This is a genomic window from Rhizorhabdus histidinilytica, from assembly GCF_900167915.1.
Lineage (GTDB): Bacteria > Pseudomonadota > Alphaproteobacteria > Sphingomonadales > Sphingomonadaceae > Rhizorhabdus > Rhizorhabdus histidinilytica.
Map to the genome: position 1 here is coordinate 167,169 of NZ_FUYM01000004.1, position 55,654 is coordinate 222,822.

Consider the following 55,654-nt stretch of genomic DNA (forward strand, 5'->3'; position numbering starts at 1 on the left):
GCAGCAGCAACGCGATGGCACCCCGCACCGCGCCCGAGGGCGCGATCGCCGCGAGCGGCCCGTCGGGACGGTTCCACAGCAGCGGCAGCGCCAACAGGCCCGACAGCAGCATAGCCCAGACGAGCATGTCCGGCAGGGCGTTGCCCAGGTGCGCGCGCACCCCGCCCAGCAGCATCAGCCATGCCCAGATCCAGCCGATCGCACCCATGATCGGCGCTTTAGCCGGCGCGGGTGTCGAAATCGTAAATGGCGCCGCGATGGGGATCAGACGATCGTGCCGAGATCGTGCCGCAGCCGATCGACGTCGACGCCGACCATCGACCGTTCGACCGCCGCATGGGTATCGCGCCAGATCGGCACCGCCTCGGCCAGCAGCGCCTCCCCTTCCGGGGTGAGCAGGATGTTGCGGCCACGGCGATCGGCCGGATCGACGGCGGTTGTCGCCAGCCCCCGCCGTTCGAGCGGCTTGAGCGCCGCCGTGAGCGTGGTCCGGTCCATGCCGAGCAGTTCGGCGACGACGCCGATGGTCGGCGCCTTCGGCCGGTTGAGCGACATCAGCAGCGAGAATTGCTGGTTGGTCAGGCCGACCGGGCGCAATGCCTCGTCGAACCGCCGCGCCAGCACCCGCGCCGCACGCTGGGCATGGAGGCACAGGCAATGATCGCGAACGTGAAGGGTGGTGTCGAACGGGACCGGCTTTGACATGAAATCACTATGTTGATATCAACATTATAAATCAAGATAATCTGTAGGAACGAGGAGGTCGTACCATGGTCGATCATGCCGTCGTATCGCGCGAGGAATGGCTGCGCGCCCGCCGCGTGCTGCTGGCCAAGGAGCGGGAGGCGACCCATCTGCGCGACGCGGTGAACGCGGCGCGGCTCGCTCTGCCCTGGGTCCGGGTCGACAAGAACTACAGGTTCGACACGCCGGACGGCGAGCGCAGCCTGGCAGATCTGTTCGACGGCCGGTCGCAGCTCATCGTCTACCATTTCATGCTGGGGCCGGGCTGGAAGGCGGGCTGCCTCGGTTGCTCCTTCCTCGCCGATCATTTCGACGGCGCCCTGCCCCACCTCAACCATCACGACGTGACGCTGGTCGCGGTGTCGCGCGGCTCGCTCGCGTCGATCGAGGCCTATCGGCAGCGGATGGGGTGGCACTTCCCCTGGGTGTCGTCGGCGGGCAGCGACTTCAACTTCGACTATGGGGTGTCCTTCTCCGACGAGCAGCTCGACAGCGGGCAGGTCGAGTATAATTACGAAGCGCTCAAGGTCGGCGAGCGCGGCGGCGACCATGAGGAATCGCCGGGGCTCAGCGCCTTCTTCAAGGACGAGGACGGTACCGTCTACCATAGCTATTCGAGCTATGCCCGCGGCTTCGAGGAGCTGATCGGGACGCTGATGATCCTCGACCGCGCGCCCAAGGGCCGCAACGAAAATGGCACGATGAGCTTCGTGCGGCGCCACGACGAGTATGAAGATACGCCCAAGGCAGCCTGCTGCGCCCATTGAGAGTCGGGATATTCGGCTGCGATCGCCGCCACCGCTTTCCCATCCGCCCGTCATTCCCGCGAAAGCGGGAATCCATTGAGGGCGGTCGGCAAGAGCCGATGCGCTTCGTGACCGTGGATTCCCGCCTTCGCGGGAATGGCGAAGGGGGGCGTGCTTCGAACCCCGGCCAAACAGAAAAGGCCCGCCGATCGCTCGGCGGGCCTTTTCGTTGTCCGGTCGGACCGCTTAGAAGCGGGCGTTCCCCAAGGCGTCGATGGCGCCGTCGATCAGGGCCTTGTCCGCCTTGGCGTTGTTGCGCTCGGCGATCAGGGCGCCGGCTGCGGCAGCGGCGGCGCTCGCCGCCTTGGCGCGGACCTCGGCGACCGCACCGCGTTCGGCGGCGGCGATCTTGTCCTCGGCCATCTTGCCGCGACGCTCGATCAGCGCGGTCGCGTCGACACGCGCCTGACTGACGATCGCCTCGGCCTCGGACCGGGCATGCGCCAGCATCTCTTCGGCTTCCTTGGCGGCGGCTTTCGCCTTCGCCTCATATTCGGCCTTGAGCTTCTCGGCATCGGCGCGGAGCGCCGCGGCCTCGTCGAGATTCGCGCGGATCGAGGCGATCTTCTTGTCGAGCGACGCGCCGATGACCGACGGCACCTTCTTCCAGAGCAGGAGAAGGATGACGATGACCATCGCCAGCGACACCCAGGCCGTGGCCGTCATGCCGAGCGCAGTCGGATCGACGTGATGTTCCTCGGTGCCCGCGGCGGCGTGGCCGGCGCTGACATTCTCGGGCAGGCCCTCAAGCGAGGCGGCGTCGGCGAGGTTGTCGGCGACCAGGGTGGAGGCGTTTACAGACATTCGACGTCTCCGTTCAGGCGGCCAGCGCGGCCTTGACCGCGCCTTCGGCGGCGGCCTTGTCGACCTCGATGCCCGAAACCTTGGCGACGATCTCCTGCGCGGCCTCGGCGGCCACATTCTCGATCTCGGCCAGTGCCTTGGCCTGCGCCGCCTTCAGCGCCGCATCGGCCTCGGCCGCCTTGGCGGCAAGCGCCTCGTCGGCCGCCTTGACGCGCTTCTCCGCCTCGGCGGTCGCCGCCGACTTGGCATCCTGCGTCGCCTTCAGCGCGGCAGCGCGGGCTTCCTCGATCCGGGCCCGATAGGCCGCTTCGGTCTCGTCAGCCGCACCGCGAGCAGCCTCGGCGGCGGCGAGATCGGAGGCGATCTTCTGGTCGCGCGCGTCGACGGTGGCTTCGATCTTCGGCAGCATCCCCTTCCCGATCACGAAATAGATCAGGCCGAAGACGATCAGCAGCCAGAAGATCTGCGAAGCGTAGGTCGCGGCGATCTGGGCGATCTGAGGCATCGATACTTCCTGTTGTCGTTGCAGTCCGGGGGGCCGGCGCGAACCGGCCCCTCAACCAACTGTTAGGCGACGAACAGCAGGATCATCGCGACGACGAACGCCAGCAGGCCGAGAAGCTCGGCGGCGGCGAAGCCGATGAAGAGGCGGCCCTGCTGGCCGTCGGCAGCGGCCGGGTTGCGCAGCGCGGACTCGAGGAACGAGCCGAACACGTTGCCCACGCCCAGCGCGGCCATGCCCACGCCGATGGCTGCCAGACCGGCACCGATCAGCTTTGCGGCTTCTGCGTCCATGATAAACTCCTTAGCGTTGAACAGGTTGATGTTGTTGCAGTGAAACTCAGTGCAGGTTGATCGCGTCGTTGAGGTACAGCGACGTCAGCAGCGCGAACACATAGGCCTGGATGGCGCACACCAGCAGTTCGAGCAGGGTGATGCCGATCATCAGGATGAAGCTGGGAATCGAGACGATCGCGACGGTCAGCGCGCCGGCGTTGATGCCGTTGATCACAAAGCCGGCGAGGACCTTCATCAGGATGTGCCCCGCGGTCATCGCGACGAACAGTCGCAGGCCCAGCGAGAAGGGGCGGATGAGGAAGGAGAACAGCTCGATGACGAAGATCATCGGGATCATGTAGCCGGGCGTGCCGTGCGGCACGAACAGCGAGAAGAAATGGAAGCCGTGGCGCCAGAAGCCGACAACCAGCACGATCGAGAAGCTGATCACGGCCAGCACGCCGGTGACCGTCAGGTGGCTGGTGACGGTGAAGGGGTGAACGCCGACGACGCCGGTAGGCATCATGCCCATGATGTTCGCGATCAGGATGAACATGAACAGCGAGAAGACATAGGGCGTGAACTTCTTGCCCTCGGGCCCGATGTTCGTCGCCATCATGCCCGAGACGAAGCCGGTGAAGCTCTCCACCGCGGCCTGCCAGCGGCCGGGGACCAGATCGCGCTTCATGCCGCCGATCATGAAGATCAGCAGCGCCGCGAGCGTCACCACCATCCACATCGCCGAATTGGTGAAAGCGATGTTATGGCCTGCAATCGACCAACCCTGACCGAACAGCGGTTCGATCATGAACTGGTGCATCGGATCGATCTTGCCCGATTCGGCTGCCACGCTTGCCTTACCCCTGCTTATGCCAAAAGCGTCCGGAAGCTATTCCGGGCGCTCCTGAGAAATCCGTATGATGTTCCTGAAGGCGACCGCGATTCCGAGGAACAGCATCACCAAAAGGAGCCAGGGCTTGGTCCCGAGCCAGCGATCGAAGCACCAGCCCAGCAGACTTCCGCCGACAATACCCGCGATCAGTTCGGCCAGCACGCGGTTGCCCTGGGAATATCCCTTCTCGGGCTTCTTGTGCACGCTCGCCGTTCTGACCCTTTCGGCATGCTGGGCCGCCTGCAACCGCTCATCGAGCGATGTAAGACGCTGATCCCCCACGCTTTCCGGGTCCTGCCCGGGATCATTTGCCGCCATGCCGAATCCCTTCCTCGTCGCGGAAAGGCTGCGTCATGCCGACGAGCGACCCCGCCAAGGCGAGGCCCCTTTAGGAAGGGGGGTCCCCCGAGTCAACAACGGTGAGGGAGGAGGGACGAAAGGAGATCGCCGCCACGCTCCATCGGCGGCGCGAACGCCACATCACCGACAGGTCACCCAATCAGTTCACCAAACCGATCCACGCGCCTGAAAAGAAGAGGCGCCAGAGGTGCGCGCAGCCCCATCCGACGGGTCGATCAATTCAAAAAGCGCACCCACAGACCAGAAAAAAACAGCAATTGAAGCCCTATATAAGCCGCCGGAGCCATCCACATGTTGCGACTGTTTCGCAAACCCAACCAAAGCAGACTCGCAATGATATAATAAAATATAAAATTACAAGTCGCTGAAATATAGAATATTTTCAATAATTCATGAATGGGTACAGAGCCATCCACATCACCAGAAAACAGAAAATAAAAAGGATAAACAGTCAAAACTGGTATCGTTAGAAAATATGCCTTCAAAATTAAAACAAGTAGCGCACATACCGCCGCCACGACGACTCCCAACACCCCGCCAATTGAAGAATATCGCAGATAGGACATACTGCTATTTGATCCAAGGCCTCTGAGTTTCGATAAAGCCGTTTGGCCAAAAGGCCGGCACCGTATCCACACCCCCATCCTTCATTCACCGGGATATTGGATACCCAGCAAATCGAGCATTTTCTGGACCTGCTCGTTGCGCGATGGCTTTGTATCCGGCGGAAGCCCTCGAAGCATGCGACTTTATCTCCTCTCATCGCCCAGCTTTATGCTGGCCCGATTTTCATACCGAGCAGCGGAGAAAAAGTTAAGAACAAAACGAGAACAATAGATGCAGAACGGCCCGCCGTCAAGCGGGCGTCACTCCATTCAGCCGCAATAGTCGGGTGTGATCGATTCCGATCCCTTGCGGGTCTGCCAGCCGCCGTCCTTCAGCTTATAAGCCTGGCCGGGCTTGACCGCGCGGAGCGTCTGGCACGCCGTGGTCTGGGCGAACTGGTCGACCGTCACGTTGCGCGCCGCGGCGACCTGGGTGTAACCGGCGCGGCGCTTGATGTTGATCGCGTCGACCGCCGCCTTGAGGTCGCCCGAGGGCGGCGAGACGAAGCCGAGATAGCCGTCCCACTGCTCGCCGACCTTGCCGGCCGAGAGCGCCTGCTCGACGACCGGGTCGGCGGCGAGCGCGGGGGCGGCCACGGCCAGCGCGGCGGCGGCGATCAGGCTGGTCTTGAACAGGTTCATCATTGCGGAAACAGCTCCGGGTTGTTGGCGATGAAATCCTCGGCATCCTTCTGGAGCCGAACGACCACCTCCTGCTTCACATTGACGTTGAGGTTGATCTCGATCGGCTTGTCCGGCGCCGCGACCTGGATGCAACCGACCAGCAACAGGCCGGGAGCGATCACCATCGCGGGCGCCAGGGCGCCGATAGGGGCGAACGTCGTCCTCTTCATGGCCTGACGCTCGCACCGCAACGCTTCATCGTCAATCTCGGGATGTTCATCGCATGGCCTCGCTTTACCTTGGCTGAATGGGGGGCTGAACGGGGGACGGGGGCGGCACGGTTCCGGCCGGCGGCTCGACCTCGATCGCCCCGGCCGCGGTGTTGCGCAGCACGATCGAGGGATCGACGAAGGTCTGCGCCGAGTTGACCAATCCCCGGAAAGGCGCCGAGATGGTGATCTTGAACCGGAACGGCAGTCGCGTGATCGGCGCGAGCAACCGGCCGACGATCCCGCCGTTGCGCGCGGTTTCCTGCGGCTTGTCATTGGTGCCGTCGAAGCGGACCTGGCTGACGATCTCACCGTCGAGGCTGCCGTTGAGATCGATCGTCAGCCGGTCGTAGCGCATCGACTTGAGCGCATCGAAGGCGATCCGCGCCATCCGGCCGAGATCGGCATTGGTGACGTCGCCGACATAGGACAGCGTCCCGCCGCCCGGCCGGACCTTCAGCATGCCATTCTCGATCCGGCCGCCCTTCGCATCGAAGATGATCGGCAACAGGCCGTCGAACGTCCCGGTGACCGCGATGTTCTTGAATTCGAGTTGCTGAACGAAGGTGGCGGCGTCGAGGCCGGTGATGCGGAAGGTCAGGTGCCGCGCGACCGGCTGGGCCATGTCGAGCACGGTCGGCTCGAGCGTGAGGGTGCCGCCTGCGAACGGCCAAGTGCCGTCGCTGACCGCCAGCTTGCGATCGGGCAGGATCCGGTAATGGATGACGCCGTCGGTAACGGCGACGCCTGGATTGGCCTCGGCGATCGTCACCGTCTGGTCTGGCGCGGTGACCAGGCCGAGCAGGTCGGTGAAGCGGATCGTGCCCTTGAGCCCCGTGACCGGACCAAAGGCGGCGGCGAGGTTGAGCCCATCGGTGCGGAACTCCCCGTCGCTCGTCACATTGCCGCCGGCCCAGCGGATCCGCCCCTGCCCGTCGATCGTGCCGACGACATTGGCGATCATGCCCAGCGTCAGGGGCGTGACCGCTTCGGGCTGGAGCGCCTTGCCGAAGCGGAGCTGGTCGACGTCGAGCACCGCATCCCCGGTGCCGCGCGACAGATCGTGCCGGACGGCGACGCGGGAGATGGGCTGATTCGAGCGCGGCTCGCGCAGAGTCGCGGTCGCGGCGATCCGACCACCGTCGAGCGTGAGCCGGACGTCGTTCGCGACGAGAGGGTGGAAACGGGGCGACGCGGTCTCGGCATCGGCGACGCGGACGGTGCCGTCGAGCGACAGGCGGCTGCCGGCGAGCGCCCATTGGCCCCCGCCCTCGGACAGCAGCAGCGGCACCGCGGCGAGCTTTCCCGCCGTTCCCTCGAAGCGGCCGCCCAGCCCCTGCGGACTGACGCGACCGTCCAGCGCCGTCACGTCCAGCCGCGTCGGATCGGCGGAATCGCCGAGGCGAACGGCGAGGCTGTCGAGGCGGAAGCCCGGCCGGGCCACTGCCACATCGATCGAACGGGCGGTCATCGTCAACGGCTGGTCGCCGACCCTGCCCCGCAGCCGCGGCGTCGCGATCCGCGCGCCACCAAACATCCCGCCGGCCGGGGTTCGCCCGACCAGTGCCCCGCCGACCGGACAAAGCAGCAGGTTCGAACGGCCGATCACCGTCCCGGCGATGGCGAGCTGGCGGAAGCCTAGCGGCGCGCAGGCGGGATTGAGGACGAAGCCCCCCTTCCCGCTGACGGCAAATTGGATCGGCAGGTCGAGCCCTTCGACGCGGCCGTCGGCGAGCGGCCCATCCATCGTCACCCGGGTCGACACCAGCGTCCGACCGCCTGTACCCGGCCCGAACCGGATCGGCGCGAGGACCAGCCGCGCGCCGTCGGCCGCATAGGGCTCAACCGTCGCCGATCCGGTGAGCGGTGCGCCGGGCATCGCCTGCCGCAGGCTGATCAACGCCTTAGGGAGCCCTCCGCCCGACAGCTCGACGCTGGCATTGGCGATCAGCCCCCCATGGGGCCAGCGCCAACCGAGGCCTTCCGCCTGCTCCGAGCGGACCAGCAGGCGGGCGCCGCCCGGCGAGGTGAGCGCCAGCCGCTCGACACGCAGGCTGCTACCCTGTCCAGCCCGATTGAAGGTGAAGGCGGCCGTTCCGTCGATGTGACGGCCGGCCTGGCGGAGCGCCTTGCCCCAGGCGTTCAGGATCGGTCCGACCGGTGTCGCCTCCGCCGACGCCAGGGTGTGGGCGAGGCTATCGGCCATGGTCGGGTCGATCCGGGCGCCGGCGAGGCGCAGATCACCGGCGACCGAGGCACCACCGGTGCGCGGATCGATCCGGTAATCGCCGTCGAGTGCCAGCCGATCGAGACCGGATCCGCCTGACAGAACCCGTTCAGCGACCAACCGCGCCTTGCCGGTGATGCGATCGGCGGAGGCGTCGAAGTCGACCGGCCCGGCCAATCGACCGATACGGGTCGTCCCCGCTTCTACGCCGCCCTCGATGAACGTCAGCCGGCCGGTCCAGCGGGTCAGGTCGCTCTTCCCCTTGGTGTCGATCGCCAAGCGCGGGGCGCGGACGACCGCACCGGGGCAACGGACTTCACCGACCGTCGCGATCCCCCCAACCGAAGGACGCCCGCCGTCAACCTGCAGCCCCAGCCGTACAGCGATCTCATGGGCCGCGCAGCCGCCGCTCACCAGCCGATCCGATCCGAGCGCCAACGTCCCGCGAAAACCATCCTTGAGATTGCCGCCACCGTCGAGCGTGGCATTCACCACGCCCTGCGGCGTCGCGATGTCGGCCCGGATCGCCCGTGCCGTCAGGATCATGTCGGGCAACGAGAAAGGTTGGTCGCTCTTCGTCGCCGGCAGCAGCCGGTCGATCGCGCCGAGCGACAATTTGCCGTCGATCAGCCGCCCGTGCAGCCGCACTCCGCCGGCATCGACCGCATGGACACTGACGCCCGAAAGGCCGATCGCCAACTCGATCTCCGCCCAGTCGGCGGTCAGGTCGGGCGCGCGCGGATCGCCGATGCGGATCGCCTCGATCCGATGGGTGCGGACGCCGATATGTGCGAGCCGGTAGCTGGCCGGCACGTTCCGCGCCCGTAGCGCCTCGTCGATGTAGGAGGCCGCGATCGGCACTCGCTCGATCCAGAGCCAGCCAACCCCGCCCGCTAACAGTACGGCCCCTGCACCGGCCAGGATCAGCGGGCGGGACAGGCGACGGGAAGCATCCTCCATGGGCGCACGCTTAACGGTTCGACGCGCGCGCGTCACCCCGGAGGAAGCAATCGCTCCGATCTACTCCTCGCATCGGTCCCGACCCGGAAAACATGGTTAACCAACCCTCAATGCTTTGGACCTATTCCCTCGACCCTATCGAAACATGCGGCGGAGGCGGCCGGTTCCTGCGATCGGCGGCCGTGGAGATTCGAGTGACCATCCAGAATGCCAACGCGATCGTCCAACGGATCGGCCCCTGCCGGATCGCCCTCGACCAAGCCGCCTTTCCCGAGCTGAGCCGCGAACTCGCGCTGATGGGCTGCGAGACAGCCGATATCGCACTCGGCTTCCCGCCCCGGCCGCACGGCCTGACCGCCGGTTTCCTGTCATGGACCCAGCCCGATGCGAGCCGGGCCTTCGCCACCGCGCTTCGACGCTTCGACGCGATGGACGCCCTGATCCTGCAGAGCTGCGGACAGGATCGCCGGTCGCTGGAGGGCGACCTCTTCGCGGCGGGTTGGCAGCGGCACCCCGGAGGCATGATGCCGGGCGAATATCCCGGCTGGACCGCGGCGACCCTACCGGGCGTCAGCATCTGGCAACGGGTGCGCGGCCCGGCCGGGGACTGGCTGCGCAAGGGCGCCGAAGCCGATGCTCTGATCGCCCGCTACGCGACCGCCGCCACCCATGTCCGTCCCGGCGATCGGGTGTTGATCGACGGCATAGGCGCAGCCGACGGCGCGTCGATCCTGATGGCCTCTTCGCGCGCCGGCTCGGTCGTGCGTGTCGATGGCGGAGAGACCGATATCGGCGGTGAAACGGTCAACGAGCAATTCGATCGGCTGGCCGACGAATCGATCGACCTGATCGTAGCGATCGAACCCGCCGTGCCGACCGACTGGCTGGCACGGCTCGACGATTATGCGCGGCTACTCAAATATGACGGCCGCATCCTGATCGGCTGGCAACTGGGGAACGGCGACACGAAGCGACCGGCCAATTGGCAGGATTTCAGCGACGCCGTGTCCGATCGTTTCCTGCCGGAGAAGCGCTATGTCGAAATGGCGCTCGGCCCGGATCCGCTGGGCGCCTGTGCGATCTTCCCGATCGAGGCCGACCAGGTCGCCGCCACCGACTGGCTGATGCTCGTCGCATCGGTCAACCCGCTGCTCGGCGCGAACCATGCGCAGGACTACGACCACCCCGCCTTTCCGCGGGCCCAGGGGCCACTGCCGGCGCTGGTCGACTTCGGAAACGCCTATGACAATCCCTGGCTCTACCGGTCGATGGTGCAGATGGGCGAACGGCTGGGGCCCGACGTCAAGCTCGCCCGCTTGGCCGAATGCGTGATCGAGGATTCGCGCGAGGATTCGGCAGATCGCGGCGCCGCAATCGCGGTGCTCGGCTATCGGGTGCTGGAGATGCGGCGCGGCGACCTGGCGCTGTCGATGCTGCCGCTGATCGAGGCCTATGTCGGCGTTCCGCTGACCGACGATACGCCGGTCCACGTCCGCCGCTGGCGGATCTCGCTCGCCTTCCTCGCCGGCCGGCTCAACGAGCTGGCGGACGACCGCGCGGCCGCGAAGCGCTGGTATCGCGCGGCGGCCGAAGCCGACTGGTCGGGCTTCTCACCGCTGCTGGCCACCAAGAGCATCGCCGCCGCCTTCTTCGAGGCGCGCATCCACCTTGCCGATGGCGACCCGCAGACTGCGCTCGCCTGCTTCCGCCACGGCGCCGATACCGCTCTCAAGGCCGCGGCCTTTCCGCACGATCGACAGATGGGTCCCGACGGACAGCCGCTGCCCTTCTACCTGCAGGAGCTGGCGGAGGTGATCGACATGGGATCGCAATGCGCCAATGCGCTGGCCCATTTTCCGCTCTGGCAGCGCGATCCGGGCCTGTTCTGGCGCCAGGTCGACATCCGCCGCTTCGGCCTCGCCTCCTGGGCGCGCGACCTCGAACGTGAGAATGAACGGCTGCGGGCGGCCTAGGAGAAATCGTCATGTACCAGGATGGGGATATTCGCGCGAAGGTTCCCGCCGCCAGCCGCCAGCGCATTCTAGACGAGGGACGCGAGGTGCTGGGGGTCGAGGCGCAGGCGCTGACCCTAATGCGCGATGCGCTCGATGAGGATTTCGCGCGGACGGTCGAGCTAATCCTGGCCACGCAGGGGCGCGTGGTGGTCAGCGGCATGGGGAAGTCGGGCCATATCGCCCGCAAGATGGCGGCGACCTTCGCGTCGACCGGGACGCCCGCGATCTTCGTCCATCCAGGCGAAGCCGCGCACGGCGATCTCGGGATGTTGCTGGCCGGCGATCTGCTCGTCGTCCTCTCCAATTCGGGAGCGACTCCCGAGCTTGGCCCGATCATGACCTATGCACATGACCTCGGCTGCCCGATCGTCGCGATCACCGCCCAGCGTCACTCGCCGATGGCACGGCAGGCAAGCGCGGCAATCATCCTGCCAAAGGTGCGGGAGACCTGCCCGGTCAACATCTCGCCGACCACTTCGACGACACTGATGCTCGCGCTCGGCGACGCGCTTGCGGTGTCGACGATGTCGATGCGGGGGATCACGCGCGCGGAGCTCGAGCGGCTCCATCCGGGCGGCCACATCGGTCTGCGTCTGCTGCCGGTCAACGACATCATGCATGTCGGCGATCGGCTACCGATCGTCGCGGCAACTACGCCGATGCGCGAGGTTCTGGTCATCATGACCGAGAAGAGCCTGGGGATCGCGGGGGTACTCGACGGCGACGGCCGGCTGGTCGGCACCGTCACCGACGGCGACTTGCGACGCAACATCGACCGGCTGCTGAACAGCGTGGCGGGCGACGTGATGACCCGCCATCCGAAGACGGTACCCGACGGCACCTATGCCGAGGACGCCAAGGCGATCCTGGCCGCGAACAAGATCACCGCCCTGTTCGTGATGGATCATGATCGGCCCGATACGCCGATCGGCCTGATCCACATCCACGATTTCAACCGGATCGGCATGAACTGAGAATCGCCGGTCGACAGCGATGGCAAGCCCGCTAAAATCAGTTAGCCTGCGCAACGATGACGACCACCTCCACCGATCCCGGCGCCGACGCCACTGGCCATCGCGCCCGGTTACGCCGGCGACTGGCCGAAGGCGGGCCGGATGCGCTGCTCGATCATGAACTGATCGAATATCTGCTCGCCCTCGCCATTCCGCGGCGCGACACCAAACCGATGGCGCGTGCGCTGCTCGCGGAGTTCGGGGGCCTCGGCCCGCTATTGTCCGCAGATCCGGAGTCGCTTGCACGGGCTGGACTGAGCGAAGGCGTGGTCGCGGCCCTCAAGATCGCCGAAGCGTCGGCACTGCGCCTGCTTCGCAGCAAGGTGCAGGACCGGCCGATCCTCTCGGACTGGCAGGCATTGGCCGATTATCTACGCGCCGACATGGCGCACCGTGCCGTCGAGCGGGTCCGCGTCCTGCACCTGAACAGCAAGAATATCCTCATCCGAGACGAGCTCGTCTCGGAAGGTTCGGTCGATCAGGCTGCCGTCTACGTCCGCGAGATCATCCGGCGTGCGCTGGAACTCGGTTCGGCAGCGCTCATCATCGTCCACAATCATCCCACTTGGGCTTTTTGATCACGTTCAGTCACGTTATATCACGTTGAAACACAACAGCTTTTAGGCTTGTCGTGGAGTCGGCCATTGTGGCATATTGGGGTCGGTTTTGAGGGGATCGACGCCCTTTTTGACCCCAGTCGCCGACCCCACCTACCCGTCGCGCGACCCCACTTGGAAGCCGTCGGAGAAGCCCAGTGCCAAGCCTTACAGATGGAGAAATTCGCCGAGCCCTGAAACAGGTGGAAATGACCGGCAAGCAGCTCAGCCTGGTCGACGGCGAGGGTCACGGAACGGGGCGCCTCGTTCTCGTGCTGAAGCCCATGCCAACCCGCGTAACCGCCGACTGGATGGCGCAGCAGTGGCGCGACGATAAGCGCATCAAGAAGAAGCTCGGCTCGTATCCGTCGATGTCCCTCAGCAAGGCGCGCGAGATATTCAACCGCGACTTCGCAGAAAGAATCCAGAAGGGCCGTAGCATCAAGATTGCTGGCGACACCCGCCCCGGAACCGTCGCCGACCTGTTCGAGGCTTATGTCGCCTACCTCAAGGCCGGGGGAAAGCCGTCCTGGAAGGAGGCGGAAAAGGGCCTCAACAAGATCGCCGATACGCTCGGGCGCAACCGGCCTGCCCGCGACATCGAGCCCGATGAGATCACGGAGATCATCCGCCCCATCTACGAGCGCGGTAAGCGTTCAATGGCGGATCATGTACGCAGCTATATCCGCTCGGCCTTTAGCTGGGGCCTGAAATCCGAGCACGACTATCGCACCACCGCCGCCCGCCGCTTCCGGCTGGTATACAACCCTGCCGCCAGCATACCGACGGAGCCCAAAACAATCGGAACGCGCTGGCTGAGCGAGGAGGAGTTCGTTCGGCTCTATCGCTGGCTGGAATGCCCCGACACGCCGGTTCATCCTTCCTATCCCCGCGCCATCCAGATCATCATGTTGACCGGCCAGCGCGTCGAGGAAATCGCCCGCCTCCATGTCGATCAATGGGACGCCCGGGAGCGGATCATCGACTGGACCAGGACCAAGAACCTTCAGCCGCACGCCGTTCCGGTGCCCTCGCTTGCCGCCGAACTGATCGAGTCGATCACCCCGAACAAGTACGGCTGGTTCTTCCCCTCCGCCAAAGACCCGTCGAAGCCGGTCAGCCACGGAACTCTCTACAGTTTCATCTGGCGTCAGCGGGAGCGCGGGGTGATCCCCCACGCGACCAACCGCGATCTGCGCCGGACCTTCAAGACCCTGGCCGGCAAGGCCGGTGTCCCGAAGGAAATCCGCGACCGTATCCAGAACCACGCCTTGCAGGACGTCAGCTCGAAGCACTACGACCGCTGGAACTACATGGTCGAAAAGCGCGCCGGCATGGCGAAATGGGACAAGTTCGTCCGCGCCATGCTCGCCAAGAAGCGGCTGAAGGCGGCGGCGTGAGCGGCGTGCGCCCCATGCCCGCGCCTTGCCGCACCCACACCGAAAACCGGCTCCGCCTTGGATTCGCACAACGGGTCGCCGTCTCATCGCCCTTGACTCCACATAGCTTGGAGGCTATATGACTTGGGACGTTAAGCTGCATGATGCCTTCGAGGCAGAGTTTGCCGCTCTTGAGCGCGCCGTCCAAACCGAACTCCTGGCCGTCGCCAAGCTCCTTGGCGAATACGGCCCACAGCTCGGCCGGCCTTATGTGGACACGCTCAACGGCTCCAAACATGCCAATATGAAGGAGATGCGCTTCTCTGCCGCCGATGGCGAATGGCGCGTCGCCTTCGCTTTCGATCCCGAGCGCAACGCGATCGTGCTGGTCGCGGGCGACAAATCGGGCGGCAGTCAGAAGCGTTTCTACAAGCAGCTCATTGCAAAGGCGGACAGCCGGTTTTCCGTACATCTGGAAAACCTGAAACCCGCAAAGAAGGGATGACCGATATGGGCCGGAGCCTGACCGACGTTATCGCCTCGCTGCCGCAGGACCAGCAGGCCGAGATCGAGACCCGCTATCAGCAGATGCGGCAGGAGGTCGAAGGTCTGCGGGAATTGCGCCAGATCGCTGGCAAGGCCCAGGAGGACATTGCGACCGCGCTGAACATCAAGCAGCCGTCTGTCTCCAAGATCGAGAAGCAGGCCGATATGTATTTGTCGACCCTGCGGAGCTATGTGGAGGCGGTCGGCGGCAAGCTCGAATTGATCGTTCAGCTTCCTGGCGCGCCAGCGCTTCGCCTCGATCATCTTGGCGACATCGCGGAAAGCCGCCGGCCGGCGCGCACGGTCGCGCGTCGGCGCGCCGCTGCAGGCGCATAGCCCTCCCCCAGCAGGTTTCACAATCATCGGAAGTAGCCGGGCCGCGGATTGGACTCCGCAACACCGCGATGCGGCAGCCGGTCAGACGGAAGCGAGAACCCGACTATGCGTATTGCGATCGGCCTGACGTTGCTGGGGGCAATGACCGTGGCGACGGAGGCCAAGGCCGATCCCTGCAAGGCCATTCCTGACCGCGGTCCGATGCCGTCCTATCTCCACCGCGACGCGCACTTCGCCGGCCCCGTGGTCTATGTCGGGGACGGCGACTCGCTATGCGTAGCCGTGGGCCAAGGGCCAGAGAACTGGGTCGAGATACGGCTCGAGGATTTCTACGCACCCGAGCTCCACTCCCCCACCGGTCCCGATGCCAAGGCCGCGCTGGAAAGGGTCGCCATGGGCCGAAACGCGGACTGCATCGCCGACCACAAGTCCTACGACCGTGTTGTCGCCACCTGCCGGATCGGCGGGCGCTCCATCGGGGATCTGCTGCGAACGGTCGGAGGCGCCGAAGGTGGTAACGGATACGCCCGGAGCAGGAATTAGCCTGCGGGGAACGCCTTCCCCTGCGGCCGAGCCACGGTCTCGGCCGACCCCTTCTGCGGGGAGATTCCCCGCAACGCCCCTGTAGAGTGAGAGTGCGGACGGGATTTCCGTGACGGGTTGAGGGCTGGAGAAGAGGTCTCCGGCGCCCGTCGCGGAGAACCGCGATGTTCAGGAATGACCGCAACGCGCGGGCCGGCTCGGGCCGCGCGAGCCTTTACGACGACATCACCAGCAAGATCATCGCCGAGCTGGAGGCAGGCCGGTTCCCCTGGGTCCAGCCCTGGGGTACGGCCACGGTCAAGGCGCCCCTCGCCATGCCGAGGAACGCCGCCACCGGGCGGCACTATACGGGGATCAACGTGCTGATCCTCTGGGGCGCGGTAATCCAGCACGGCTTCCCGGGCCAGAGCTGGCTCACCTTCCGCCAGGCCCTATCGCTCGGCGGCAATGTCCGCCGGGGCGAACGCGGCACTACCGTCGTCTACGCCGACCGCTTCACGCCGGAGGACGAGAAACGCCGCGCCCGCGAAACCGGCGAAGAAGCCGCCGCGATCCCGTTCCTCAAGCGATTCACGGTGTTCAACGCGGCGCAATGCGATGGGCTGCCGGAGGACGTCACCATTGTGGCTCCACCGCCTCCGCCCGGCCTCATTGAACCGCGGGTCGAGGCCCTGATCCGGGCGACCGGCATCGACTTCCGCATCGGCGGCGCCCGCGCCTTCTATGTTCCAGCGCTCGACTATGTGCAGGTTCCGCCGCCCCAGGCGTATTTCGAGCCGATCAACTGGCACCGCACGGCCCTGCACGAGCTGGGGCACGCCACGGGCCATTCCTCCCGCCTCGACCGTGATCTCACCGGGGGCTTCGGCACGAAGAAGTACGCCTTCGAGGAGCTGGTGGCCGAGATCAACGCCGCCTTCTGCTGCGCCTCGCTCGGCATCACGCCCACCGTGCGCCACGCCGACTACATCGGCTCCTGGCTCGAGGTGCTGCGCGAGGACAATCGCGCCATCGTGCGCGCCGCCTCCCAGGCGAGCAAGGCTGCCGACTGGCTGCTCGGCTTTCTGCCGGACACCGATATCGGCGCGGCCGACGACGAGCGCGAGGCGGCGTGACGATCTGCGAAAACCGGAAAGGCGGAGAAGCGGGTTTCCGGCTTCACGCCTTTCCGCCCCCTCGGCGCGGCCCTCCTGAGAGTGAGAGGGCGGCGCTTCGCTTCGTGACGGGCCGGAGGTCGAGAGAGAGGCTCTCGGCCGCCCGTCGCGGAGTAACGATCATGGCGACTGCCATTCAGAAGATCACCCTGTCGTCGGCGCGCGACATCCCCTTCAACAAGCTGGTGCTGAGCCAGTCTAACGTCCGGCGCGTCAAGGCCGGCGTCTCGATCGAGGAGCTGGCGGAGTCGATCGCCCGGCGCGGCCTCATTCAGAGCCTGCATGTCCGTCCCGTCCTCGACGCCGATGGCGCCGAGACCGGGATGTTCGAGGTGCCGGCCGGCGGCCGCCGCTATCGTGCGCTCGAATTGCTGGTGAAGCAGAAGCGCCTGGCCAAGACCGCGCCGGTGCCCTGCGTCGTCGGCGACGCCAACAGCGACATCCTGGTCGACGAGGTCTCGCTGGTCGAGAACATGGAGCGCGCGCCGCTGCATCCGCTCGACCAGTTCCGCGCCTTCCAGGCCATGCGCGACAAGGGCATGACCGAGGAAGCCATCGCCGCCGCCTTCTTCGTCGGCGTCAATATCGTGAAGCAGCGCCTGCGCCTCGCTTCCGTCTCGCCGGTATTGCTCGAGATCTACGCCGACGACGGCATGACGCTCGAACAGCTCATGGCCTTCACCGTCAGTTCCGACCATGCCCGTCAAGAACAGGTCTGGGACGCAATCAAGGACGGCTGGCAGAAGGAGCCCTATCACATCCGCCGGTTGCTGACCGAAACCACGGTGCGGGCTTCCGACAGGCGGGCCGTCTTCGTCGGCGTCGAAGCCTATGAAGCGGCCGGGGGCATCGTGCTGCGTGACCTGTTCCAGTCCGATGACGGTGGCTGGCTGCAAGACCCGGCGCTGCTCGACAGCCTGGTGGCCGAGAAGCTCAAAGCCGCCGCCGACGAGATCGCCGGCGAAGGCTGGAAGTGGGTCGAGGCCGCCCTGAGCTTTCCCTACGGCCACGAGCACGGGCTTCGGCAGCTTGTCGGAACCACGGTCGACCTGACCGAGGAGGAACGCGCCACCTGCGAGGCGCTGCGCGATGAGTATGATCGGCTCGAAGCCGAATATGCCGAAGCCGACGAGCTGCCCGATGAGATCGACGCGCGTCTCGGCGAGATCGAACAGGCGCTCGACGCCTTCGAGCAGCGCCCGGCGATCTACGATCCGGCCGACATGCCCATTGCCGGCGTCTTCGTCAGCCTCGACGCCGACGGCTCGCTGTCGGTGGATCGCGGCTATGTCCGCCCCGAGGACGAGCAGCCGGTCGATCCCGAAAGGGACGATACGACCGAGACGGACGGCGGCCCCGACCAGTCGGCCACGCCCGCCGTTCAACGCGCCGTCGTGACCGTCGGCGGCCAGGCCGTCGAGCCGGAAGACGACGAGGAGGACGGCGTCAAGCCGCTGCCCGAGCGCCTCGTCATCGAGCTGACCGCGCACCGCACCCTGGCCCTGCGCAACGCCGTCGCCGAGCATCCCGACGTCGCCATGACCATGCTGCTGCACAAGCTGGTCAGCGACACCTTCCGGCGCCCCGCGCCGACGGGCTGCCTCGAGGCCAGCGTCCGCCACGTCTTCTTCTCCGCCCAACCGGAGGAGCTGAAGGACAGCGCGGCGGCGCACGAGATCGCCGAGCGGCACGGGCGATGGGGCGATCACGTTCCCGCCGACGACCAGGCGCTGTGGGACTGGCTCACCGATCTCGATTCCAGCACGCGCCTCGATCTGCTCGCCCATTGCATCAGCTTCGGCGTGAACGCGCTGTTCGAGCGGCCGAATCCTTACGGATCGGGCGTCAGCCAGCATGGCCTGGACGTGCGCCTCTCCCAGGCCGACCGGCTGGCGCGAGCCACCGGCCTCGACATGGTGGCTGCGGGCTGGCGTCCGACGGTCGGCAACTATCTCGGCCGCGTCACCAAACCCCGCATCCTCGAAGCCGTCCGGGAGGGCGCGGGCGAGCGGGCCGCCCAGCTCATCGACCACCTCAAGAAGGGCGACATGGCCAAGGAGGCCGAGCGCCTGCTCGCCGACAGCGGCTGGCTGCCCGAGCCGCTCCGCCTAGTCGATCCCAGCGATAGGCAGTCGATCGAACCGGGCGCGGAGGCCGACGCCGCAGACGAGGCCGCCCTGCCGGACTTCCTCAGCGACGACGGCGACGACGAGGAGACCGACGAGATCGAGGACGAGGACGCCCTGACGATCGCGGCCGAATGACCCTCACGGCGGGGAGCGGAAAGCGGCCGCTTCCCCGCATCGTCGCAAGGAGATCTCCCATGATTGACCCCGACCCGTCCACCACGCGCCGCGTCGTCTTTCAGTATCTCGTGCCCGTTCACGTCGAGGTCGAAGACGATCTCGTCGTTTGCGTCACCGTCATCGACGAAGCTCCGGTGCGCGATCCAACCCTGGTCGAAGGCGATGCCGGCTACCTGCCGGGAGCCGTCGCCGCCGCCGACGATGGCCAGCCCTGGCCGTCCTGGCGGTTCGGCTACTGACCGTCTTCGATCATCCCTCAACCCAGCCCGGCCCCAAGGTCCATAGTCTGCGCGGCTGTGCCGCGCGGGCCGGGCTTTCTCGTTTCAGGAGCCTGTGATGGCCGACTATTTCACGCATTTCTCGTGCCTTCTCGACGTGGGCACGCCCGAGAACGCCGCCCGCGCGCTCGATCTCTACAGCGCGCTGTCCGAGGACGGCGCATCTGAGGAACCACCCTCCGAAGGCTTCCTCCTCTCGATCCAGCCGGAGCATGGCGGCAGCCAGCTCTGGATGCGCGACGGCGTGACCGGCGATCCCGAGCGTCTCATCCAGTTCGTGAAGCGCTGCGCCGCCGAGTTCGGCCTCACCGGAAGATGGGGCTTCCAATACGCCAACACCTGCTCGCGGCCGCGCCTCGACGGGTTCGGCGGCGGCGCCCATGTCCTCGACCTCGCCACCGGCGAGACCGTGGACTGGATCTACACCGATGGCTGGCTCGACCAGATCATCTCCGGCGAGGGAGGCCCGCTATGAGCATCCCCTCCCATGCCCGGTCCAATTTCCAGACCCTGCTACGCGCAGCGGGCGACGGCAACCTCGCCCTCATGGAGTGCCTCGACGCAGCGACGGGCAGCCCGCGCTACGTCATCTGCGCGGTGGTGCGAGACAACGGCGATTACGTCTTCACGCCCTTCGGCCACCTTGCCGACGGCAATCCCTACGACGCCTATCTGCCGCCCGATCCCGACGACCCCGAAGGCTTCGTGCCGCCCGAGACGGGGGAGGCGCCATGACCGACATCGACGCCATCTTCGCGGCGGATCGCCAGCATCCGCCGCACGAACGGTCGCTACCCTGGTCCGAGACCAGAGGCGGCGTCACCGTCATCGTCGAGCCCAAGCCCCACTGGGCCAGGGACATGCGGGCGTTCCGAGCCGACGCCTGCGAATATTGCGCCTACGCCGACTGGACCACGAATGGCGCGCACGCCAGGTTCTTCGGCCATGTCGATACCTGCGGCGATGACCTGATCCGCAAGGCCCGCAAGCTCGTCGCCTCCGAGATCGCGGGCGGGCTCTGGAACTGATCCCCTCAAAAGCGCCCACCTCACGGTCGGGCGCTTTTTCCGTGTGGGCGCCTGGAGAGTGAGAGGGCCGCCGGTACGGGTTGGAGCCGGTGCGGTCGAGAGAGAGGCCCGCGCGGGCTCACCCAATCCCGCTCTCCAAGAGATTCCGACCATGACCATGATTTCCGCATCCGCGGCGGCGTCCGCCGCCGCGCCGCTTCCGCTCGGCTCCAATCCCGAACCCGCCACCGCCATCTTCGCGGCCGCCGGCCTGCTGCTGCCCCGCCTCGAACGCGGCGAACGCGTCGACGCGGCCGTCCTGCGCGCGGCGATGGAAACCGCCTTCGGCGCCTCGGACGCCAGCGGCGCCTGGGACTGGAAGACGGCCTATGACGCCTGCGAAGCGGCGACTGTGCTGTTCCTCCGCAAATACGGGCGTGCGCTTTTCCGCAAAGCCGGGTCTCCGGCGGCCCGCCTTTCCGCGCTGTCGAAAATCGTCAACCTTCTGCCGACGCACACGCGGCGTTCGGCGCAGAGCCAGACCTTCCAGCAATTCTCGACGCCGATCCCGCTCGGCCTGGTCGCCGTCCAAGCCGCAGCCATCACCCCGGCCGACCGGGTGCTGGAGCCGTCGTCAGGCACCGGCCTGCTGGCCATCCTCGCCGAGATCGCCGGCGGCGCACTCGTCCTCAACGAGCTGGCCGACACCCGCGCCAGCCTGCTGTCGCTTCTCTTCCCGGCCATTTCCGTCACCCGATTCGATGCGGCGCAGATCGACGATCATCTCGATCCCGCCGTCGCGCCCAGCATTGTGCTGATGAATCCGCCCTTCTCGGCCATGGCCAATGTCGAGGGCCGCATGGCGGACGCGGCCTACCGCCATGTCGCCTCGGCCTTGGCGCGCCTGGCCCCGGGCGGCCGACTCGTGGCGATCACCGGCGCCAGCTTCGCGCCCGAAAATCCGGCCTGGCGGGACGCCTTCATCCGGTTGCAGGAGCGCGCGCGAGTCGTCTTCTCCGCCGCCATCGACGGCTCGGCTTATGCCAAACACGGCACCACCATCGAGACCCGCCTGACCGTCATCGACAAGCGGCCCGCCGACGATCCGGTCGCGTTCCCGGCGGCGCCTGGCGTCGCGCCGGACGTCGCCACCCTGCTGGGCTGGCTCGACGCGCGCCTGCCGGAACGGTCCGCCGTCGATCCCTCCGTCAGGGTTCCGGCTGTCGCACCTTCCACCCCGCGCAGCGTGCGCGGCTATATCAATCGCGCCGCCAGGGCCGTGCCGGCGACCGCGCCGATGGCCGAGCCGGAGGGCCTCCCGCTCGCCTATGAGACACAGGACTGGCTCGCCGGCGAAGGCGGCCGCCTGTCCGACGCCATCTATGAGGAATACGGATTGCAGGCGATCCGCATCGCCGGCGCCCAGGCCCATCCGACCCGGCTGGTGCAGTCGGCCGCGATGGCTTCGGTCGCTCCGCCCAAGCCGAGCTACCGTCCCACGCTCCCGGCCAACATCCATGAGCTGCTGTCGGACGCCCAGCTCGAGACCGTCATCTACGCGGGCGAAGCACACGCCGACCATCTCGCCGGATCGTGGATGGTGGACGCTACCTTCGATGTCGTCACCGCCGCGCGCGAGGATGCGACGAACGCCGTGCGCTTCCGGCGCGGCTTCATGATCGGCGACGGAACCGGTGTCGGCAAAGGTCGTCAGTCCGCAGCGATCATTCTCGACAACTGGCTCCAGGGCCGCCGCAAGGCGGTGTGGATCAGCAAGTCCGACAAGCTGATCGAGGACGCGCAGCGCGACTGGTCGGCCATCGGCATGGAACGCCTGCTAGTCACGCCGCTGTCGCGTTTCCCCCAGGGGCGGCCGATCACGCTGCCGGAAGGCGTCCTGTTTACGACCTATGCCACGCTACGCTCCGACGACCGTGGCGAGAAGGTTTCGCGCGTCCGGCAGATTGTCGAATGGTTGGGCTCCGATTTCGACGGAGTCCTCATTTTCGACGAGGCGCACGCGATGCAGAACGCTGGCGGCGGCAAGGGAGAACGCGGCGACGTCGCCGCCTCGCAGCAGGGCCGCGCGGGTCTGCGGCTCCAGCACGCGCTGCCGAACGCCCGCGTCGTCTATGTCTCCGCGACCGGCGCCACCACGGTCCACAACCTCGCCTACGCCCAGCGGCTCGGCCTGTGGGGCGGCGAGGATTTTCCGTTCAGCACCCGCGCCGAGTTCATCGAGGCGATCGAGGCGGGCGGCGTCGCGGCGATGGAGGTGCTGGCCCGCGACCTGCGCGCGCTCGGCCTCTACACCGCCCGCTCGCTCTCCTTCGATGGCGTGGAATACGAACTGGTCGAGCACGCGCTGACGCCTGAGCAGACCCGCATCTACGACGCCTATGCCGGTGCCTTCGCTATCATCCATAACCATCTGGATGCAGCGATGGAGGCGGCCAATATCACCGGCGCCACTGGCACGCTGAACCGGCAGGCCAAGTCCGCCGCCCGCTCGGCTTTCGAGAGCGCCAAGCAGCGCTTCTTCGGCCATTTGCTCACCAGCATGAAGACGCCGACCCTGATCCGGTCGATCGCTGCAGACCTGGAAGCCGGCCATGCCGCCGTCATCCAGATCGTCTCGACGGGCGAGGCGCTGATGGAACGTCGTCTGGCCGACCTGCCGACCGAAGAATGGAACGACGTCCGCGTCGACATCACGCCGAGGGAATACGTTCTCGACTACCTTGCCCATTCCTTCCCGGTGCAGCTCTACGAGCCGTTCACCGACAGCGGGGGCAATCTGTCGTCGCGGCCGGTCTATCACGACGGCCAGCCCGTCGAAAGCCGCGAGGCCGTCGCGCGCCGCGACGAGCTTATCGCGCAGCTCGCCTCCCTGCCGCCCGTGCCCGGCGCGCTCGACCAGATCGTCCAGCATTTCGGCGCCGAGCTGGTGGCGGAGGTCACGGGCCGATCGCGGCGCATCGTCCGCAAAACCACCTCTTCCGGCGGCGACCGCCTCGTCGTCGAGAACCGCGCCGCGGCCGCCAATCTCGCCGAAACCCAGGCGTTCATGGATGACAGCAAGCGCATCCTGATCTTCTCGGACGCTGGCGGCACCGGCCGCAGCTACCACGCGGAGCTTTCGGCGCGGAACACCCGGCTGCGCGTCCACTATCTGCTCGAACCCGGCTGGAAAGCCGACGCCGCCATCCAGGGCCTCGGCCGCACGCACCGGACCAATCAGGCGCAGCCGCCGCTGTTCCGGCCCATCGCCACGGACGTCCAGGCAGAGAAGCGCTTCCTCTCCACCATCGCCCGTCGGCTCGACACGCTGGGCGCGATCACCCGCGGCCAGCGCCAGACCGGCGGACAGGGCCTGTTTCGCCCCGAGGACAATCTGGAAAGCGCCTATGCCCGCGATGCGCTGCGCCAGCTTTACCTCCTGCTGGTGCGCGGCAAGGTCGAAGGCTGCTCGCTCGAGCGCTTCGAGTCCGCCACCGGCCTAAAGCTGATGGACGCGAACGGCATCAAGGACGAGTTGCCGCCGATCACCACCTTTCTCAATCGGCTCCTGGCCCTGACCATCGAGCTTCAGGGCATCCTGTTCACTGCGTTCGAGCAGCTCCTCACTGCCAAGATCGAGGGCGCCATCGCCGCCGGCATTTATGATGTCGGGCTCGAGACGCTGACGGCGGAGGGCTTCACCGTCACCGGCCGCCAGACCATCTATACGCATCCGGGCACGGGCGCCGAGACCCGGCTGCTCACCATCGCGCAGCGAACCCGCAACCGCCCGGTCACGCTGGACGACGCGCTCGCCCATCTCGGTGAACCCGGCGCCAGGCTGCTTGTCAACGAACGGTCAGGGCGCGCCGCCGTCCAGATCCCCGCCACCTCGATCATGCTCGACGACGGCGAGATCGAACGCCGCGTCCGGCTGATCCGGCCGATGGAATCGCACACCGTTCCTGTGAAGATGATGGGCGAGACGCATTGGACCGAGGCGGAGCGGAGCGGCTTCGCCACAGCCTGGAGCGCCGAGGTCGCGGACGTGCCGGCGTTCGCGGACAGCACGATCCATATCGTCGCCGGCCTGCTGCTGCCGATCTGGAAGCGGCTGCCGAACGAGTCCACCCGCGTCTATCGGCTCCAGACCGACGAGGGCGAGCGGATCATCGGCCGCAAGGTCTCGCCCGCCTGGGCGGCCAACGCCACCGCGACCGGCGCAGCCGCGCTCACGCCCGCCGACGCCTTCATGGCGCTGATGGACGGGCGCACCATCCTCGACCTCGCCGAGGGGCTTCAGCTTCGCCGCGTCCGCGTCATGGGCGCCGAACGCATCGAACTGTCGGGCTTCACCGACACGATGCGCGAGCGTCTCACCGCCTACGGCCTGTTCCACGAAATCATCTCCTGGAAGCTCAGGATGTTCGTGCCGACAGATGCCGCCGGTCCCGTGGTGCTGGAGCGCGTGCTGGGCCGCTACCCGGTCCAGCGCATCGGCGAACGCGAGGCGGCGTGATGACCCGTCTCGACGCGACCGAACTCGCGCAGCGTCTCGGCCGGGAGGCCGAGGCGGTGTGCCGCCGCTATCTCGACGCCGGCCATCGCCAGGGGAACTACTGGCAGGTCGGCAATGTCCGCAACACGCCGGGACGCTCGATGTTCGTGCGCCTCAAGGCGACGGCGAAAGGGCCGGCAGGCAAATGGACCGACGCCGCCACCGGCGAGCATGGCGATCTGCTCGACGTGATCCGGGAGAGCTGCGGCCTCATCGACTTCGCCGATGTCGTCGAGGAAGCCCGCAGCTTTCTCAGCCTGCCGCGTCCCGAACCCGCGCCAGCGACGAAGAAGCCGCCGGGCGCGCCGGCCCCGTCAGGCTCGACCGAGGCGGCAAAGCGATTGTTCGCCATGTCGCAGCCGATCGGCGGCACCCCCGTAGAGGCGTATCTGCGCCATCGCGGCATTACGGCTTTGCACGGAGCAGCCAGCCTCCGCTTCCATCCGCGCTGCTATTACCGGCCGGACGATCATGGCCCGACCGAGACCTGGCCCGCGATGATCGCCGCCGTCACCGATCTTGAGGGCAAGATCACCGGAGCGCATCGCACCTGGCTCGTCCCTGACGGCTCCGACAAGGCGCCCATCGAAACGCAGCGCAAGGCGATGGGCGACCTGCTCGGGGCTGCCGTCCGCTTCGAGATCGCCGGCGACGTGATGGCGGCGGGCGAAGGCATCGAAAGCGTCCTGTCGGCGCGTCAGGCGTTGCCATCCATGGCGATGGCGGCGGCGCTCTCCGCCGCCCACCTGGCCGCCATCCTGTTCCCCGAGACGCTGCGCCGGCTCTATATCGTCCGCGACAACGACCCGGCGGGTGACTGCGCGCGGGACAGCTTGGTCGGACGGGCAAATGCGGCCGGGATCGAGGCCATCGTGCTCTCGCCGGTGCTGGAGGACTTCAACGAAGACCTCCGGCGCCTCGGTCTCGATGCGCTCCGCGCCAGCCTGCGGGTGCAGCTCGCGCCGCAGGACGTCGCCCGCTTCATGGCTTGAGGCGGCATAGCCGCCAGCGACGGACGCCACGGCTGCCGTCATCATGCCCGCGGGCATGCGTCAACCATCGGAGAGGACCGCGCCTCGGCCTTCGAGAGGGCGATCGGCCCACAATCGGACCGGGCCGGCAATGGCGGCGGCCGACTATTTTCCGGCGCGCCCCTGCGGGGCGCTTTCCATCGCGAGACAAAATAGCCGGCCTTGGCCATCAAGGCCCTCGCTTCGCTCCGGCTGCCGGCCCGGCCCGACCGTGGGCTTCGTCGCCATGAAGGCCGCGACGGTCGCGGTCCAACCGACGGAGCATCCCATGAGCGAGCATGACGACTACGAACCCGAACACGCCGCATCACCGACCGACCAGATCACGCAGGAGCTTCAGCTCTACGGCTACCGCCCGTCCGAAGACGAAGCCGATCCCCGACCCGTGCCGGAAGACCGCATCATCGAAGGCGCCGTCGCCGACATCTTCGACGCCCTGATCTCCACCGTGGCCGATACGAGCCTCGATCCCGACCTCGACGATCTCCTCTGGTCCACCGTCAACATGTTTCATCGCGCCGTCGAGCGGACCGACCGCAAGCTCGACGACAACGAGCAGGCGCAAAAGCGGCTCCAGCGCGAACAGGATGGCTCGGAGGTCAAATCCGTCCAGCTCGAACGCCTGATCGACCTCGGGCAATCGCTGATCGAACGGCGCGACAGCCTCGAAGTGTTTCGCGACAGCGCCGCCGACGCCTATCTTCGCGCCACCGGCTCACCCTGGTCCCAGCGCACGGGATCGCGCGTCAACCACCGCCGCCTCACCGCCGCGATGATCGACAGCCGCGACTTCATCGCCGCCAAGCGCCGCAGCGAAGCCGAAGTGCTCGTGCCCGCAGGTCCGAAGATCGCCTTCTCCGGCGGCGACACCGCCGATCACAGGCTGATCTGGGCCAAGCTCGATCAGGTCCACGCCAAGCACCCCGACATGGTGCTGATGCACGGCGGTTCCCCGAAAGGCGCCGAGAAGATCGCCGCGCGTTGGGCCGAAACCCGCAAGGTGCCGCAAGTCGCCTTCAGGCCCGACTGGACGAAACACGCCAAGGCCGCACCGTTCAAGCGCAACGACGCCATGCTGGCGATCATGCCGATCGGCGTCCTCGTCTTCCCCGGCACAGGCATCCAGGACAATCTCGCCGACAAGGCCAGGAAGCTCGGCATCCCGGTCTATCGGTTCGGGACGGGCGGCGCGTGAGCGCCGTCCGCATTTCATGGACGTCCCAACATGGCCGCGAGACAGATTGGCATGAGCGTCGTTGGCCGACGACCGCTCCCGTCGCGGAGCGCCACCCCCGCTTCTCCGCGCTGATCCTCGGTCAGACTGATCGCCTGACGCCATCAACCCGTGAAGGGTCGGCTACGCCTTGCGTGCCGCCGCTCCGGCTACGCCTGCGCGGTGATTGCAGCTCTCAGTCCGACACGTCGGGCGCCTGTCAGCGGGGGTGGTCCTCCGCTCGAAACAGGAGCCGGATCGATGTCCTTCAGCGACGCCCACGCCTTCGCCTTCAGCCTCGCCACCAGCCTGATGGCCGTCATCGTCATCTTCCGCGCCGGCGACGGCACGCTCTCGGTCATGCCCGCCAGTGAATATGACGGCGACCTCTCGCAGATCGTCCGCGAAATCGATCCCTTCGCTCCATGACGGGGCGAAGATCATCGCCCGCGGGCCTGAAACCTCATCGGTTTCGGCTCCCGCCAGCGTCGCTGTTTTGCTATGATCTCCAACGCGCCGTGGTGGTGGTGGAAGGCGTGACCGTCAGAATCGTTCTTTCGGAGACACCGCCATGATCTTTCTGGGCATCATCCTTTCCATCGCGGCCATCGGCTTCTTCTGCTGGCTGCTGTTCACGCTCGCCGTCTTCGCCCTGCCCTTCTTCGCGGGCCTCACCGCCGGCGGCTGGGCCTATCACACCGGCTCAGGCTGGATGGGTGCGATCCTGGTCGGCCTGGTCGCTGCCGGGCTGACTCTCGGCCTTGGCCAGCTCTTGCTGGGGATCGTCCGCCCGCTCTGGGCTCGGCTGCTGATCGCGCTCGCCTTCGTCGCGCCGGCCGCCCTCGCCGGCTACCACGCCACGCACGGCGTCGTGAAACACACCATGCCATCGGAAACCTGGCAGTTGGTGTTCTCGGTCATCGGTGCGGTCGCGGTCGGCGTCACCGCATTCGCGCGCGTCACGGGCATGGCGGCCGACGGCCGGGTCGGACGGAGCCCCGCTGGAGCCTGACAGCCCGGCGGCCAACACGAGCGGGACAATAAGGACGACACCACACGTCCACGTCGGCGTCATTGGGGTGGCCTTGCGGGCGATGGATCCCGGATCACGCGGGAGGACCGCAGCGCGAGCTTCCCATCGCGAGCGCCCGGACCTAGGCGCCGGTCACGGTGCAGCCGACCACCACGGAGCGGCGGAGGTTCCCGCTTGCGGCAAGCCTGGACAACGCAAGTCCCGCCGGTAGGCGGGGCCGATGCGCCCGTGGACATCGGCAGGTCTTCGCGCCGGCCCCGACAGGCCGCCATCCTCTCCGGTTCTTCCCGTCCTCAGACCGCTCCGGACGGCCTCTTCAATGGCTTGATCTGGCCGAAGGTGGGCTGCGCCTCGATCGCCTATGGCGCAACAGCGGCGTCACAACTTTCTTCCCCTGACGGCTGCGCCGTCATTCCTCGCGAGACAAGAAAGTTCCTCCTTTGCTGTCAGGCCCCTTTGGGGTGCGCCGTCGATCGCCTCCGGCCTGTCGATCGCCATCGAGGCCGCAATGGTGCGGGCTCGATAGTGGAAACGGAGATTTGACAATGGCGACCATCGGCACCTTCAAGAAGTCCGGCAACGAGTTCACCGGCGAAATCGTCACCCTCAGCGTCCAGGCCAAGGGCGTGCGCATCGTCCCCGACCAGCGCGCCAACGGCGAAAACGCCCCCAGCCACCGGGTTCTGGTCGGCCGCGTCGAGATCGGCGCCGCCTGGTCCAAGCGCTCCAACGAGGGCCGCGACTATCTGGGCCTCAAGCTCGACGATCCGAGCTTCAACGCTCCCATCTACGCCAACCTCTTCGACGACGAGGACGGCGACGGCTACTCGCTGATCTGGTCCCGCCCGAACCGCCGGGCGGACTGAGCCACCCGCAAGGCCCCGGCCGACAGGCCGGGGCCTTTGCCCTGCCCACACGCGAATCGGTGACACTGCCGAAGACCGGAACGGACGGGCGACCCGTCTCTGACGGCCCCCGCAACGCCAAGAACGACTAAAATAGTCGTAGTTCTGGCGTGCGATGATTGGGCGATGGGAGGTGATCATGCATGATCACCGCCCGACAATCACGGGCCGCACGCGCGCTGCTGGGATGGACACAAGAGACGCTCGCTGATGAGGCCCGGACATCGCTGACCGCACTCAAACGCCTCGAATCCGAAAGCGGCCTCGAGGTGTATGAGTCGACGCGCGATCTCGTTCGCAGGGCGCTGGAAGCCGCGGGGATCGTCTTGCTCTCGACTGACAAGGGCGAAGGCGTATTGTTGCTTCACGACCGCAAAGACTTGCCGCCGAAACGCTAGACACGTTCGCCGCCTCGGGCGCAGCCACAGAATTTCCCGCGATGCTGTTAACGAACCTTCGCCGAGCGATTATAGTCGCCCTATGGGACAGCCAACGCCGTCATTTCTCGACGAGCCGCCGATCAGCCAATCGCTCACAGCCTACGACCGTGAGCATATGGCTCTCTATATGCGTCTGATCGACTCGGCTCGCGACGGCGCCGCCTGGCAGGAGGCCGTCCAGACCATCTTCGGCCTCGATCCCGCGCACGACCCAGAGCGTTGCCGCCATGTTCACGACTCCCACCTGGCGCGGGCACGCTGGATGACGGAGCGGGGCTACCGCGAGCTTGCCCGCCCTCGGCAATGACCGTCACGATGCCGGTTCGGCATCGCGCTTTGCCCACAGCCCAGCTTCCAGCGCCGGGCCCTGTCGGGAATCCTTTCTTCCCCCACAAGCACATGAGCGAAGGGAGGATTCCGCATGACACCCGATGCAGCAGGCTGGCGCTCTTCCGCCGCCTATGAGCACATCGCCGAAATGAGCCCGTCCGATCTCGCTTGGGAGTGGCTCCGGCGCAACGACGCCTATGTCGAAGACTACCGCGAGCTGCGCGAGGGAATGGCCGACACCCAGACGCTGACCGACAAGATCCGGCGGCGTTGGGGGTTGCGATTTCCCCGTGGACCCGCAGGTTCCTCCATCTGAAGCCCGCATCGTCTGGCAGCCCGCGGACGATACGAGCGCCGTCTTTCTGGGGCCGGCCCCTGCGTCTCTCGTCGCGGACACCGATCCGCAACCGACCTTCGATGCCGCCTGCCGCATCGGAGGCGATGATGAAGACGTTCTTCTCTACGATCTCGGCGACGGCCAGCGTATCCAGCTCGTCATCGAGACCGCCACGCCGGTCGACAGGCCCCTTGCCGCCGTCATTCCCCTAGGTCGGGACGGATTCGATCGCGTCCAATCCCTGCGCCGTCTGCTGGCGACCCTTCACGGCCGAGCGATCCCGCCGGACACGCGGCTGACGGCGCAACAGCGCCTGCGATTGCGCAAGATGTTGCAATGCTTCGACGGCTACCGCGATGGCGCGACGCAGCGGGAAATCGCGCAGGTCGTCTTCCATATCGCCGGGCTCGACCGCCAGGCGTGGCAGGACGCCTCCGCTCGCCACGCCATCAAAACCCTGCTGCGCGACGCGCGCGCCATGATTGCCGGCGGCTATCGCGCCTTGCTGCGACATCGGCGGCCGGACTGATCGCACCGACGCGCGAACCGGTGGGCGATTTCAGGCCCCCTAAATTCGCCCTGCATCACGCCGGCCCTGCTTCGCCATCGTGGCCTTCGCCCGCCGCTGATCTCCAGCGGCCTTCACGAAGCTCACGGAGGCCCCATCCATGCGACCCGACCTCGCCGTTCTCCCGCCGCGCTTCCTGCGCACCAAGGAAGCCGCCGAGTTCCTCAGCCTGTCCGCCCGCACCCTCGAAAAGCATCGGACCTACGGCACCGGCCCGGCCTACCGCAAGCTCGGCGGCCGTGTCGTCTATTCCGTCGACGATCTCGAAGCCTGGGCCGCGCGCGGCGCCGTCACCTCGACCTCCGATCCGCGCGGTTCGATCCTTCCCGCAAAGCGTCACACGCCGGCGCCGTTGGCCCAAGCCGGCCGACACCCACGCTGATCGCCGACGAACCCCGAATGGCGGCGCGGCGGCAATCCCGATCGGAGCGCGGACAGCTCGACCTGTTTCGGGCGCTCCCTGGCGAGTTCGCTGCCCGAGATGCGCAGGATCTCATGGCCTACCCCTTCTTCTCCCTCTCCAAATCCCATCGAACCGCGCCGATCGACTTCTGCGCTGGCGGCGTGTCGATCCGCGTCGAGGCCGTGCCCGATCATGGCATGGCGACCATCTGGGACGCCGACATCCTGATCTGGGCGGCGAGCCAGATCGTCGAGGCGCGCGACGCGGGCCTGCGCACTTCGCGCCTGCTGGCCGCCACCCCCTATGAAATCCTCAGATTCATCGGCCGCGGCACGTCTGTGCGCGACTATCAACGTCTCAAGGCTGCGCTCGACCGGCTGCAATCGACGACGATCTGCACCTCGATCCGTCAGCCTGCCGAGGGCCGTCGGCATCGCTTCTCCTGGATCAACGAGTGGAAGGAGCGCACCGACCGGAACGGCAAGTCCGACGGCATCGAGCTGATCCTGCCCGACTGGTTCTACCAGGCGGTCCTCGACGAGGCGCTCGTGCTGACGATCGACCGCGCCTATTTCGCCCTGACGGGCGGTCTCGACCGCTGGCTCTATCGCATCGTCCGCAAGCATGGCGGCCGTCAGCGCCATGGCTGGCGCTTCGACTTCCGCCATCTCCACCAGAAGTCCGGCGCGCTCTCCCCCTTCAAACGCTTCGCCTTCGAACTGCGCGACATCATCCGGCGCCAGCCGCTCCCCGGCTACACGCTATTCCTGGAGATCGAGGCTGGCGGGCGCACGCTGCTCGCTTTCGAGCCACGGCCAGCCTGTGGAAAGGCTGTGAACGGCGTCGTGCCATCGGGAACCCGCGGGCGCGTGCCATCAGGAACCGCCCCCTCGTGCCAACGGGAACCGGAACCGGCCTCAACCCACGGATCGAAAAGCGAAAACCGCGTCCCTAACCTAGAGTCTAACCAAAATTCTAACTTTGAAGAGCGCGCCCGCGAGGTGGAAAAGCTCGTCCGGCAAGCCGCGCAAGCTCTCAGCGTCACCGGCAAACGGCGCCCCGAAGCCGCCGACGCGCGTCCCCTCGCGCAACTGCCCTTCGCGCCCGTTCCCGGAGGGCGCCGATGATCGTCGCGCTCCTCAACCAGAAGGGCGGCGTCGGCAAGACGACGCTGGCGCTGAACCTCGCGGGCACCTGGGCGAACCGGGGTATGCGCGTCACCCTGATCGACGCGGACCCGCAAGGCTCGGCGCTGGACTGGTCGCAGCAACGCAGCCGTGAGGGCCTGGCCCGCGCGTTCGGCGTTGTCGGCCTCGCCCGCGATACGCTGCACCGGGAAGCTCCGGAACTGGCCCGCGACGCCGACATGATCGTGATCGACGGGCCGCCCCGCGCGGCCAGCCTGATGCGTTCGGCGCTGCTCGCCGCCGACCTGGTGCTGATCCCGGTGCAGCCCTCGCCCCTCGACGGCTGGGCCTCGGCCGAGATGCTGGCGCTCGTCGCCGAGGCGCGCATCTATCGGCCGGAACTGGTCGCGCGCTTCGTACTCAACCGGTGCGGCGCGCGCACCGTGCTCGCCCGCGAGACGGCCGAGACATTGGCCGATCACGATCCTCCCGTCCTCGCCGCCACGCTCGGCCAGCGCATCGCCTTCGCGGTCGCCGCGCAATCCGGCCGGCTCGTCTCCGAACTGGACGACGCTGCGCCCGCCGCGCGCGAGATCGCGGCGCTGGCGGATGCGATCGAGCGCTTGAGCATCGGGAGAGCGGCGTGATGAGCGCGCGTCCGTCCCGCAACGGCTTCGCCTCCCGGCCCGCCGATCCCGAACGCTGGATCAAGGCGACAGACCGGCCGCCGCACGACACCGACGCCGCCGGCTTCACCGCCCGGCTGACCATCGACGTGACGCCGGCGCTACGCGGCCGGATCAAGATCGCCGCGTTCGCTCGCGGCCTCACGGTCGCCGACATGCTGCGCGCGCTGCTCGCGCGCGAATTTCCCCCGCCCTCCGAAGGGGAGCCGTCATGACCGACGCCGCAGCTTCCCGCGCGGCAGGCGGCTCCATGCCGCGCGCGCATCCCGCCGACAACCTCACCCATGTCGAGCTCACGCATGTCGATAAGCGGATCGAGAACTGGATCAGGTTCGGCCGCGAAGCCCATGAACAGGTGCTCGACCGCCGCCACCGCATCTTCTCTTACCGGCCCGGCAGCCTCTTCGCCTTCGTGCGTTGGGCCGCCAACGACTTCGGCACGATCGTCTCGCGGATCGACATCGTGCGCGCCACCGCCCCAGGCGAAGCCTACCAGACTCTGCCCTTCGTGCGTCCCGGCGGCGAGATCCTGTTGAAGATCGAGGGCTGGCCCAAGGTCGAGCAGGTGCTCCGCCACATCGACGCCGTGGAAGCCCTCGGCATCGACGCCTGCGACGTGGCTCCCGATCACTGGCGCCATGTCGGCAACCGGATCGGCGCGGGCCATGAGCCGCGCACCTACACCCTGGAGCGCCACGCGGCATGGCTCAAGCGGCGGGAGATCGCGCTGTGACCCGCCTCGGCTATGTCATGACGACCTATGCGGTGACGATGGGCGTCGCCATCGCCGCCTTCGTTCCGATCGCGCCGCGGCTCGTCTGGAACGCCTCGGCCAGCGCGCCGATCGGCCTCTATGACCTCGCGCCGCCGCGCCCTGTGGCGATCGGCGATCTCGTCGCCGCCATGCCGGACAAGCCGCTCTCCGACTTCATCGTCAGGCGCGGCTATGTCGGCCGCAACGTGCCTCTGATGAAGCGCGTCATGGGGCTTCCCGGCCAGCAGGTCTGCCGCACGGGCGACATCGTGACCGTCGACGCCGTGCCGCTTGGACGGGCGCTCGACCGCGACCGACTCGGCCGACCGCTGCCGGTCTGGCAAGGCTGCCGGCGCATCGGCGACGGCCAGGTTTTCCTCATGAATCCCGATGTCCGCGACAGCCTGGACGGCCGCTATTTCGGCCCGCTTCCGGCGCGCACCATCATCGGCAAGGCAAGGCCGCTCTACACCGACGAGGATGGCGAGGGCCGCTTCGTCTGGCGCGCGACGACGCGCTGACCGCTTCCCGTCGTCGGGAGCGGTGCCCGCCGATGGCTTTCCAACACCACCGCCATGGAGACCATCATGTCGCAGATCGGCGTCTTCACTCGCGAGCACTCCGGCTTTGTCGGGCGCATCCACACCCTCACGCTCTTCCGCGAAGTCACCATCGTCCCCGCCGTGTCGTCGGATGCGGAGAACGCCCCGGACTATCGGCTCCATCAAGGCGATGACGATGGCCCGGAGATCGGCGCGGGCTGGAAGCGCACCGGCGAGCGCGCCGGCGAATACATCGCCGTCCTGATCGACGACCCCGCATTGCCGCGGCCGATCCGCGCCAATCTGTTCCGCGACGACGATGCGGGCAGCGCCTGGTCGCTGCACTGGAGCCGTCCGCAGAAGCGCGACGGGAAGGACTGACGCGATGCGGCGGACCTCACTCCTGCTTCTTGTCGGCCTGTCGTTCGGTTGCGTGTCGCCGGTCCCGGCCGTGGCGCAACCGTCGAGCATCGCCGCGTCTTCGGCGCGCGATCCATACGGCGAACGCATCGCAGAGGCGGCGCAGCGCTTCGCGCTTCCCGCGGCATGGATTCGCGCGGTGATGAAGGCCGAGAGCAATGGCGACCCCCGCGCCGTCTCGCCCAAGGGCGCGATGGGCCTGATGCAGATCATGCCGGCCACGTGGGCGGGTTTGCGTGATCGCCATCGGCTTGGCGTCGATCCTTACGATCTGCGCGACAACATCATCGCGGGCGCGGCCTATATCCGCGAGCTGTATGACCGCTATGGCTCGCCCGGGTGGATCGCGGCCTACAACGCCGGTCCAGGCCGCTACGAGGCGTGGCTGAAGGGCCGTCCTCTGCCCGCCGAAACGCGCGCCTATGTCGCCAACGTCGCCTCGTCACTCGGCGATAGCGACGCCCCCGCGCCGATCCTGATCGCCGCAACCGATCCGCTCGCCTGGACGCGCGCGCCGCTGTTCGTCGCACCGTCGGCGCCCACGACGGCGGTCGATTCTTCGTCGGTGGAACGCACCTCCGATGACGCGGACACGACGCCGGGCGTGCGCGATGTTTCCGCCATCGCGCCGCAATCCGGCGGCCTGTTCGTCGCGCGGGCGAACACCGGGCGGCAACCATGAGGCTCGCAATCGTATCCGCCCATCGGGAGGTTCCAGTGTGCAGGGGATGGGGCTGGCGACAGCCTCATCCGCCGGCAGGAGGGGCGAAACGGACAGGAAGGCGGGAGGGCAAGATTAAAGCGGACGGCACCCCATGGGGCCGAACCTGGGGCCAAGCCCTTGTCTGCACACTGTTTTGGGTGGCACCGTCGCCGGGCCGACATGGTGCCGCGAGATGTGGAAAGGTCAGCATTTCCCGCCTCTGTCGCGGCACTCTTGCCCAGGATCGGCGGCTTCGGGCGGATCGGCGGCCGTGAGCGACGACGACGATCGCTTTCGGCCAAGGCCCGGCCGCATCCGCTCCCAAGGTGCAAAGGCCGGCCAGGCCAAGAGCTTCCTCAGCAAGGTTCGTAAGCTCGCCCGACAGCAGCAGGCCGCGACCGGCCGCAGCCGCACCGCCAAAGGCGGCGGTCCCGGCCGGTCGGCGAATGGCCGGAGCGTCGTCGCGTCCGGCCGCGGCGTGCAGCGCGGGCGCGGCGCATCCTTCGTGCGCGCCCGCAACCTGTCGAATGGCTGGAGCCATCGCCAGCCCGGCAGCCGTCGCGTCATCGTCAAATCCCGCTCGGTTCGCGCCCCCGGCCGCAGCGGCAAGGCCGCCGCCCATCTGCGCTATATCCAGCGCGACGGCACCGCCCGCGACGGCGAGCGCGGCCAACTCTATTCGGCGACGGAGGATCGCGCCGATGGCGACGCCTTCCTCGATCGCGGCCAGGACGACCGTCACCAGTTCCGGTTCATCGTCTCGCCGGAAGACGCCGGAGATCTTGCCGACCTGACCGGCTACACCCGCGAGCTGATGGCCCAGGTGGAGATCGACCTTGGCACGAAGCTCGATTGGGTCGCCGTCAATCACCACAACACCGGCCATCCGCACGTCCATGTCATCGTCAACGGCCACGACGCCCTGGGCGAGGATCTCGTCATCAATGGCGACTATCTCGCGGGCGGCGTTCGCGAGCGGGCAAGCGAGCTGGCGACGCTCGAACTCGGCCTCGTCACGGAGATCGAGCAGCGCCGCAAGCTCATGGCCGACGTCGACCAGGACCGGCTGACCCGCATCGACCGGGCGATGATCGCCGAAGCCGAGGATCGCGTCCTGGACCTACGCCACGAGCCGGACGACCTGCGCGGCCAGGCCGACCGGACGCTGCGCTTGCGCCGCCTCGGCAAGCTCGGCGACATGGAGCTTGCCACCGAACATGCGCCCGGCGTCTGGGAGCTGAGCGACCGGCTCGAACCGACGTTGCGCGAATTGGGCGAGCGCGGCGACATCATCCGCACGATGCAGCGGGCGCTGCGCGCCGAGGGCGGCGAGCGCGATCCGATGACGTTCCAGATTCACGACGGCGCGCCGGCCGCGCCGATCGTCGGCCGCGTCATCGACAAGCATTTGTCCGACGAGCTGGGCGAGACCCTGACGCTGGTGGTCGATGGCGTCGACGGACGCACGCACCATGTTGCCGGCATCGACCCGGTCCGCGTCGAGGACGCCCGCGTCGGCAGCGTCATCGAGATCGGGCCGCCCGCCAGCACCGGCCGCCCCTCCGATCGCGCCATCGCCGGCATGGCCGAAGACGGCATCTATCGGCCGAGCCGCCATCTGGAGCAGGCCCGCTTCGATGGCCATGTGCCGAACGGCGACTATGAGGGCTTCGTGGACGCCCATGTCCGGCGGCTCGAGGCGTTGCGCCGCGCCGGGATCGCCGAGCGCATCGACGCCGACCAGTGGCGCATCCCCGCCGATTTCGAGGCGCGGGCCGCGGCTCATGACGCAGGACGGACCGGCCGCGCCAATATCCGCGTCCTCTCTGCCTTCGATCTCGAACGCCAGATCGGATCGGACGGCGCGACCTGGCTGGACCGGCGGCTTCTCCGCTCGGACACCTCCGACCTGTCATCGGCCGGCTTCGGCGCTGAGGTGCGCGAGGCGATGGACCGCCGCCGCGAGCACCATATCGACCGGGGCGACGCCGCCCGTCAGCCGGACGGTCGCATCGCCTACCGTCGCAACCTGATCGCCGCGCTGCGGGACCGTGAGGTCGCCCACGCCGGCGAAGAGCTGGCGGCGAAGAAGTCGCTGCCGTTCCGCATGGCCGCCAACGGCGAGACCGTAACCGGCGCCTTCACCGGAACCGCGCAGCTATCCAGCGGCAAGTTCGCCATCGTCGAAAAGTCCCACGAGTTCACCCTCGTCCCGTGGCGACCGGTCATCGACCGCCAGCTCGGCCGCGAAGTCATGGGCGTCGTGCAGGGCGGATCGGTGTCGTGGCAGTTGGGCCGGCAAAGAGGGCTGGGAATTTGACGCAAGCCGTCCGCATCGAATGGGCCTGAATGGCGGCCGTGCGGGCCGGAACGATGGTGATCGAGGCCAGGCGAAGAGCAACGGAACCGTCCGTTTTACCATCTATACCATCCGAAACCTCGACGCCTCGGTTTTTCTATTGCTTCTCGCCAAGGCGGATATTCTCTGATCGGCTCCATCTCTTTTGCCGATCGGAGCCTTTATGTCGGGAACCCGTGTCCTGTGGGGACAGGTCGCCATCGTCCTGTCCATCGTGCTGACCGCCATCTGGTGTGCGACGGAATGGACGGCGTGGCGTCTCGGCTTTCAGGCGCAGCTCGGACAGCCCTGGTTCGAGGTGGCGGGCTGGCCGGTCTATTACCCGCCGCTCTTCTTCTGGTGGTGGTATTGCTACGACGCCTATGCGCCACGGATTTTCATCGAAGGCGCCTATATCGCGGCGTCGGGCGGGTTCATCTCGATCGCCGTCGCCATCACCCTGTCGGTGCTTCGGGCGCGCAACGAGAAGAATGTCGTCACCTATGGCTCGGCGCGCTGGGCCGAGCCGGAGGAGATCCGCGCCGCTGGACTGCTCGGCGCGGACGGCGTGATCCTCGGCCGCTACGACCGTGACTATCTCCGCCACGACGGACCGGAGCATGTCTTGTGCTTCGCACCGACCCGATCGGGCAAAGGCGTCGGTCTCGTCGTGCCGACGCTGCTGACCTGGCCGGGCAGCGCGATCATCCACGACATCAAAGGCGAGAACTGGGGTCTGACCGCCGGTTTCCGGTCCCGGCATGGCCGCGTGCTGCTGTTCGATCCAACCGACCCGGCGTCATCGGCCTACAATCCCCTGCTGGAGGTCCGCCGCGGCGACAGGGAAGTCCGCGACGTGCAGAACATCGCCGACATCCTCGTCGATCCCGAAGGCGCGCTCGAGAAGCGCAACCATTGGGAAAAGACCAGCCATTCGCTGCTGGTCGGCGCGATCCTCCATGTCCTCTACGCGGAGCCCGACAAGACGCTCGCCGGCGTCGCCAACTTCCTCTCCGATCCGAGGCGCCCCATCGAGGCGACACTGCGCGCCATGATGAACACGCGGCATCTGGGCGAAGCCGGGGTGCATCCCGTGATCGCCTCGTCGGCCCGTGAGCTGCTGAACAAGAGCGACAACGAACGGTCGGGCGTGCTTTCGACCGCCATGTCCTTCCTCGGCCTCTACCGCGATCCCGTCGTGGCGAAGGTGACGGCGCGCAGCGACTGGCGCATCGCCGATCTCGTTGCCGGCGACAGACCCGTCAGCCTCTATCTCGTCGTGCCGCCGAGCGACATCAACCGCACCAAGCCTCTGATCCGGCTGCTGCTCAATCAGGTCGGGCGGCGGTTGACCGAGGACCTGAAGACGTCGGTCAATCGCCGCCGGCTGCTGTTGATGCTGGACGAGTTCCCCGCGCTCGGCCGGCTCGATTTCTTCGAGTCTGCCCTCGCCTTCATGGCGGGCTACGGCATCAAGTCCTTCCTGATCGCGCAGAGCCTCAACCAGATCGAAAAGGCTTATGGCGCGAACAACAGCGTGCTCGACAACTGCCATGTGCGCGTCGCCTTCGCCACCAATGACGAGCGCACCGCCAAGCGCGTCTCCGACGCGCTCGGCACCGCGACCGAGATGCGCGATTCCACCAACTATGCCGGGCACAGGCTTTCGCCCTGGCTGGGACATCTGATGGTGTCGCGGCAGGAAACGGCGCGGCCGCTGCTCACGCCTGGCGAGGTAATGCAGCTTCCGCCGGCTGACGAATTGCTGCTGGTCGCGGGCGTGCCGCCGGTGCGGGCGAAGAAGGCGCGCTACTACGAGGATGCGCGGTTCTGCGAACGCATCCTGCCGCCGCCGAAGCCGGCAGGGGCGAAAGGGTTGGCCAAGCCCCCGGCCAATGACTGGTCGGCGTTGGCGATCCCGGCCGCATCCGCGGGCGCGACGCCGGAGAGCGAAACCGGCATGACCGCCGATCCGGCCAATGGCGGCATCCGGCGCGAGCCGGAATTGCCCGAGCACGAGGAGATCGCACCGCCCGAGCAGCCGGCCCTCGGGGAGTTCGACCTGCTCGATGACGAACCAGACCTCGATGCCGCCAAGGCCCGCCGTCTTCGCCTCCAGGCCAGATCCGTCGCCCGGCAGGCGGCGATGGACCCGACCGATGGCGTCGAATTATGAGGGACTGACCATGCGGACCAAGACGCGCATGAACGTCTATTTCGAGCCGGAGCTTCTGAAAAAGGTCGAAGCGCTGGCGCTCCGGCGCCGCGTCTCCAAATCCGCGGTGATCGAAGCCGCCGTCGCCTCCTTCCTCTCGGCTGACGCATCGGAGCGGATGGAGGCGGTCTTCGCACACCGCATGGACCGGCTCGGCCGCCAGATCGACGGCATGGACGAGGATCTGGCCATTCTCGGCGAGACCCTATCGTTGTTCATCCGTTTTTGGCTGACCGTCACGCCGCCCTTGTCCGAAAGCGCGCAGGCGTTGGCGCGGGCCAAAGGCATGGAGCGGTTCGAGAGCTTCCTGCAAACGCTCGGCCGGAAACTGGCGACGGGAGATCGGTTCCTCAGAGACCTGTCGCGCGACATCGACTCGCGCCGTAGCGAGATCGCCGATCTGGAATAACGGCGCCCATGACGTTGGCGGCGAAATACTCGACACCGCCGTTCTCCTGTATTTGCGCGCTACGCTACTACACCCTCAAATCCTTGTTGAGTGAGCCTGATTTCTGGCTCTTTTAATCATCCCCGTCCGGGGACCGCCTGATCTCTTCCCCGGCTGGATCGGGGATCAGATGGCGATTTCTCAGAACAATTCAGAAGGGCTGGCGCGCGGCGCACGGATGCTGCGCACCGCGCTCGGCCCGGCCATCGCCCGCTTCATGGAAGACGCGGCCGTCGTCGAGGTGATGCTGAATCCCGACGGGCGCATCTGGATCGACCGGCTTGCCGAAGGGCTGGCCGACACGGGCGAGCGGCTGTCTCCCGCCGATGGCGAGCGCATCGTGCGCCTGGTCGCGCACCATGTCGGCGCCGAAGTCCACACCGGCAGCCCGCGTGTCTCCGCCGAGCTGCCCGAGACGGGGGAGCGGTTCGAGGGCCTGTTGCCGCCCGTGGTTGCGGCTCCGGCCTTCGCCATCCGAAAGCCCGCCGTCGCCGTGTTCGGCCTCGACGATTATGTGGCCGCCCGGATCATGTCCGCCTCGCAGGCCGAGGCGCTGCGCCAGGGTGTCGCCGCCCGCGCCAACATCCTCGTCGCCGGTGGCACCTCGACCGGCAAGACGACGCTCACCAATGCGCTGCTTGCCGAAGTGGCGAAGACCGCCGATCGCGTCGTCATCATCGAGGACACGCGCGAGCTGCAATGCGCCGCGCCCAACCTCGTCGCCATGCGGACGAAGGACGGCGTGGCCTCGCTCTCCGATCTCGTCCGCTCCTCCCTTCGCCTGCGCCCCGACCGCATCCCGGTCGGCGAGGTGCGCGGCGCCGAAGCGCTCGACCTCCTCAAAGCCTGGGGCACGGGCCATCCCGGCGGCGTCGGCACGATCCACGCCGGCAGCGCCATTGGCGCGCTGCGGCGTATGGAACAGCTCATCCAGGAAGCCGTCGTCACCGTCCCGCGCGCCCTGATCGCCGAGACGATCGACCTCGTGGCCGTGCTGTCCGGCCGCGGTTCCGCGCGCCGGCTCTCCGAACTCGTCCGCGTCGAGGGCCTCGGCCCGGACGGCGACTACCGCGTCGCGCCTGCCGTCAGCGCCCCGGTCTGCGGAAGCGGCGACCTCATCGCCGCTCTCAACCCTGCCCGCCTCGAAGGAGAAACCCTGTGATCCAACGCCTGCCCCAAATCCGTCCTCGCCTCGTGGCGGCGCTGTCCGTCGCGACCCTCTTCGTCATGATGGGGGCGCCCGCCCATGCCTCCGGCTCGTCGATGCCGTGGGAAGCGCCGCTGCAATCCATCCTGGAGTCGATCGAGGGCCCGGTCGCCAAGATCGTCGCCGTCATCATCATCATCATGACCGGCCTGACGCTGGCCTTCGGCGACACGTCCGGCGGCTTTCGCCGCCTGATCCAGATCGTGTTCGGCCTGTCGATCGCCTTCGCCGCGTCGAGCTTCTTCCTGTCGTTCTTTTCCTTCGGCGGCGGGGCGCTGGTCTGATGCTGGGGGCGGCCGAAGACGTGCCGGGTTTCACCTTGCCGGTCCACCGGGCGCTCTGCGAGCCGATCCTGCTCGGCGGCGCTCCGCGCGCCCTCGCCATCATGAACGGCACCCTGGCCGGCGCGCTCGGCCTGGGTCTGCGCCTCTGGCTGGCCGGCATCGTGATCTGGGCCATCGGCCATGCCGCGGCGGTCTGGGCGGCCAAGCGCGATCCGCTGTTCGTCGATGTCGGCCGCCGCCACCTGCGCATCCCCGCGCACCTCACGGTCTGAGCGGGAGAGCGCCGATGATGAACCTCGCCGAATATCGCAACAGGAACACCCGGCTCGCCGACTTCCTGCCCTGGGCGGCGCTGGTCGGAACGGGCGTCGTCCTCAACAAGGACGGCAGCTTCCAGCGCACCGCGCGCTTTCGCGGTCCCGATCTCGATTCCGCCGTCGCAGCCGAACTGGTCGCGGTCGCCGGCCGCCTCAACAACGCCTTCCGCCGCCTCGGCTCCGGCTGGGCGATATTCGTCGAAGCGCAGCGCCATCCCTCCAACCGCTATCCGGACAGCCATTTTCCCGACGTCGCGTCGGCGCTGGTCGATGCCGAACGCAAGGCCGACTTCGAGGAGGCCGGCGCGCATTTCGAGTCCAGCTATTTCCTGACCTTTGCCTGGCTGCCGCCGGCCGAAGACGCGGCGCGCGCCGAAAGCTGGCTCTACGAGGGCCGCGAACAGAAGGGCCTCGATCCGCACGAGGCGCTGGGCGGCTTCACCGACCGCACCGACCGGCTGCTGCGCCTGGTCGAAGCCTTCATGCCCGAATGCCGCTGGCTCGATGACGGCGAAACGCTGACCTATCTCCACGGATGCGTCTCCACGCACCGGCACCGTGTCCGCGTTCCCGAAACGCCGATCTATCTCGATGCGCTGCTGGCCGATCAGCCGCTGACCGGCGGCCTCGAGCCGCGCCTGGGGCAGGCGCATCTGCGCGTCCTCACCGTCACCGGATTTCCGACCGCGACGACGCCCGGCCTGCTCGACGAGCTGAACCGGCTAGCCTTCCCCTATCGATGGAGCACCCGCGCGATCCTGCTCGACAAGACCGACGCGACGAAACTGCTGACCAAGATCCGCCGCCAGTGGTTCGCCAAGCGCAAATCGGTCGCCGCGATCCTCAAGGAGGTGCTGACCAACGAGGCGTCTGTCCTGGTGGACACGGATGCGTCGAACAAGGCCGCGGACGCCGATCTCGCGCTCCAGGAGCTGGGGGCCGACTACGCCGGCATCGCCTATGTCACGGCGACGGTGACAGTGTGGGACACCGATCCGCGCGCCGCCGACGAGAAGTTGCGCCTCGTCGAGAAGATCATCCAGGGCCGCGACTTCACGGCGATGGCCGAAACTATCAACGCGGTGGACGCCTGGCTCGGGAGCTTGCCCGGACACGTTTACGCCAACGTCCGGCAGCCGCCGATCTCCACGCTCAATCTCGCCCACATGATCCCCCTCAGCGCCGTGTGGGCGGGGCCGGAACGGGACGAGCACTTCGCAGCGCCCCCGCTGCTCTTCGGCAAGACCGAAGGCTCGACCCCGTTCCGGTTTTCCCTGCATGTCGGAGACGTCGGTCACACCCTGATCGTCGGCCCGACCGGCGCCGGCAAATCGGTGCTGCTGGCGCTCATGGCCTTGCAATTCCGGCGCTATGCCGGCGCTCAGGTCTTCGCCTTCGATTTCGGCGGTTCGATCCGGGCGGCGGCGCTGGCCATGGGCGGCGACTGGCATGACTTGGGCGGCGATCTTTCCGACGGATCGGAAAGCTCCGTCAGCCTTCAGCCGCTGGCCCGCATCCACGATGTTCCCGAGCGTGCCTGGGCCGCCGACTGGCTCGTCCCCATCCTGACCCGCGAAGGCGTCGCCATCACCCCGGAGGTGAAGGAGCACATCTGGACAGCGCTGACCTCGCTGGCCTCGGCGCCGGTCGAGGAACGGACCATCACCGGCCTTTGCGTCCTCCTCCAGTCCAACGACCTCAAGCAGGCGCTGCGCGCCTATTGCATCGGCGGCCCCTACGGGCGGCTGCTCGACGCCGAACGCGAGCATCTCGGCACGGCGACCGTGCAGGCTTTCGAGACCGAGGGGCTGATCGGCACCGGCGCGGCGCCTGCGGTCCTCGCCTACCTCTTCCACCGCATCGAGGACCGCCTCGATGGATCGCCGACCCTTCTCATCATCGACGAGGGCTGGCTCGCGCTCGACGACGAAGGCTTCGCCGGCCAGATCCGCGAATGGCTGAAGACCCTGCGCAAGAAGAACGCCAGCGTCGTCTTCGCCACGCAGTCGCTCTCCGACATCGACGGATCGGCCATCGCGCCCGCCATCATCGAGAGCTGCCAGACCCGGCTCCTCCTGCCGAACGAGCGCGCCATCGAGCCGCAGATCACGGCGATCTACCGTCGCTTCGGCCTCAACGACCGCCAGATCGAGATCATCGCGCGGGCTATGCCCAAGCGCGACTACTACTGCCAAAGCCGACGCGGCAATCGCCTGTTCGAGCTGGGGCTGTCGGACGTCGCCCTCGCGCTCTGCGCCGCTTCCGCCAAGACCGACCAAGCCGCGATCACGCGGCTGTTCGCCGAACACGGCCCAGCCGGCTTCCTCGCCGCCTGGCTCCGCCATCGCGATCTCGGCTGGGCGGCCGACCTCATTCCAACGCTCACCCTGAAGGAGAAACTGCCATGACCTTGCCTCGCTCCCGCGCGGCGCGGCTCGCCGCCGCGCTGCTCCTCGCCCCTGTCGCGCTCACCCCCATTGTGGCGACGCCGGCGCAGGCCCAATGGACGGTGTTCGACCCCACGAACTATGCGCAGAACGTGCTGACGGCCGCCCGCAGCCTTCAGCAGATCACCAACCAGATCACCTCGCTTCAGAACGAAGCGCAGATGCTCATCAATCAGGCCCGCAACCTGGCGAGCCTGCCCTATTCGTCGCTGCAACAGCTTCAGCAGTCGGTGCAGCGCACGCAGCAACTGCTCAGCCAAGCTCAGAATATCGCCTATGACGTCCAGCAGATCGACCAGGCGTTCCAGACCAAATACGCCAATGTGTCGATGTCGGCGTCGGACGCGCGACTGATCGCCGACGCCAGGAGCCGCTGGCAGAACACGGTGGGCGGCCTGCAAGACGCCATGCGCGTGCAGGCCACCGTCGTCGGCAATATCGACACCAACCGGACGCAGATGTCGGCGCTGGTGGGCGCCAGCCAGTCGGCGACCGGCGCCTTGCAGGCGACACAGGCCGGCAATCAGCTCCTCGCCCTCCAGGCCCAGCAGCTAGCCGACCTCACCGCCCTCATCGCCGCCAACGGCCGGGCGCAGGCGCTGCAATCGGCCGAGCAGGCCGCCGCCGCCGAACAAGGCCGCGAACAGCGCCGCCGCTTCCTGACGCCGGGGGCCGGCTACCAGCCCGGCAACGCACAGATGTTCCACCCCGGCAACTGAGGATGACGCAATGGACGGCAAGACCCTCGCGCGTCTCGGCGCTGTCGTTTTCGTCGCGGTCGCGGTCACGGCGACCGCGATCGAGATGACCCGCAAGGACGACCCGCAAAACAGCCCCCCGGCGCAGGCGCGTTCCGTGACAGAACGGGATCCGCTCGACGCGGAGCTGGCGCGGTGCAGCGGCATGGGCGAGGCCGGGCCGCGCGATCCATCCTGCCTGCGGGCCTGGGACGAAAATCGCAGGCGCTTCCTCGGTCATTCGGCGCCGCCCCCGACACCGGCGCCTACGGGACCGGGGACGCTGTTCCCGAGCGCCCCCGCCGATGCGCCTCCCGACCACGCCGCGCCCGCCATTCAGGCGGAGCCCTCTGAGCCGCAGGTGCGCTGATCGTGGGCGGCGCCGGCGTCATCGACCATTTCCTCGAGGTCTTCACCCGCTACATCGACGGCGGCTTCGGCCTTCTGCACCCGGAAGTCGGCTTCATCGCCACGACGCTGATCGTCATCGACGTGACGCTCGCCGCCCTGTTCTGGAGCTGGGGCGCGGATGAGAACATCGTCGCCCGGCTGGTGAAGAAGACGCTGTTCGTCGGGATCTTCGCCTACATCATCGGCAACTGGAACAATCTCGCCCGCATCGTCTTCGAGAGCTTCGCCGGCCTCGGCCTGAAGGCGTCCGGCACGGGCTTCACCGTCACCGACCTGCTGCGCCCCGGCAAGGTCGCGCAGACCGGCCTCGACGCCGGACGGCCGTTGCTCGACTCCATTTCCGGCCTGATGGGCTACTGGTCCTTCTTCGAGAATTTCATCCAGATCGCCTGCATGTTCCTTGCTTGGGCGCTGGTGCTGCTCGCCTTCTTCATCCTCGCCATCCAGCTCTTCATCACCCTGATCGAGTTCAAGCTGACCACCCTGGCCGGCTTCGTGCTGATCCCCTTCGGCCTGTTCGGCAAATCCGCCTTCATGGCCGAGCGGGTGCTCGGCAACGTCATCTCATCCGGCATCAAGGTGCTGGTGCTCGCCGTCATCATCGGCATCGGCTCGACCCTGTTCTCCGAGTTCACCGCGGGCTTCGGCGGCGCCACGCCGTCGATCGACGACGCGATGGCGATCGTGCTCGCCGCCTTGTCGCTGCTCGGTCTCGGCATCTTCGGCCCCGGCATCGCCAACGGCATCGTCTCGGGCGGGCCGCAGCTCGGCGCGGGCGCCGCGATCGGCACGGGCCTGGCCGCGGGCGGCGCGGTCGCCGCCGGCGCGGCTGCCGCGGGCGTCGCGGTTTCCGGCGGCGCGGCGCTTGCCGGCGGCGCTGCGGCCGCCGCCCGCGGCGGGGCGACTTTGGCCGGCGGCGCAACGACCGCCTACAGCTTGGGCGCGGCCGGTCAAACCGGCGCATCCGCCGTCGCTTCCGGCCTGCGCAACGTCGTCAGCACAGGCGCACAGGCCACCGTCTCGCCGCTGAAGCGCGCCGCCGGCCGCGCCGCCGACAGTCTGAAGCAGAGCTACCAATCCGGCGCCCGCACCGCCATCGCGGCGACAGGCGGGTCTTCGACCGCCGGGGCGGCCGGCGGCGAAGCCGAGACCGCGCCGCAAGCCTCATCCATCGCCGACGGGCCGCCCGCCTGGGCCAGGCGCATGAAGCGCTCCCAGCAGATGACGCACGGCGTTCATGCCGCCGCCCAGGCGGTTCGCAGCGGCGACAGCCACGGCGCCGGCGCCTCCGTCAACCTCTCCGAAAGCGACTGATCATGTTCAAACGGCCGGCTACCCACTATGGCAAATCCCCGCAGCCCGAGACGCCCTATCAGCGCGCCGCCCAGGTCTGGGACGAGCGCATCGGCTCCGCCCGCGTGCAGGCCCGCAACTGGCGTTTCATGGCCTTCGGCTCGCTTGCCCTGTCGATGGGCCTTTCCGCCGCGCTGGTCTGGCAATCCGCCAACGGCTCGATCGTGCCGTGGGTGGTGCAGGTCGACCGGCTCGGCCAGGCGCAGGCCATCGCGCCGGCGACGGCCGACTATCAGCCGAACGATCCGCAGATCGCCTTCTACCTCGCGCGCTTCATCGAACAGGTCCGCTCGATCCCCGCCGACGCGATCATCGTGCGCCAGAACTGGCTGCGCGCTTACGACTTCACCACCCAGAGCGGCGCGCTCGCGCTCAGCGACTACGCCCGATCGAACGATCCCTTCGCCAGGGTCGGCAGGCAACAGGTGGCGGTCGAGGTGTCGAGCGTTATCCGCGCCTCGCCGTCGAGCTTCCGCATCGCCTGGATCGAGCGGCGCTATCAGGACGGCGCGCTCGCTTCCACCGAACGCTGGTCCGCCATCCTGACGGTCGCCGTGCAGCCCCCGCGCGACGCCGACACGCTGAAGAAGAACCCGCTCGGAATCTACGTCAACGCCATCAACTGGTCGAAGGAGCTTGGACAATGACGCCAGCACTCCGCGAAGCCGCCCCCTGGAGTGCAGGGCGTCCGGCTTTCCGCATCCACGCCAATCCGGCTTTCCGTAAATCCGGCTCGGCGCTTGCGCTGCTCTGCACCGCGGCGCTCGCCGGATGCGCCACCAACAAGATGCCGCCGCCCGAAATCTCCTACGACGACGCCCGGCCCGCGGTGCAGTCGGTCGAGCCGCCCCACCCCGTGCAGGTCGTGGAACTCCCGAGACCCCTGCCGCTTCCCGGCCAGTTGAAGCCGGTCGGCGCGGACGGCAGACCCGAGCCGGAAGCCGCCGACCCGACCGTGCGCGTCAACCAGGCCAACGCAGCCGCGCGGGTTCAGCCGGTCCGGGACGGCTTCATCAACTCCATGCAGGTCTATCCCTTCGTCAACGGCGCGCTCTATCAGGTCTATGCCTCGCCGGGGCAGATCACCGACATCGCGCTCCAGCCTGGCGAACAGCTCGTCGGCGCCGGGCCGGTCGCCGCCGGCGACACCGTGCGCTGGATCATCGGCGATACCGAGAGCGGCGCCGGCCCCGCCAGGCAGATCCACATCCTCGTCAAGCCGACGCGGCCCGATCTGCTCACCAACCTCGTTATCAACACCGACCGCCGCACCTACCATATGGAACTGCGCTCGACGCCTTCGACCTATATGGCGTCGGTATCCTGGCAATATCCGCAGGACCAGCTCATCGCGCTGCGGCGGCAGAACGCCGAGGCGCAGGCGGCGCAGCCCGTCGCCACCGGCATCGATCTCGCGCGCGTGAACTTCCGCTACGACGTGAGCGGGGATCGTGCGCCGTGGCGACCGCTGCGCGCCTTCGACGACGGCCGGCAGGTGTTCATCGAGTTTCCGCGCGGCATCGGCCAGGGCGAAATGCCGCCGCTGTTCGTCGTCGGCCCCGAGGGCGACACGTCCGAGCTGGTGAACTACCGCGTGCGCGGCAACTACATGATCGTCGACCGGCTGTTCGCCGCCGCCGAGTTGCGCTTCGGGACGGGCGGATCCCAGAAGCGCGTGCGGATCTCCCGCACGGACGGGAGGCCGGCATCGTGAGCGATGAACGCGATCCCGAGAAGCAAGAGATGAGGACGGCCGATGGGACGCCGCAGCCCGAGACGGCCGATGACACGGACGAACGGCCGCTCACGGGCGAGCCAGTCGCGCCGATGCGGCTGCGGCCCGAGCCGCCGCGCGTCACCCGCCTGTCGCGCAAGGTGCTGGCCGGGCTCGGCCTCATCGCCGGCCTCGGCGTCGGCGGGGCGCTGCTCTATGCGCTCCAGACCCGGAACGCCGGCGACCAGAGCCAGGAGCTCTATTCCACCGACAACCGCAGCACGCCCGAGGGCCTGAACGGTCTGCCCAAGGACTATAGCGGCGTGCCGAGGCTCGGCCCGCCGCTGCCGGGCGATCTCGGCCGACCGATCCTGAGCGCGCAGAATGGTCAACCCGTTCCCACACCGAACATGGGCGCGCCGGCGCCCCCCGGCCCGAGCCCGGAGGAACAGCGCCGCGCGCAGGAACTGGAAGCGGCGCGCACCGCGCGTCTGTTCTCGTCCACCGAGACGCGGCCCGTCAGCCCCGCAATAACCCCGCCTGCCGCCGCTCCCGTGCCCGACCTGGCGAGCCTCGGCCTCGCGCCGCAACCAACCACGCCCTCGGCGCAGGATCGCCAGCTCGCTTTCCTCAACCAGGCGCCCGACCAGCGCACGGCCTCGCCCGACCGGATCGCGGCGCCCGCATCGGCCAATGTGCTTCAGGCTGGTGCCGTGATTTCCGCCGCGCTCATCACCGGCATCCGCTCCGACCTTCCCGGCCAGATCACCGCGCAGGTGACGGAGAACATTTACGACAGCCCCACCGGGCGCATCCTGCTGATCCCGCAGGGCACGCGCGTCATCGGCCAGTATGACAATGGCGTCGGTTTCGGCCAACGCCGCATCCTGCTGGTCTGGAACCGGCTGATCTTCCCGAACGGCCGCTCGATCGTGCTCGAGCGCCAGCCGGGCGCGGACGCGGAAGGCTATGCCGGGCTGGAGGATGGCGTCGATTACCATTGGCGCGAGCTGTTCAAGGCCGCGGCGCTCTCGACCCTCCTCAGCGTCGGGGCCGAGGCCGGCTCATCCGGGCAGGAAAGCGACATCATCCGCGCCCTGCGCAACGGCGCCTCCGACAGCATCAACCAGACCGGCCAGCAGATCGTCCAGCGCCAGCTCGACATCGCACCGACACTCACCATCCGGCCGGGCTTCCCCGTCCGCGTCATCGTCACGCGCGACCTCGTACTCGAACCCTACGGAGGCTGACATGGCGAAGCTGAAACTCGGTCCGATCGCCGACGACAAGCCGGTCAAGGTCACGGTCGAACTGCCCGCCGGCCTTCACCGCGATCTCATCGCCTACGCGGAGATTCTCGGCCGCGAGACGGGACAGCCCGCGACCGATCCGGTGCGCCTGATCGTTCCCATGCTGGAGCGCTTCATGGCGACAGACCGGGGCTTTGCAAAGGCGAAGCAGGGACGCTCATCGTCGCGGCCGCCCGCCTGACGGCCGGCCGATCGGTTCGCGCCATCGTTCGAGCGAGACTTAGAAACCTGCGGCACGCCGGATTGTCGTTCCTGCTCGACCAGATCGCGCTGAACGGCAAGACCTCACCCATCATCGGGCGATAGACGATTCCGGGAATCTGAGCCCCTGTGGCCGCCTCGCTGGTCAGCGTCAGGCCGCGCCCTATGGCCACCATCGACAGCAGGACATCCCGGCCGACATGGTGTGGGTGGATATTCGGATGGTGGCCGAGGCCGGCTAGGCGCTGGATGAGATAGTCGTGGATCTCCGGTCCCGGCGCCGCATGGCTGACGATGAAGTTTTCGCCGGCGAGATCGTCCCAATTCAGGGTCTGCTTCGTCGCCAGGCGGTGTTCCGCCGGCAGGACGGCGAACACCCTCTCCGACCAAAGCTGTTCGGTTTCGCAAGCGGGCCATTCGGTCGTGCCGGTGATGAACGCGACATCGAGTTGAAGCTGGCGGATCGCGGCGACATGAACCGACGGATCCCCCTCGATCAGTTCGACCGCAACCCGAGGGTGCTTTGCGTCGAACCCCTTCACCAGTTCGAAGAGAAAGCCCGAGGCCAGCGATGAGAAGATGCCGACCTTGATGATGCCGTCTTCCGATCGGCCGATCGCGGCGACATCGTTGATGCCGACCTCGATCTGCTGAAGGGCGATGCGGACGCGGCGAAGAAAACGCTGACCGGCCATCGTGAGCGCAACCCCGCCGGGATGGCGGTGGAACAAGGAGGCGCCAAGCCGGTCCTCAAGATCGCGGATGCGCCGGCTCACGGCAGACTCCTGAATATTCAGGAATGTTGCCGCCTTGCGGAAGCTCCCGTGCTCCGACGCCGAGACAAAGTATTGGATGTGGCGCAACTCGATCACGATGGAGTCCCTATCTTCAAATCTTGCCGCGCCCCAGCTTACTCCACCATAGTTTCACACATTTGAATAAACGTGGTTTTTACCGGAAAGATGAGAGTCACCAACATCGCCCGCGCTCACTCTACTGACTTCTCTATGAACCCGAGGGTATTGGCGTTCTCCACCAGGGTCCGCACCTTGGCGCGTTCCAGACCACCAGGCACATCCGCCTCGATCTCCAGCTTCAGCTTCACACGACTGCCCGGCAGCGTGGTGAGCTGCTCAACGATCGCCTCGACAATCTGGTGAATGTCCCGCGCCGGCCGTTCCGGCGAGATCATCACGGCGCCCGTGAATCGCGTCGGCTTCTTCTCGGTCGGCGGTGTGGCAGGGCCACCACCGTCTGCCGTTTGCTCGCCGGGCGCCGGTGCGCCGCCGTCAGGGCCTCCGGGCGCGCCACCTGAGTCAGGTTGCGCCGGCGCCGGACGATGCGCTTCGGCTTCATCCGGTTTGATGATGACGCTGTCGCCGTCGATGACCACGGCCGCGTTGCCGGCCCGTTCGATAGCGAGCCCCAGATAGGTGTCCGTCTTCTCGTCCCACCGCTCGGCGTAGGCAAAGGGGCCGGGCAACATGCCGCTGACCGCCGCCTGCACGGCCTTGATCAGGACATCCTGGTTCTTCAGGCGCGGCAAATAGATGTAGCGATTGAGATATTCCCGCAGATCCTTCAGCGACAGCCGCTGCTTGTCGTTCCAGATGTATTTCTGAAGGTCGCGGTCAAGCCGCGATGGCCCCAGCTCGGTCAGCAAACCTTCCTCGGCTACCAGCTTCTTGCTGGCGCGGGCCAGCAACCCATCCTGTGCCGGAATCTTGCCGGAGACCCACTCCCAATCCGCCTGCGCGCTCTCCTGGACCGGATAGTGCAGATAGCACCACGCCTCCTTCAGGCGCGTCTTCATCGTCTCGTTGGCTTCGGCCAGTTTCGTCTTGGCGAGCGCGCTGTCGCTCTGGGTAAGGTTCAGCCGCTCCGTATCGCGGACGATCTCGCCCCAAGCGAGGGAGGCCCGCACGGCGTCTTTCAGATGATCGAGCTGGCGGCTCTCCGCGGCGATGAACACCAGCATGTTGCGATAGACGCGCGGCGTGCTGCCGCGCTGCGTGAGAATGTCCTTCGCCTCGACCAGGGCTTCCGAGCCGTCGCGCCCATTGTGCGGATATTTGACGCCCAGCACGACGGCGCGCACGCCGCCCGCTTCATCGGGGACTTCGGCCGACGAGGCCGGCGCGACCTGCACGGCGTCAAAATGCCCCCGATCGGCGAGGCCGTTCACATATTTCCCGAGCTCTGCGTCGATCGTCACGTCGACCAGCGCCGCCTCGATTTGCGCGGCCTTATCCGCCGCAATGCGATTGAGGCTCGCCGACATCGAATACCAATACCGGCCAAGATCGGCGTGCATGAACTTGGCCTGATTGGTCAGCCGCCTCAGCGCGTCGCCGAAGATCGCCGGGCGTTCGCCGGGCTGCACGACGCCGAGATTGATCTGCTTGTCGTCGAGGCCGGTGTTCTGCTGCTGCGCCGTGGGCGCGGTTCCCATGAAAATCGCGCGCGCGACGCGGCGGGTCGCCGAATAGCGGTTCAGGTTGGGCGCCGACTGATCGACCTTGTAGGGCGTGGACGCCGTGCCATCCACATCGCCGGCGATGATCGATTGCCAGCTCACGTCGAGATAGTGGAGCAGTTCCGGCTCCACGCGCGGCGAACTCACCGCCACGCTGCCCGGCATAATCATCACCGACGGATCGGCGTTCATCCAAAGCTCGTGAATGGCCTGCGCCATCAGGCGCAGCACGCCGCGCGTGCGCTGGAATTTTTCGAGCGATCCCCAACTCGTGTAGAGCTGGTCGAACAGCTCGGGATGGATCGGATAAGCCTTCTCCAGCTTGCGCCGATAATCCTCGTCCGCGCAGCCCTGCGGGAAATCGTTCGCGTTCTCCCGATAGAGCTTGGCGAACTGCTTCAGCGTGTTGTCGCGGTGATGGAACTTGTCGCCGGGGATGTCCTTGAACAGCCGCCGCCGCACGATCTCATAGCTCTCTTCCTGGCTGGCCGGCCGCCACGAGGATTCCACGCGGCTGAAGGTCTGCTTGAGGCGGGCCAGCGCTTCCTGACCGCCTTCGCCGCCCACCTCGATTTGCGAGGCCGGCAAGGAGGCGACCAGCAGTGTGCCAGGACTGGCCTTGACCGCCTCCGTCAGTGACTGGACGAAGGACAGGTTCGCATCGAACGAGCCCGACGGCAGGCCCTCGACCTTGTAGATCTGCCGCAGATAAGCGACCCATTCGTCGATCAGGATCAGGCATGGCGCATACTTCTTGAAGAGCGCCTCCAGCAGGTTCGAGCCCGGCGCGATGCCGCTGGCGTCATTCTCCGCCACCATGGCGAAGGCGTCGGCGCCGCCGAGCTGCCAGGCGAGTTCACCCCAGGTCGTGCGAATCTTTCGGTCGCCCTCGGCATGGAGCACGTCCTGCGGCCCCCGCGAAGTGCCGACGAGCACGGCCCGATTGATGCCCTGCGGCACGCTGAGCCCCTGCTTCTCGAGCAACTGATCCAGGCCGGAGAGGTCCTGGATCGGCGTCGGGCCGGCCATGTGATAGAGGGCCAACATCGAGTGCGTCTTGCCGCCGCCGAAATTGGTTTGCAGCTCGACGACCGGATCGCCGCCGCTGCCGGAGAGCCGCTTGGCGGCGCCGATTAGAAGCGCGCTCAGGCCCTCAGTCAGATATGTGCGGCTGAAGAACTGACGCGGGTCGCGATATTCCGGCGGCGCGCTGCCCGAATGCACCTTGGCGAGGTCGGCCGCGAACTCGGCCTGCTGGAACTCGCCGGTGGCGACATCCTGGTGTGGCTCGACCACATCGCGCCACGGCAGAAGCCCCGCCACGGTCTCAACCGAGATTTCGAGACGCTGGGTTTTCCGGCGCTCCTCATTGCGCTGAAGCTCGGTGAACTTGGTGCGCAGGATGGTGTCGCGCATTTTGCCGAGCTGCTCCGCCGTCTCGCCGGCGCTGATCGCCTCCATCAAGCGACGCATGGAATCGAGCGCGCGCTCGGCGTCGTCGTAGGTGAAGGTCTCATTGTGCGAGAGCTTGTTGCGGACGTCGCCCAGCTCGTTGACCAGCGAGCGTTCGGCGCGGCCGAGAACGGCCTTGAACGCCTCGCTCCAGAAGCGATCCATGGCGTTGAACAGCGCCGCCTGATCCCAGCCGACCTCGCCGTTGCTGTTGGGGCGAAGGTTCGGCAGCTTCTCCAGAACCTGGATCTGCCAGTGCCCCTTGAGCGAGGTTTCGAGCCGCTTTTCAACGAAGGGGATCAGCGCCGCCGGCAGCAACTCCATACCCTCAAACACATATTGGCGCGTGCTTTTTGCCACGTCCCGTTCCCCCTCAAATTCCTAGCTGGATCTGACGATCACCGCGCGTGTCGTGGATGGCCGCCGCCGACTTCGTCAGCTCGGCCCAATCGGCGATCAGCGCGTTGTAGGCAGTGGCCTCCTTCGCATCCTTCCGCTTGTTGGCGCTGATGTCGTAGAGGCAGTAGGCGAGATCCTTCACGGCCTCGGCCTGGGTGTTGATCTTCTTCAGCAAGACGGCGGTGTCGTGGGAAATGCCGTCCTTCTCGTGCTGCCGGACCAGGTGCTGGAGGCACTCCCACACCGTCAGGTGGCGGTCGTCCTCCGGGTCCCAATCCTCGTCGAGTTCATCGCGCGCGAGGATGCGGACCTTGCCGGCGGCGCTTTCGACGATCCCGGCGTGCTTGACGCTATCGACGGAAATACCGCGCGCACGGGCAAGGTTGTCGGCGACACCGTAATCCCCCTTGCCGGTCCCGTGCTGCTCGAACCAGGTGATGGCAAAACGGGTGTCCGCATCGAACTCACCCTGGATGCCGCCGAGATATTCGTCGAGTTCCCGATTGATGAGCTGGAGCGCGGTCTTGACGCTCATCGGGCTGTCGTCGGATTCGAGAACGGCTTTGTAGCGCGAGAACACACCCATGCCGGGGCCGATAGCCGATTGCGGCATGTCCGCCGGCGCGATGTTCACGGCCTGCAGCTCGGCGATCGCCGGCGGCAGTTCGCGTTTCAGGGCGCGGATGAACTCGGCGCGGGTAATACTCTCGGCGGCAGCTTCCTTCTTCCGGCAAACTAGAACGACAGAGTTGGCGAGAGCATTGGTGCCTGTAGCGATTGTCCGCGCGGAACGCTCCGTGCGAACAGGCCAAGTGCCGACAATCGCATAGCCCGCTTCAATCACGGCCTGGAGGAAGGTCGCCCATCCCGTCGAACTCAAACCGTCTTGTTCAACCTCGCTTTGCTTAAATGCATAATAGATCGTGGCAGGAAATGATGATGACGATTGATGTGCGAGACTTGATATCGCCAACGTCATACCCGTGAGGAAGTGTTCTTCAGCTTTCACCTTCCCGCCGTGACGATATGGCGTCGCAACCAACTCCTCTTCTTT

At 67.2% G+C, this 55,654-nt stretch carries 59 protein-coding genes and 1 pseudogene (2 of these 60 only partly in view); 46 read left to right on the forward strand and 14 right to left on the reverse strand.

Annotation, left to right across the window (positions count from 1 at the left end):
- Both B5X82_RS10295 and B5X82_RS10300 read right to left on the reverse strand, forming a co-directional pair.
- A protein-coding gene (locus B5X82_RS10295) for a hypothetical protein (RefSeq protein ID WP_079648075.1) crosses the window boundary here: on the reverse strand, window positions 1-208 show its 5' portion. Its footprint begins 56 nt before the window's first position; the window shows 208 of its 264 coding nt (coding positions 1-208); its start codon is at window positions 206-208; its stop codon lies beyond the left edge, outside the window.
- Between the two features lie 56 nt (window positions 209-264).
- Complete coding sequence (locus tag B5X82_RS10300; protein ID WP_079648076.1) at window positions 265-705, reverse strand: MarR family winged helix-turn-helix transcriptional regulator; 441 nt, start codon at window positions 703-705, stop codon at window positions 265-267.
- A gap of 65 nt (window positions 706-770) precedes the next feature.
- On the opposite strand from B5X82_RS10300, the gene B5X82_RS10305 reads away from it, so the two are divergent.
- Entirely contained in the window at window positions 771-1,511 is a 741-nt protein-coding gene (locus B5X82_RS10305; RefSeq protein ID WP_079648077.1) for a DUF899 domain-containing protein, read from the forward strand.
- A gap of 225 nt (window positions 1,512-1,736) precedes the next feature.
- Here the strand turns inward: B5X82_RS10305 and B5X82_RS10310 are convergent, their stop codons facing one another.
- From B5X82_RS10310 to B5X82_RS10345, 9 genes are all read right to left on the reverse strand, one after another.
- The gene (locus tag B5X82_RS10310) at window positions 1,737-2,354 is read right to left on the reverse strand and encodes an ATP synthase subunit B (protein WP_012050660.1); all 618 of its coding nucleotides are present in this window, start codon (window positions 2,352-2,354) and stop codon (window positions 1,737-1,739) included.
- A 13-nt stretch (window positions 2,355-2,367) separates the two neighbouring features.
- Window positions 2,368-2,859, reverse strand: coding sequence for a F0F1 ATP synthase subunit B family protein (locus B5X82_RS10315; RefSeq protein ID WP_079648078.1), 492 nt, complete (start codon window positions 2,857-2,859; stop codon window positions 2,368-2,370).
- 62 nt (window positions 2,860-2,921) lie between these two features.
- Window positions 2,922-3,149 (reverse strand): F0F1 ATP synthase subunit C, encoded by a 228-nt coding sequence (locus B5X82_RS10320; protein ID WP_012050658.1) that lies wholly within the window; start codon window positions 3,147-3,149, stop codon window positions 2,922-2,924.
- Window positions 3,150-3,195: 46 nt separating this feature from the next.
- A complete protein-coding gene (locus tag B5X82_RS10325) occupies window positions 3,196-3,981 on the reverse strand; it encodes a F0F1 ATP synthase subunit A (RefSeq protein ID WP_079648079.1) in 786 nt (261 codons plus the stop codon).
- 39 nt (window positions 3,982-4,020) lie between these two features.
- Window positions 4,021-4,341 carry an AtpZ/AtpI family protein gene (locus B5X82_RS10330; protein WP_079648080.1) on the reverse strand — a complete coding sequence of 107 codons (321 nt, stop codon included), beginning with the start codon at window positions 4,339-4,341 and terminating at the stop codon, window positions 4,021-4,023.
- 257 nt (window positions 4,342-4,598) lie between these two features.
- Window positions 4,599-4,949: a hypothetical protein gene (locus tag B5X82_RS26355; protein WP_139385083.1), complete on the reverse strand. Its 351-nt coding sequence runs from the start codon at window positions 4,947-4,949 to the stop codon at window positions 4,599-4,601.
- 309 nt (window positions 4,950-5,258) lie between these two features.
- On the reverse strand, window positions 5,259-5,633 hold the full coding sequence (locus B5X82_RS10335) for a YdbL family protein (protein ID WP_079648081.1): 375 nt from the start codon (window positions 5,631-5,633) through the stop codon (window positions 5,259-5,261).
- Window positions 5,630-5,797, reverse strand: a complete 168-nt coding sequence (locus tag B5X82_RS10340) for a YnbE family lipoprotein (RefSeq protein WP_125727210.1) — start codon at window positions 5,795-5,797, stop codon at window positions 5,630-5,632. The genes B5X82_RS10335 and B5X82_RS10340 overlap by 4 nt, the downstream gene beginning before the upstream one ends.
- 109 nt (window positions 5,798-5,906) lie before the next feature.
- Window positions 5,907-9,068, reverse strand: a complete 3,162-nt coding sequence (locus tag B5X82_RS10345) for a YdbH domain-containing protein (RefSeq protein ID WP_079648083.1) — start codon at window positions 9,066-9,068, stop codon at window positions 5,907-5,909.
- A 194-nt stretch (window positions 9,069-9,262) separates the two neighbouring features.
- On the opposite strand from B5X82_RS10345, the gene B5X82_RS10350 reads away from it, so the two are divergent.
- From B5X82_RS10350 to B5X82_RS10570, 45 genes and pseudogenes are all read left to right on the forward strand, one after another.
- Window positions 9,263-11,041 carry a hypothetical protein gene (locus B5X82_RS10350; protein ID WP_079648084.1) on the forward strand — a complete coding sequence of 593 codons (1,779 nt, stop codon included), beginning with the start codon at window positions 9,263-9,265 and terminating at the stop codon, window positions 11,039-11,041.
- An 11-nt stretch (window positions 11,042-11,052) separates the two neighbouring features.
- The gene (locus tag B5X82_RS10355; protein ID WP_079648085.1) at window positions 11,053-12,057 is read left to right on the forward strand and encodes a KpsF/GutQ family sugar-phosphate isomerase; all 1,005 of its coding nucleotides are present in this window, start codon (window positions 11,053-11,055) and stop codon (window positions 12,055-12,057) included.
- 56 nt (window positions 12,058-12,113) lie between these two features.
- Window positions 12,114-12,662 (forward strand): annotated as a pseudogene (locus B5X82_RS10360) (JAB domain-containing protein); the annotation flags it as partial.
- 239 nt (window positions 12,663-12,901) lie between these two features.
- Window positions 12,902-14,092 (forward strand): tyrosine-type recombinase/integrase, encoded by a 1,191-nt coding sequence (locus B5X82_RS10365; RefSeq protein WP_235862653.1) that lies wholly within the window; start codon window positions 12,902-12,904, stop codon window positions 14,090-14,092.
- Between the two features lie 118 nt (window positions 14,093-14,210).
- A complete protein-coding gene (locus B5X82_RS10370) occupies window positions 14,211-14,576 on the forward strand; it encodes a type II toxin-antitoxin system RelE/ParE family toxin (protein WP_079648088.1) in 366 nt (121 codons plus the stop codon).
- A 5-nt stretch (window positions 14,577-14,581) separates the two neighbouring features.
- Window positions 14,582-14,953 (forward strand): XRE family transcriptional regulator, encoded by a 372-nt coding sequence (locus tag B5X82_RS10375; RefSeq protein ID WP_079648382.1) that lies wholly within the window; start codon window positions 14,582-14,584, stop codon window positions 14,951-14,953.
- A 105-nt stretch (window positions 14,954-15,058) separates the two neighbouring features.
- A complete protein-coding gene (locus B5X82_RS10380; RefSeq protein ID WP_079648089.1) occupies window positions 15,059-15,496 on the forward strand; it encodes a thermonuclease family protein in 438 nt (145 codons plus the stop codon).
- 164 nt (window positions 15,497-15,660) lie between these two features.
- Window positions 15,661-16,611 (forward strand): ArdC family protein, encoded by a 951-nt coding sequence (locus B5X82_RS10385; protein ID WP_079648090.1) that lies wholly within the window; start codon window positions 15,661-15,663, stop codon window positions 16,609-16,611.
- A gap of 161 nt (window positions 16,612-16,772) precedes the next feature.
- Window positions 16,773-18,914, forward strand: coding sequence for a ParB/RepB/Spo0J family partition protein (locus B5X82_RS10390; RefSeq protein WP_079648091.1), 2,142 nt, complete (start codon window positions 16,773-16,775; stop codon window positions 18,912-18,914).
- Window positions 18,915-18,973: 59 nt separating this feature from the next.
- On the forward strand, window positions 18,974-19,195 hold the full coding sequence (locus tag B5X82_RS10395) for a hypothetical protein (RefSeq protein WP_079648092.1): 222 nt from the start codon (window positions 18,974-18,976) through the stop codon (window positions 19,193-19,195).
- Window positions 19,196-19,292: 97 nt separating this feature from the next.
- Complete coding sequence (locus B5X82_RS10400; RefSeq protein WP_079648093.1) at window positions 19,293-19,709, forward strand: hypothetical protein; 417 nt, start codon at window positions 19,293-19,295, stop codon at window positions 19,707-19,709.
- Window positions 19,706-19,969, forward strand: coding sequence for a DUF6117 family protein (locus B5X82_RS10405; RefSeq protein ID WP_079648094.1), 264 nt, complete (start codon window positions 19,706-19,708; stop codon window positions 19,967-19,969). The genes B5X82_RS10400 and B5X82_RS10405 overlap by 4 nt, the downstream gene beginning before the upstream one ends.
- Complete coding sequence (locus B5X82_RS10410; RefSeq protein ID WP_079648095.1) at window positions 19,966-20,262, forward strand: hypothetical protein; 297 nt, start codon at window positions 19,966-19,968, stop codon at window positions 20,260-20,262. Before B5X82_RS10405 ends, B5X82_RS10410 begins: the two co-directional genes overlap by 4 nt.
- Window positions 20,263-20,413: 151 nt before the next feature.
- Complete coding sequence (locus B5X82_RS10415) at window positions 20,414-24,760, forward strand: strawberry notch-like NTP hydrolase domain-containing protein (RefSeq protein WP_079648096.1); 4,347 nt, start codon at window positions 20,414-20,416, stop codon at window positions 24,758-24,760.
- A complete protein-coding gene (locus B5X82_RS10420; RefSeq protein ID WP_079648097.1) occupies window positions 24,760-25,791 on the forward strand; it encodes a DUF7146 domain-containing protein in 1,032 nt (343 codons plus the stop codon). The genes B5X82_RS10415 and B5X82_RS10420 overlap by 1 nt, the downstream gene beginning before the upstream one ends.
- Before the next feature lie 307 nt (window positions 25,792-26,098).
- Window positions 26,099-27,025, forward strand: a complete 927-nt coding sequence (locus tag B5X82_RS10425; protein ID WP_079648383.1) for a DUF2493 domain-containing protein — start codon at window positions 26,099-26,101, stop codon at window positions 27,023-27,025.
- 279 nt (window positions 27,026-27,304) lie between these two features.
- On the forward strand, window positions 27,305-27,472 hold the full coding sequence (locus B5X82_RS26775; protein WP_176152527.1) for a hypothetical protein: 168 nt from the start codon (window positions 27,305-27,307) through the stop codon (window positions 27,470-27,472).
- A gap of 142 nt (window positions 27,473-27,614) precedes the next feature.
- Window positions 27,615-28,055 carry a hypothetical protein gene (locus B5X82_RS10430; protein WP_079648098.1) on the forward strand — a complete coding sequence of 147 codons (441 nt, stop codon included), beginning with the start codon at window positions 27,615-27,617 and terminating at the stop codon, window positions 28,053-28,055.
- A gap of 566 nt (window positions 28,056-28,621) precedes the next feature.
- On the forward strand, window positions 28,622-28,942 hold the full coding sequence (locus B5X82_RS10440; RefSeq protein ID WP_079648099.1) for a DUF736 domain-containing protein: 321 nt from the start codon (window positions 28,622-28,624) through the stop codon (window positions 28,940-28,942).
- A 182-nt stretch (window positions 28,943-29,124) separates the two neighbouring features.
- On the forward strand, window positions 29,125-29,379 hold the full coding sequence (locus B5X82_RS10445) for an uS8 family ribosomal protein (RefSeq protein ID WP_079648100.1): 255 nt from the start codon (window positions 29,125-29,127) through the stop codon (window positions 29,377-29,379).
- A 169-nt stretch (window positions 29,380-29,548) separates the two neighbouring features.
- A complete protein-coding gene (locus B5X82_RS10450; protein ID WP_446692988.1) occupies window positions 29,549-29,728 on the forward strand; it encodes a DUF2285 domain-containing protein in 180 nt (59 codons plus the stop codon).
- A 114-nt stretch (window positions 29,729-29,842) separates the two neighbouring features.
- The gene (locus B5X82_RS10455; protein WP_079648102.1) at window positions 29,843-30,067 is read left to right on the forward strand and encodes a transcriptional regulator domain-containing protein; all 225 of its coding nucleotides are present in this window, start codon (window positions 29,843-29,845) and stop codon (window positions 30,065-30,067) included.
- Window positions 30,042-30,617: a DUF2285 domain-containing protein gene (locus tag B5X82_RS10460; RefSeq protein ID WP_217699576.1), complete on the forward strand. Its 576-nt coding sequence runs from the start codon at window positions 30,042-30,044 to the stop codon at window positions 30,615-30,617. Before B5X82_RS10455 ends, B5X82_RS10460 begins: the two co-directional genes overlap by 26 nt.
- Before the next feature lie 139 nt (window positions 30,618-30,756).
- The gene (locus B5X82_RS10465) at window positions 30,757-31,038 is read left to right on the forward strand and encodes a helix-turn-helix transcriptional regulator (RefSeq protein ID WP_079648103.1); all 282 of its coding nucleotides are present in this window, start codon (window positions 30,757-30,759) and stop codon (window positions 31,036-31,038) included.
- A 17-nt stretch (window positions 31,039-31,055) separates the two neighbouring features.
- Entirely contained in the window at window positions 31,056-32,186 is a 1,131-nt protein-coding gene (locus B5X82_RS10470; protein WP_079648104.1) for a replication initiator protein A, read from the forward strand.
- Window positions 32,183-32,833, forward strand: coding sequence for a ParA family partition ATPase (gene parA / locus B5X82_RS10475; RefSeq protein WP_079648105.1), 651 nt, complete (start codon window positions 32,183-32,185; stop codon window positions 32,831-32,833). The genes B5X82_RS10470 and parA overlap by 4 nt, the downstream gene beginning before the upstream one ends.
- Complete coding sequence (locus B5X82_RS10480; protein WP_079648106.1) at window positions 32,833-33,087, forward strand: ribbon-helix-helix protein; 255 nt, start codon at window positions 32,833-32,835, stop codon at window positions 33,085-33,087. The genes parA and B5X82_RS10480 overlap by 1 nt, the downstream gene beginning before the upstream one ends.
- Complete coding sequence (locus tag B5X82_RS10485; RefSeq protein ID WP_079648107.1) at window positions 33,084-33,605, forward strand: DUF2840 domain-containing protein; 522 nt, start codon at window positions 33,084-33,086, stop codon at window positions 33,603-33,605. The genes B5X82_RS10480 and B5X82_RS10485 overlap by 4 nt, the downstream gene beginning before the upstream one ends.
- Window positions 33,602-34,147: a S26 family signal peptidase gene (locus B5X82_RS10490; protein ID WP_079648108.1), complete on the forward strand. Its 546-nt coding sequence runs from the start codon at window positions 33,602-33,604 to the stop codon at window positions 34,145-34,147. Before B5X82_RS10485 ends, B5X82_RS10490 begins: the two co-directional genes overlap by 4 nt.
- A gap of 66 nt (window positions 34,148-34,213) precedes the next feature.
- On the forward strand, window positions 34,214-34,549 hold the full coding sequence (locus tag B5X82_RS10495) for a DUF736 domain-containing protein (protein WP_079648385.1): 336 nt from the start codon (window positions 34,214-34,216) through the stop codon (window positions 34,547-34,549).
- A 4-nt stretch (window positions 34,550-34,553) separates the two neighbouring features.
- Window positions 34,554-35,270: a lytic transglycosylase domain-containing protein gene (locus B5X82_RS10500; RefSeq protein WP_079648109.1), complete on the forward strand. Its 717-nt coding sequence runs from the start codon at window positions 34,554-34,556 to the stop codon at window positions 35,268-35,270.
- 1,108 nt (window positions 35,271-36,378) lie between these two features.
- Window positions 36,379-37,611, forward strand: a complete 1,233-nt coding sequence (locus tag B5X82_RS27340; RefSeq protein WP_449314319.1) for a DUF3363 domain-containing protein — start codon at window positions 36,379-36,381, stop codon at window positions 37,609-37,611.
- A gap of 202 nt (window positions 37,612-37,813) precedes the next feature.
- A complete protein-coding gene (locus tag B5X82_RS10510) occupies window positions 37,814-39,805 on the forward strand; it encodes a conjugal transfer protein TraG (protein WP_079648111.1) in 1,992 nt (663 codons plus the stop codon).
- A gap of 10 nt (window positions 39,806-39,815) precedes the next feature.
- The gene (locus B5X82_RS10515) at window positions 39,816-40,253 is read left to right on the forward strand and encodes a ribbon-helix-helix protein, CopG family (protein WP_079648386.1); all 438 of its coding nucleotides are present in this window, start codon (window positions 39,816-39,818) and stop codon (window positions 40,251-40,253) included.
- 169 nt (window positions 40,254-40,422) lie between these two features.
- Entirely contained in the window at window positions 40,423-41,454 is a 1,032-nt protein-coding gene (gene trbB / locus B5X82_RS10520; RefSeq protein ID WP_079648112.1) for a P-type conjugative transfer ATPase TrbB, read from the forward strand.
- 17 nt (window positions 41,455-41,471) lie between these two features.
- The gene (locus tag B5X82_RS10525) at window positions 41,472-41,783 is read left to right on the forward strand and encodes a TrbC/VirB2 family protein (RefSeq protein WP_268878228.1); all 312 of its coding nucleotides are present in this window, start codon (window positions 41,472-41,474) and stop codon (window positions 41,781-41,783) included.
- Window positions 41,783-42,055 carry a VirB3 family type IV secretion system protein gene (locus B5X82_RS10530; RefSeq protein ID WP_079648114.1) on the forward strand — a complete coding sequence of 91 codons (273 nt, stop codon included), beginning with the start codon at window positions 41,783-41,785 and terminating at the stop codon, window positions 42,053-42,055. The genes B5X82_RS10525 and B5X82_RS10530 overlap by 1 nt, the downstream gene beginning before the upstream one ends.
- Before the next feature lie 14 nt (window positions 42,056-42,069).
- Entirely contained in the window at window positions 42,070-44,508 is a 2,439-nt protein-coding gene (trbE, locus tag B5X82_RS10535; RefSeq protein ID WP_079648115.1) for a conjugal transfer protein TrbE, read from the forward strand.
- Complete coding sequence (gene trbJ, locus B5X82_RS10540; protein WP_079648116.1) at window positions 44,505-45,266, forward strand: P-type conjugative transfer protein TrbJ; 762 nt, start codon at window positions 44,505-44,507, stop codon at window positions 45,264-45,266. The genes trbE and trbJ overlap by 4 nt, the downstream gene beginning before the upstream one ends.
- Before the next feature lie 10 nt (window positions 45,267-45,276).
- Window positions 45,277-45,654 (forward strand): putative entry exclusion protein TrbK-alt, encoded by a 378-nt coding sequence (gene trbK-alt / locus B5X82_RS10545; protein WP_079648117.1) that lies wholly within the window; start codon window positions 45,277-45,279, stop codon window positions 45,652-45,654.
- Window positions 45,655-45,656: 2 nt separating this feature from the next.
- Window positions 45,657-47,009: a P-type conjugative transfer protein TrbL gene (trbL, locus tag B5X82_RS10550; RefSeq protein WP_079648118.1), complete on the forward strand. Its 1,353-nt coding sequence runs from the start codon at window positions 45,657-45,659 to the stop codon at window positions 47,007-47,009.
- 2 nt (window positions 47,010-47,011) lie between these two features.
- Entirely contained in the window at window positions 47,012-47,695 is a 684-nt protein-coding gene (trbF, locus tag B5X82_RS10555) for a conjugal transfer protein TrbF (protein WP_079648119.1), read from the forward strand.
- Window positions 47,692-48,762, forward strand: a complete 1,071-nt coding sequence (gene trbG, locus B5X82_RS10560) for a P-type conjugative transfer protein TrbG (protein ID WP_079648120.1) — start codon at window positions 47,692-47,694, stop codon at window positions 48,760-48,762. The genes trbF and trbG overlap by 4 nt, the downstream gene beginning before the upstream one ends.
- 29 nt (window positions 48,763-48,791) lie before the next feature.
- Window positions 48,792-50,012 (forward strand): TrbI/VirB10 family protein, encoded by a 1,221-nt coding sequence (locus B5X82_RS10565; protein ID WP_079648387.1) that lies wholly within the window; start codon window positions 48,792-48,794, stop codon window positions 50,010-50,012.
- Between the two features lies 1 nt (window position 50,013).
- Window positions 50,014-50,253, forward strand: a complete 240-nt coding sequence (locus B5X82_RS10570) for a DUF2274 domain-containing protein (protein ID WP_079648121.1) — start codon at window positions 50,014-50,016, stop codon at window positions 50,251-50,253.
- On the opposite strand, the gene B5X82_RS10575 is transcribed toward B5X82_RS10570, so the two are convergent.
- The 3 genes from B5X82_RS10575 to B5X82_RS10585 form a co-directional block, all read right to left on the reverse strand.
- The gene (locus tag B5X82_RS10575; RefSeq protein WP_079648122.1) at window positions 50,186-51,145 is read right to left on the reverse strand and encodes a LysR family transcriptional regulator; all 960 of its coding nucleotides are present in this window, start codon (window positions 51,143-51,145) and stop codon (window positions 50,186-50,188) included. The two genes, B5X82_RS10570 and B5X82_RS10575, sit on opposite strands and share 68 nt — an antisense overlap.
- Before the next feature lie 116 nt (window positions 51,146-51,261).
- A complete protein-coding gene (locus B5X82_RS10580; protein WP_079648123.1) occupies window positions 51,262-54,561 on the reverse strand; it encodes a DUF499 domain-containing protein in 3,300 nt (1,099 codons plus the stop codon).
- Between the two features lie 13 nt (window positions 54,562-54,574).
- Window positions 54,575-55,654 carry the 3' end of a DUF1156 domain-containing protein gene (locus B5X82_RS10585; RefSeq protein WP_079648124.1) on the reverse strand. The gene runs 1,722 nt beyond the window's last position, so 1,080 of the gene's 2,802 nt are visible here — the last part of the coding sequence; the start codon falls outside the window, past its right edge; it ends in the stop codon at window positions 54,575-54,577.

What these genes read in the sequence shown, in the direction of transcription:
- B5X82_RS10300 (WP_079648076.1), bottom strand. Translation starts at nt 705, where the DNA reads ATGTCAAAGCCGGTCCCGTTCGACACCACCCTTCACGTTCGCGATCAT.
- B5X82_RS10305 (WP_079648077.1), top strand. Translation starts at nt 771, where the DNA reads ATGGTCGATCATGCCGTCGTATCGCGCGAGGAATGGCTGCGCGCCCGC.
- B5X82_RS10310 (WP_012050660.1), bottom strand. Translation starts at nt 2,354, where the DNA reads ATGTCTGTAAACGCCTCCACCCTGGTCGCCGACAACCTCGCCGACGCC.
- B5X82_RS10315 (WP_079648078.1), bottom strand. Translation starts at nt 2,859, where the DNA reads ATGCCTCAGATCGCCCAGATCGCCGCGACCTACGCTTCGCAGATCTTC.
- B5X82_RS10320 (WP_012050658.1), bottom strand. Translation starts at nt 3,149, where the DNA reads ATGGACGCAGAAGCCGCAAAGCTGATCGGTGCCGGTCTGGCAGCCATC.
- B5X82_RS10330 (WP_079648080.1), bottom strand. Translation starts at nt 4,341, where the DNA reads ATGGCGGCAAATGATCCCGGGCAGGACCCGGAAAGCGTGGGGGATCAG.
- B5X82_RS26355 (WP_139385083.1), bottom strand. Translation starts at nt 4,949, where the DNA reads ATGTCCTATCTGCGATATTCTTCAATTGGCGGGGTGTTGGGAGTCGTC.
- B5X82_RS10335 (WP_079648081.1), bottom strand. Translation starts at nt 5,633, where the DNA reads ATGATGAACCTGTTCAAGACCAGCCTGATCGCCGCCGCCGCGCTGGCC.
- B5X82_RS10340 (WP_125727210.1), bottom strand. Translation starts at nt 5,797, where the DNA reads ATGGTGATCGCTCCCGGCCTGTTGCTGGTCGGTTGCATCCAGGTCGCG.
- B5X82_RS10345 (WP_079648083.1), bottom strand. Translation starts at nt 9,068, where the DNA reads ATGGAGGATGCTTCCCGTCGCCTGTCCCGCCCGCTGATCCTGGCCGGT.
- B5X82_RS10355 (WP_079648085.1), top strand. Translation starts at nt 11,053, where the DNA reads ATGTACCAGGATGGGGATATTCGCGCGAAGGTTCCCGCCGCCAGCCGC.
- B5X82_RS10365 (WP_235862653.1), top strand. Translation starts at nt 12,902, where the DNA reads ATGACCGGCAAGCAGCTCAGCCTGGTCGACGGCGAGGGTCACGGAACG.
- B5X82_RS10370 (WP_079648088.1), top strand. Translation starts at nt 14,211, where the DNA reads ATGACTTGGGACGTTAAGCTGCATGATGCCTTCGAGGCAGAGTTTGCC.
- B5X82_RS10375 (WP_079648382.1), top strand. Translation starts at nt 14,582, where the DNA reads ATGGGCCGGAGCCTGACCGACGTTATCGCCTCGCTGCCGCAGGACCAG.
- B5X82_RS10380 (WP_079648089.1), top strand. Translation starts at nt 15,059, where the DNA reads ATGCGTATTGCGATCGGCCTGACGTTGCTGGGGGCAATGACCGTGGCG.
- B5X82_RS10385 (WP_079648090.1), top strand. Translation starts at nt 15,661, where the DNA reads ATGTTCAGGAATGACCGCAACGCGCGGGCCGGCTCGGGCCGCGCGAGC.
- B5X82_RS10390 (WP_079648091.1), top strand. Translation starts at nt 16,773, where the DNA reads ATGGCGACTGCCATTCAGAAGATCACCCTGTCGTCGGCGCGCGACATC.
- B5X82_RS10395 (WP_079648092.1), top strand. Translation starts at nt 18,974, where the DNA reads ATGATTGACCCCGACCCGTCCACCACGCGCCGCGTCGTCTTTCAGTAT.
- B5X82_RS10400 (WP_079648093.1), top strand. Translation starts at nt 19,293, where the DNA reads ATGGCCGACTATTTCACGCATTTCTCGTGCCTTCTCGACGTGGGCACG.
- B5X82_RS10405 (WP_079648094.1), top strand. Translation starts at nt 19,706, where the DNA reads ATGAGCATCCCCTCCCATGCCCGGTCCAATTTCCAGACCCTGCTACGC.
- B5X82_RS10410 (WP_079648095.1), top strand. Translation starts at nt 19,966, where the DNA reads ATGACCGACATCGACGCCATCTTCGCGGCGGATCGCCAGCATCCGCCG.
- B5X82_RS10415 (WP_079648096.1), top strand. Translation starts at nt 20,414, where the DNA reads ATGACCATGATTTCCGCATCCGCGGCGGCGTCCGCCGCCGCGCCGCTT.
- B5X82_RS10420 (WP_079648097.1), top strand. Translation starts at nt 24,760, where the DNA reads ATGACCCGTCTCGACGCGACCGAACTCGCGCAGCGTCTCGGCCGGGAG.
- B5X82_RS10425 (WP_079648383.1), top strand. Translation starts at nt 26,099, where the DNA reads ATGAGCGAGCATGACGACTACGAACCCGAACACGCCGCATCACCGACC.
- B5X82_RS26775 (WP_176152527.1), top strand. Translation starts at nt 27,305, where the DNA reads ATGTCCTTCAGCGACGCCCACGCCTTCGCCTTCAGCCTCGCCACCAGC.
- B5X82_RS10430 (WP_079648098.1), top strand. Translation starts at nt 27,615, where the DNA reads ATGATCTTTCTGGGCATCATCCTTTCCATCGCGGCCATCGGCTTCTTC.
- B5X82_RS10440 (WP_079648099.1), top strand. Translation starts at nt 28,622, where the DNA reads ATGGCGACCATCGGCACCTTCAAGAAGTCCGGCAACGAGTTCACCGGC.
- B5X82_RS10445 (WP_079648100.1), top strand. Translation starts at nt 29,125, where the DNA reads ATGATCACCGCCCGACAATCACGGGCCGCACGCGCGCTGCTGGGATGG.
- B5X82_RS10450 (WP_446692988.1), top strand. Translation starts at nt 29,549, where the DNA reads ATGCGTCTGATCGACTCGGCTCGCGACGGCGCCGCCTGGCAGGAGGCC.
- B5X82_RS10455 (WP_079648102.1), top strand. Translation starts at nt 29,843, where the DNA reads ATGACACCCGATGCAGCAGGCTGGCGCTCTTCCGCCGCCTATGAGCAC.
- B5X82_RS10465 (WP_079648103.1), top strand. Translation starts at nt 30,757, where the DNA reads ATGCGACCCGACCTCGCCGTTCTCCCGCCGCGCTTCCTGCGCACCAAG.
- B5X82_RS10470 (WP_079648104.1), top strand. Translation starts at nt 31,056, where the DNA reads ATGGCGGCGCGGCGGCAATCCCGATCGGAGCGCGGACAGCTCGACCTG.
- parA (WP_079648105.1), top strand. Translation starts at nt 32,183, where the DNA reads ATGATCGTCGCGCTCCTCAACCAGAAGGGCGGCGTCGGCAAGACGACG.
- B5X82_RS10480 (WP_079648106.1), top strand. Translation starts at nt 32,833, where the DNA reads ATGAGCGCGCGTCCGTCCCGCAACGGCTTCGCCTCCCGGCCCGCCGAT.
- B5X82_RS10485 (WP_079648107.1), top strand. Translation starts at nt 33,084, where the DNA reads ATGACCGACGCCGCAGCTTCCCGCGCGGCAGGCGGCTCCATGCCGCGC.
- B5X82_RS10495 (WP_079648385.1), top strand. Translation starts at nt 34,214, where the DNA reads ATGTCGCAGATCGGCGTCTTCACTCGCGAGCACTCCGGCTTTGTCGGG.
- B5X82_RS10500 (WP_079648109.1), top strand. Translation starts at nt 34,554, where the DNA reads ATGCGGCGGACCTCACTCCTGCTTCTTGTCGGCCTGTCGTTCGGTTGC.
- B5X82_RS27340 (WP_449314319.1), top strand. Translation starts at nt 36,379, where the DNA reads ATGATCGCCGAAGCCGAGGATCGCGTCCTGGACCTACGCCACGAGCCG.
- B5X82_RS10510 (WP_079648111.1), top strand. Translation starts at nt 37,814, where the DNA reads ATGTCGGGAACCCGTGTCCTGTGGGGACAGGTCGCCATCGTCCTGTCC.
- B5X82_RS10515 (WP_079648386.1), top strand. Translation starts at nt 39,816, where the DNA reads ATGCGGACCAAGACGCGCATGAACGTCTATTTCGAGCCGGAGCTTCTG.
- trbB (WP_079648112.1), top strand. Translation starts at nt 40,423, where the DNA reads ATGGCGATTTCTCAGAACAATTCAGAAGGGCTGGCGCGCGGCGCACGG.
- B5X82_RS10530 (WP_079648114.1), top strand. Translation starts at nt 41,783, where the DNA reads ATGCTGGGGGCGGCCGAAGACGTGCCGGGTTTCACCTTGCCGGTCCAC.
- trbE (WP_079648115.1), top strand. Translation starts at nt 42,070, where the DNA reads ATGATGAACCTCGCCGAATATCGCAACAGGAACACCCGGCTCGCCGAC.
- trbJ (WP_079648116.1), top strand. Translation starts at nt 44,505, where the DNA reads ATGACCTTGCCTCGCTCCCGCGCGGCGCGGCTCGCCGCCGCGCTGCTC.
- trbK-alt (WP_079648117.1), top strand. Translation starts at nt 45,277, where the DNA reads ATGGACGGCAAGACCCTCGCGCGTCTCGGCGCTGTCGTTTTCGTCGCG.
- trbF (WP_079648119.1), top strand. Translation starts at nt 47,012, where the DNA reads ATGTTCAAACGGCCGGCTACCCACTATGGCAAATCCCCGCAGCCCGAG.
- trbG (WP_079648120.1), top strand. Translation starts at nt 47,692, where the DNA reads ATGACGCCAGCACTCCGCGAAGCCGCCCCCTGGAGTGCAGGGCGTCCG.
- B5X82_RS10565 (WP_079648387.1), top strand. Translation starts at nt 48,792, where the DNA reads ATGAGGACGGCCGATGGGACGCCGCAGCCCGAGACGGCCGATGACACG.
- B5X82_RS10570 (WP_079648121.1), top strand. Translation starts at nt 50,014, where the DNA reads ATGGCGAAGCTGAAACTCGGTCCGATCGCCGACGACAAGCCGGTCAAG.